Below are 57,671 nucleotides of genomic sequence, written 5' to 3'. Positions count from 1 at the left end.
CCGTTCTCCACCTTGTAGTCCTCATTCTCGATGCCGAACGTAATCAGCGTATCGGTTTTGTCCTCAAGCAGGAAATTGTAATAGTCCGCGGCGCCTTCCTTGTTCTTAGCTTGTTTCGGAATGACGGCATACGTCGAGGACAGCGACTGCTCGGGAACGCCGGATTGCCCGTCTTTGCCGACGGGAGGCTCGATATAGCGGATTTTCCCCGCCGCTTTCTTCTCGGCGATCGACCGTTCGATCGTAAGCGCATCCGCCCAATACGTCACGCTGACCGCCGCCGTGCCGTTGATCATTTTATCCTTGACGTCTTTGTTGATCGCGAATTCCTGGTCGATCAGCCCTTCGTCGTACCATTTTTTCATAGTCGCCAAAAATTCCTTATATTCCGGCTGCAGCCAAGTAAATTCCAGCTTGCCGCTCTTGTCGACGGTCGTCGTCCCTACCCCGAAGGCGCCGGCAAACGGAGCGAATGCGCCGGTGAACGCACCCGGATTGGAAGCGGCGGCCGTGAGCGGAGCGATGTTCTTTTTGGCCTTGATCGTTTGCATAAACGCGTAGAGCTCGTCGAGCGTCTTCGGCTCCTGTAAGCCGAGCTCTTCCATCATATCTGTCCTGATCAGCACCCCGGCTCCGACCTTCTGAGCCACTCGGACTGGAATGCCGTACGTGACGCCGTCCAGCTTCGCCGCATCAATCTCCGCTTGCGTGAACACCTTGCCGAGGTTCGGCAGATAGCTGTCGATCAGCTTGTCGAGCGGCTCGAGCGCGCCTTGCTTGGCCAGCTTGAAGTAATCCGATTTGCCGGGTATCCATAAAATATCCGGTACCGAGCCCGACGCGAGAATGACCGATATTTTTTGCGAAACGTTATCCTTCGGCAGCGGCTCGTATTTGACGTTGTACCCTGAGCCTTCCTTGAGCAGCTTTACAAGCTTGTTGTCGTTAATATTGTCGGAGCCCTTGAACTGCTCGAGCGAGGCGTGATAAGCCCGCATGATGGACAAATCTTTATTTTTGACAGGCGCCACACTCCCTCCGCCCGGCGAAGCCGTGCCGCCGCTCTCGCCCGCTTTCTCCCCGGAGCCTCCACAGGCCGCCGTCAGCCCGAGCATGGCGGTAACCGCCGTCAATACGATCGTTCTGCTAAATTTCAAAGCCGAACCCTCCCCTTGTTTCAATTATTTATGAAGGATACGATGGCGGCCGCGATCAGCCTTTCACCGCTCCCAGCATAACCCCTCTTACGAAGTACTTCTGAATAAACGGATACACGCACAGGATCGGCACGACCGCGCATAAAATCGCAGCGGCTCGGATCGTCTCCGGCGTCACTTCGCGGAACACGTCGCTGAGCACCATATCGGCCGTTTTCTCGTCGGTCACCAATTGCAGCAGGAACATCTGCAGCGGCATCCAGCGGCGTTCCGTAATGTACATCATCGCCTGGAAGAAGCTGTTCCAATAGCCGACCGCGTAAAACATCGATACGGTGGCAAGCGCCGGTACCGATAAAGGCAAATACACCGAGCGCAAAATCCGCCAATTTGTCGCGCCGTCAATACGCGCCGATTCCTCCAGTGCATCCGGCACCGAGCTGAAAAAGTTGCGGATCAAAATCAGGTTGAACGGCGACAGGGCGACCGGCAAAATAAGCGACCACAGTGAATTGAGAAGCCCCGTTTCCTTGACGATGAGGTAAGTCGGAATCAAGCCGCCGCTGAAAAACATCGTAATGACGAAAGACAGCATCAGCAGCCTGGAATAAGGCAAGTTTTTCCGAGACAACGGGTAAGCGGCTAATACCGTCAGCGCCATACTGATTGCCGTCCCTGCAACCGCAAGGAAAATCGAATTGGTGAACGAATAATAAAACTGCTTGTTTTCGAGCACATACCGGTACGATAAAATATTGAATCCCTTCGGCCACAGTACGATTTCCTTAGCCAGGACGAAACCCTCGCTGCTGAACGATTTCGCCGCGATATGGATGAACGGCAAAACCATCGACAGCGACAGCAGCGCAAGAAGCAATACGTTGACGTACTGGAACAGCCTCTCTCCTCTTGTGCGAATCAATCGTATCCCCGCCTCTCGCTAAAATATGCCGTCTTCGCCCATTTTGCGGGCGAGCCAGTTGGCCGCTACCAGCAGCACGCAGCCGATCGCCGATTTGAACAAGCCGGCCGCAGTCGTCAGTCCGAATTGCATTTGGCCGAGCCCGACACGGAAGACGTACGTATCGATAATGTCCGCCACCTGGTACACGGTCGGATTGTACATGACGAGCACCTGCTCGAAGCCGGCGTCAAATACGTGTCCGATCCGAAGCAGCAGCAAAATGACGATCGTGGAACGGATGCCCGGCAGCGAAACATGCCAGATTTGGCGCAATCTCCCGGCTCCGTCCACTGTAGCCGCCTGAAACAGCTCATCGTTTATGCCGAGCAAGGCAGCCAGATACACGATCGCGCCCCAGCCCGCTTCCTTCCAAATGTCCGAGAAAACGAGAATCCAGCGGAACCACCTTTCGTCCGACATGAAGAAAACCGGCTGGAAGCCCAATGCTTGAATGACTTTATTCACGATGCCCGTGTTCGGGGACAGCAGATCGATGACGATTCCCCCGACGACGACCCACGAAATAAAATGCGGCACATACGTAACCGTTTGCACGATTCGCTTGAACCGCGGCAGGATCAGCTCGTTCAGCAGCAAAGCCAGCACGATCGGTGCAGGGAAGCCGAAAATTAGCTTGATCATGCTGATGATCAGCGTGTTCCGCACCACCTGCGGAAATTCGTCGAACATGAACAGCTCGCGAAAATGCTGAAGCCCGACCCAAGGGCTGTTCATGACCCCTTGAATGAGGTTGTAATCCTTGAACGCAATGATCACGCCGTACATCGGCACATATTTGAAAATAAGCAAAAACAGCAGCGCCGGCAGCGCCATCAAATATAAATCCCAGTATGCCAGCAAGGGCCATTTGCGCTTGCCGGCCGCTCGGCTCCGGGGATTCGTCCGGGCAGTCGTCGTTCTCATGCCGCTCTCCTTTCGATGTGAGACTTCCTGTAGCTCCTACTATAAAGCGTCCCGCATCGCTTTCGTATCCCGGTTGTTTGACTTTCAACGCAACTATTTTTACTTTTTGCCGGCGTTTATTTGAACATGTCGCTCGGCTTGACGCCGTAGTATTTGGAGAACGCCTTGGAAAAATAATTGACGTGCCGGTAGCCGACCTGGCTCGCCGCATCGTAAACCTTGTCCCCTTTGGCAAGCAGCTCCTTCGCCCTCTCCATGCGCAAGCGAAGCACGTAGTCGGAGAACGACTGGCCCGTCAATTTTTTGAAAATACGGCTCAAATACGAATAATTGACGTACAGCTTCTCGGCGACAAGATACAAGCTCAGCTCCTCCTCGTGCAGCCGTTCCTGAATGAAACGCATCATTTCGTTCACGGTTATTTGCGTGCCGGACTGCCGGCGCCGGGCGATCGCTCCGCTGATCCGGCCGGTCATGCGCTGTAGCCACTCGCATATTTGCTCGCGGGTAAGCAGCTCGTTATACCGTTCGAAATCCTCGTAATCTTCGCCGAGCGTTTCCCGCAGCGTCCAGCCGTGCGAGTGAACGATACGCGCCAGCAGGCACATGATCCGCAGCAGCACCTCTTTCGCTTCCGTAACCGGAACGCCGGCGCCGAACCCGATTTCCATGATCCGTCCGCTCAGCTCCCTCATGCCCGGACCGTTACCCGTCTCAATGGCCATCTCCAACTCCTTCTCGAGGTCGCTCATCGCCGTCCAGGAATCCTGCACTAGCACATCGTCGCGAAAATGAATCGTCATCCCGTTGCCGAGAATGATGCGTTCCTGCAGCGCCATCCGGCTTTGCTTGTAAGCCCAAGGCACCAGCTGCTTGTCCGCCGCCGGGTGGCCGATGCCCGCGCTCGCGGTCAGCTTCAAGCAATCCTTGACCGTTTCAAGCAGCACATTGACCTGCTGTTTGACCCGCAGCTGCCACTCCTCCCCTTCATCCTGCGGCGCGCTAAAAATAGCCGTCGTCATTCCGTCGTCATCCTGCAGCGTAACGCAGTCCATATCGGCGAATACGTCGCGGGCGAGGGTGTACAGCGAAAACTGGACGAGCGGCCGGTCGTTCGCGAGGAAGCGGTCGTTCCCCTCGGGAATCGGGTCCATATCGATAACGATCGGCCACGCCTGCTTTCCTTCCAATGACAGCTGAAGGTCGCGGCTGCGCTTTTCGATATCCCACAGCGAATAACGGCCGGCCAGCCAATTTTTATAGAAAGAGACCTGCAAATGCGGAAGATGCTCCTTCCACCTTTGCTCCAGCAGCGCCAGATTGTGCTTCTCGCTCAGCTCTTGCTCGCGAAGCGTCTTCGCCTCCATGACAACCTCAAGCAGCCGTTCGTTCGCAACCGGTTTCACCAAATAATTAAACACGCCGCACTCGATGCTTTCCCGCGCGTATTCGAAGTCGTCGTACCCCGTCAGCACGATCACCTTGATTCTGGGAAACTCCTCCTTCACTTTTCCGGCCAGCTCCAGCCCGTTCATGTCCGGCATCTGGATGTCGGTGACGATGATATCCACATGCTCCTTTTGCAGGATGGTCACCGCCTCCCTGCCGCTGGCCACGGCATCTACAAGCTCGATCTGCGCGGCATTCCATTCGATCCCTTCGGCTAACCGTTCCCGTACATGATGCTCGTCCTCCACAATAAGCAGCTTCATGCTTTCCCTTCCTTTCGCAGCGGCAAAATCATCGTTACCCGGGTGCCCTCCCCATAGCTGCTGTCCACCCGCAGATCCGCTTCGTCTCCGTAATATAGCTTGATACGCGCTTTTACATTTTTTAAACCGAAAAATCGGCTGAACGGCTTCTCCTGGGAGATGCGATACGACTTGCTCGTAATGCCTTCCAATTCCTCCCGGAGCTCTCCCAGAACGGACTCCTCCATTCCGATCCCCGTATCCTCGACCTCGAGATGCAGCCTGCCGGCTTCGAGCCAAGAGCGGATGCTTAAGTCGCCGCCATAAAGGCTTTTGCCGAGCCCGTGTACGATCGCATTCTCGACGATGGGTTGTAAGATAAGCTTCAGCAATGGAATTTGCTTCGTATCCTCCTCCAGCTCGATATCTACCGCAAAATGATCCGTGCGGATCTGCTGCACCCGAATGTAGTACATCAGATGCTGCACCGTCTCCTCGAGGGTGAACGACTCGCGCCCCTTGCCCAAGCTGACCCGAAAAAACTGCGCCAGGTTGATCACCATCTCGCTGATTTCGCCGATCCGGTTTTTGGTCGCCACCGAATAGATCGAATCGAGCGTGTTGTACAGAAAATGCGGGTTGATCTGCGACTGCAGCAGGCTGAATTCCGAGCGCGCCAGCCGCAGCTCCTTTTCGTAGTCGTCCTCGATCAGCTTGCGCTGCGCATCCGCCATCCGGTTGAACGCATTCATCAGGTAGCCGAATTCGTCCTTGCGGCGATGGCCGATCTGCGCGTTCAGATTGCCTCCGCTGAACTGGTTGATCGCACGCAGCATTTGGTGCAGCGGCCGGGCGATGCTGACGTAGACGAGCGAAGCGATCCAGACGGCGAGCAGCGCGCTGACGGCGATGATCCAAGAGGTCAGCTTCTGCAGCTTGCGCGGCTGATGGAACAGCTCCGCCTTCGGCTGCTCCATGGCGATCGACCAGGAGCCGCTCTCCGCCTTGATCGAAATCATCTCGTCGCTCCGCTCGAAATCCGGATTGCTCTTCAGGACGAAGTCGCCGTTATAGTAAAGGGAAATGTCGGTATTGGGCGACGTCTGCAGATGCTGCACGATTTTGCGGAGCGACGACTTATCCACCACAAGGATCATTGCATTCGGTTCGTCATTGTTGCCGAAGACGTCAAGCAGCCGGGCATAATAAATATCGTTTTCGTTCAAATATTGCGAGTCGCCTTCGTTCGCGGGCGTCGGCACGTACACGACGAGTCCGCCTCCCGCGTCGATCGTTTGACGGAACCACGACTCCTCCTGCACGTTCGGCCATTTGATGCCGCCGCTTAGCGTCGAAACGCCGTTGCCGCTCGCCCCATGCACAATGAACGCTTCTTTAACCGCCCCGTTCACATTGGTCAGCGCCGACAGTTGCCGCTGGACGGTATAAATATCGAACAGAAGATCGCGGCTGAGCGGATCCCGAATGTTCCGCCAAACGTCGACCAACGCCGGATTGGAGCCGATCAGCAGCGTTTGCTGATCCATGTTTTTGGTCAGCTGATCGACGTACTCGAGCGTCGTCAGCAGCGCCCCCCGCGTCCTCTCGGTCGTCTGATCGTACACCATGCGCTGCGAATAATAATTCGAGAAGAGGCTCACTCCGACGAGCGGAAGCAAAATAAACAGAAAGGTCAACGTAAGCTTGAACTGAATGGAGTGCCGGCGCAGCGTATTTTTCATAAAACCTCCTTGCCAATAAGAATTCTTGCCTATAGTATTCGCGGAACGCAGACAAGCTTCCGGGTTACGGAAGCTTGAACAATTTTCTTGCGTTTTCGCTGAAAATTTTACGTTTTTTATCAATCGGCAGACGCGTCAATATTTTGAACGGATCGTCAAAGTCCCAATGCGGATAATCGCTGGAAAACAGCAGCATATTTTCGGCGTCGAACATCTCGAATATCGACATCAAATGCTTCGGATCGTCCGGCTCCTCGATCGGCTGCGTCGTCAAATAAATATGATCCCGCACGTATTCGCTCGGCAGCCGCTTCAGCCACGGGACGGACATGCGCAGCGCCTTGAAATTTTTGTCCAGCCGCCACAGAAGCGGTGGAAGCCAGCCGACGCCGCCTTCGCTAAGCACGACCTTGAACCCGGGATATTTCTCGAATACCCCTTCGCACACGAGGCTGACTAAATGCGCCATATACGTTTGCGGGAGGCACGTATGCCATTCCAAATAATTGGAGACATAGCCTACTGCGGTCGGCGGATTGAAAATGCCCGAGCCTTCCGCGCCGGGGTGAATGACCAGAGGCAGTCCATGCCGCTCGCACGCCTCGTAGATCGGATGAAACATGCGCTGGCCGTAAGGCGCCCTGGAGCCGCCGATAACGGAGACGCCGACGATGTCGGGATGCGGACCGATCCGGTCGATCTCCCGTACGGCTTGCTGCGGATCCTGCGTGGCGATGCACATAAAGCCTTTGAATTTCGGGCTTTTGGGCAGCCATTCCGCAATCAGGTAGTCGTTGTACGCCCGGCAAACCGCCGCCGCATAATCCGCATCGGCGAAGGCCGATACGCCGATAATCGAGTCGGAGCACAGCAGGGCGTAGTCCATGCCGTAAGGCTCGACCAGGTGCTTAAGCATGTAATCCGGATCCGAGCCGACAGGCAGGCCGCTCGGCGGATTCGCATCCTTGCGTTTGTTGCCGATCGGAGTAATATACGGCAAACCGCCTCCGCGCAGCGCCGCTTGGCTCTTCCAGGTCTGATCCAAATAAGGGAACAGATCGTCGCCGCTGTGGAATTGATTGTGCACGTCGCAATCGATCACCCGTAAAGCTTCTTCTTTTGTATCCGTCATCTTGTCGCCCTCCTCATGATCCCAGCTCGATGCAGACTTGATTATCGACAACCAACACCGAATATTTGCGCACCCGCACGCGTTCGCTGAACAGCGACTTGCCCGTCTTCAGATCGAATTCCCAGCCGTGCCACGGACACCGCAAAATTTCCTGATCGCGCCCGTAATTGAATTCATACACCCGGGATTCCAGCGTCGTCCCGCAAACCGGACCTTTGCAAAGCTCCGCCCCCTGATGAGGACAATAATTATGAACGGCGTAATACTCGCCCTTGACGTTATATACGCCGATCGAACGTCCTTGCACTTCGAACACTTTGGACGATCCCGCCGGCAATTCCTCAACGGCCGCAACCGGATACAGCGCCACCGTACATCCCTCCCGCTCCTTCATGTTATAATCATGTATAATACTAACCAAAAATGTAAATGGAGCTGCGCATCATGCTGAATCTGCATTCGGTCGTATTCGACGACATGCACCCGAACTGGCACAAAAATGAAGCGCCTACCGAAACCGATATTTTGCTTCTGGTCATACGCGGCAAATTGACTTATTACCTGAACGGCGACGCGGTGCCGCTGGAAAAGGGCGACATGCTCTTCATCCCGTACGGCATGCTGCGTTCCGGCGTCAATGACCCGCACGGCCCGCACCAGAAATATTCCGCGCATTTCCGTATCGACCGGCCGGAGCAGTTTCCGCTCCCCGATCCCAATGTTCTGCACAAGGTGAGGACGCGCAGCCTCGATTATTTGCGGCAGCGGTTCGCCATCCTGTCGCAGCATTGGTTCGGCCATATGCCGCATTTTCAGACGATCTGCCAAGGCATCGTCATCGAGCTGTTCGGCCACATGGCACGGGAGAGCGAAATGGAGCGTTTCTCCTCCGCCAAGCTGCGGCTTGTCAAAGAAGTTCAGGAATATATCATCGACCATTACCGCGAACCGGTTCGTTTGGACGAGTTGGCCGACAAGCTCGACCGGTCGCCCAACTACATTACCCAAACCTATAAAGAAGTGACCGGCCTGACCCCGATCTCTTATATGCATCATCTGCGGGTGCAGACCGCCCGCGAGTTGATCCTCACGACGCGGATGACGATCGGCGAAGCGTCGGACTATCTCGGGTACAGCGACCAGGCGTACTTCAACCGCATATTCAAAAAGCTGATGGGCTACCCGCCGTCGACGATGCTCCGCGAGAAGGGCATGATTATACGTTGACGGCGAGCGCACGAGGAGCGTCCTTGACGGCTCGGCGACGGACGCGGCTGTGCTTCGCGAGGAAAGCTTAATGGCCGGGTTGGCGATGGTGGCGATGCTCCGGGAGAAGCGCCCATGACAGCCCGTCGACGACGCCGGCGTTGCTTCGCGATATGCGCATGCTTATCCGTCGATGCCGTTGACGCTCCCGCTAGCGGACAACGCCGCGATTTCCTCGCCGCTTAGCGCCTCGCGGAAGACCGCCAAACCGCCTATCGCCCCGGCGTAAAAGTTGCCCATTTCCCCTGCCCGGTGCACGGCGGCGACGGTGAAGTCGGCTCCTTCCGGGCCACCGTCGTACAAGCCTGCGTCGTATGGATACGGGTTATACGAACCCCTCTTATCCAGCCGGCCGTTCACATACACCTTGGCGTACAAGCCGTCGTAAGTGAAGGCGAGCGCGACCCATTCTTCCTTCGGCACTGGCGTCGAGCCGATCGCCGTCGTCATGCAGTACTTGTACCCAGGCGTCGGCCCCCCGACGGAGGATACGTGGCCGCAAACCTGGTCCGCGCTTTCCCAAATACGCAGGTCGAGGAACATGCAGTATTGGCGTTTGCTTTCCGTTTCGTTCCAAATGCCCGCAACCGCCTGGCAGCCGCTATTCTCGCGGCCCTCCCGCTTCACCCAAACGATCATCGTGAGCTCCGCCTCGCTGCCGTGAAAGTCGAGCTCCGGACATTGCGCACGCGGCAAATTCCACCATTGGCCGAAGGCCACCTGGGCCGCATACGGTCCGAACGGACCGCCCTGAATACGCTCGATCCGTCCGGCCATTTCCTTCAGCCTGTACGGATGAGGCCCTTTCGCTACCCGGTCCGCTCCCGCCTCCTCCTGGAAATCCCAGAAGGAAACGAGCGCGGGATGATTGATAATGGTCAAGGCATGCGGATGCATGGCTCGCCCTCCTTTACCTCGATTATGCTCAATTGCCCATGTACCCGTATGCGGCATAACGACACCGCCATGCAATGCCGCAACGCGCGCCGGAAGAAGCGCGTATTGGGATAGCGGCTAGTCAATCAACGCATAGGTTGCTGTCGACAACGCTTTTTCCGTTTGGACGATTCTATATCATTCATTTCGAGCAGCGCTCCTTACAAATTGTACAATTCCTTCGCATTTTGATAAAAAATGCGCCGCCGCGATTCCTCCGGCAGCCGCCGCAAAATATGCGTCGGATCGTCGAAATCCCAGTGCGGGTAGTCGCTGGAGAAGAGCAGCATGCGTTCGGCGTCGATCATATCGAATATTTGCTTCAGCTGCTCGAAATCCTCGGGCTCCTCAATCGGCTGTGTCGTAAGGAAGCAATTTTCACGAATATATTCGCTCGGCATTTTTTTCAGCCAGGGCACCGTCCAGCGCAGCGCTTTGTAGTTTTTGTCCAAGCGCCACATCAAGTGCGGCAGCCAGGCGACGCCACCCTCCACGAGCACGAAACGAAGACGCGGAAATTTCTCGAAGACGCCCTCGCAGACCAAGCTGATCAGATGCGCCATAAAATTTTGCGACAGCGACGTATGCCACTGCAGGTAGTTGGTCGGATAGCCTGCGGCCGTAGGGGGAGCGGAAATACCGCCCCCTTCCGACCCCGGATGGATGCCTATGGGCAATCCGTGCCGCTCGGCCGCTTCGTAGATCGGATGGTAGAAGCGGTTGCCGTAAGGAATCGGCGAGGCGCTGGCCAGCATGATTTCCACAATATCCGGGTGCGGTCCGATACGGTCGATTTCGCGAACCGCTTGCTGCGGGTCCTGGACCGGCACGATCATCGCCCCCTTGAAGCTCGGGTGGCGCGGCAGCCATTCCGCGATCAAATAATCGTTGTACGCTGAAGCGACGGCGGCCGCGTAGTCGGGATCCGGATGCACGTTGACCGCATACAGCCCCCCGGTCAGAATGGCGTATTCCATGTTGTACGGCTTGACCAGCTGCTCGACAAGATAGTCCGGGTCGGATGCGGCGATACCGCCTCCCGGAGGTACCGCATCCTTGCGCATTACCCCGATCGGCGACGAATACGTGCCGGGCATATGCACGCCGAAGCTGGCGATCATGCTTTTCCAGGGCTCCTTCAAATAGGGAACCAAATCCGCGCTGCTCCTTAGCATGTTATGCACGTCGCAGTCGATCACTTTCATCGGTGCTGCCATGTTTATCCCCTCCTGCTTGCTTTTTTAACTATCTTTAGTGTAAGACGCCGGAAGGGAAAATGGCGATATACAAAACCACTTTCTTTTGTACGATTCTATGTTTTCTTCAATGCGAATGTTACTTGCTCAAACAGAGGAGTGAAACCGTATGCGGCTGAGGAGGGGATGATTGTCTCGCACGGATCAACACGACGGAGAAGTTGGGGGGCTAACTGCATTCCTACGGTTATTGAGCGTTTTTCTGCTGTTTTAGGAATTAATTGGACTTTCAAGGCTGTCGAATCATTCAGGATACATTCTACGCCCCGCTTAACCCGCCGAATTTAGCTGTTTAGAGCGATTTACTTCTCGGAATTTGGGGTTTACTATACAATACTTATCGATCTGAGAGGCTTTGAGGGGTGGCTTCAAAAATCGTCCGCATTTAATCGATAGTCTCTTTTCTAAAACTATTTAAGTAATGTTATACCGTTTTTAGAAACTAACTGGATTTCGTCCAGTTAGTTAAGCGCCTTTCCACCATGTTTAGGAACTAACTGGATTTCCTCCAGTTATTTAAGCACTTTTCGACTATTTTTAGAAATTAGCTGGATTTCCTCCAGTTAGTTCAAGAGAAAACCCTTATAATGGGCCAATCGTCGATTTTTAACTGGAGTTTTTCTAGTTATTTCTCCGAAATTGCGATTTTCCCCATAAATAACTGGAGGTTTTCCAGTTAGCAGCCAATCAAGCTCAGAACTATGGCTTGTTGAAGACACAGTTATGGAAGCAAACACTTGATATCGCGCATGAAATCTTTACGTTATGCGTCGACCGTGCGCTTATGAGTCTATCCGACAGATTGAAATTTGCGAATATGTATTCAAAGTTGTTGCTTTCATAAAGGTGCATCGACCAAAAAAACGAAGCGATTTCGCCGTAATGGCGGCAATCGCTTCGCCTCATCATTTTTGAATGCTACTTTCTTCGGCCATAGGAAACTATCACAATGCCCAGCAGACCGGACCCGCCTACCCTTTCACCGAGCCGATCATCGTGCCTTTCTCAAAATACCGGAGCAGGAACGGATACAGCACCAGCACCGGAAACGCGGAAACGATCACCGCCGCCATCTTCAAACTTTCCGGCGCGGGCGGCACTTCGTTCACGGCCGTCGTAAACGGATCGAGCCGATTCTCGATGAGAATTTGGCGGACGATCTGCTGAAGGACGAATTTCGTTTGATCGGTCACGTAAAGCAAGTTGTCCATAAAGGCGTTGATGTGATAAACGAGCGACCAGAGGCCGATCGTTACCAATACAGGCATCGACAGCGGCAGTATAATCCGGGTGAGGATGCGCAGATCGCGCGCGCCGTCGATCCGGGCCGCCTCGATCAGCGCGTCCGGCACCGAACGGAAGAACGAGATCATGACCAGCACCTGAAACGCGTTAGCCGCCTGCGGCAGCACGTATACCCAGCGCGTATTGAGCAGATGCAGCTCCTTCATGAGGAGATAATTCGGCACGATCCCTCCGTCGAATATCATCGTAAACAGCAGCAGCATCACGAGCACCCGCTTCCATGGAAACTCCCTGCGGGACAGCGGGTAGGCGGCGCATATGGTGACGATCAGCGTCAAAAGCGTCCCGACAACCATGCGAAACAGCGTATTCCCGTACCCCGTCCATATAAACGGATAGGTCAGCAGCTCCCGATAAGGAACGAAGGTAGGCTGCCTCGGAATCCAATGGAAACCGTTGCGCAGCGCCTCCCCCCTGCCGCTAAGCGATACCGAAAATACGTGGATGAACGGGTAGACGACAATAATCGCGAGTACGCCCAGTACAATATAAATCAAGCTGACTGTCAGCTTATCCTGCCAATTTCCGGTTCTCATGCTGCGAATCCTCCTACCATAAACCGCTCTCCCCGCGGCTCAGCCTCCGTACCGTAAAGTTCGCTCCCAGGATCAGCAGCAGCCCTACCAGCGATTTGAACAAGCCGATCGCAGCGGTATAGCTGTACTGGAATTGCTGAAGACCGACGCGGTACACGTAAGTGTCGATCACATCTCCGGTTTCGTAGGTGACGGGATTGAGCAAGTTGATGATCTGTTCGAAATTTGCGCTCAAAAAGCCGCCGAGGCTGAGAATGAACATAATCGCAACCGTCGGCATAATCGACGGGATATTGATGTGAACGATGCGCTGCCAGCGGTTCGCTCCGTCGATTTTCGCCGACTCGTGAAGCTCCGGGTGAATGCCCGACAGCGCGGCGAAATAGATGATCGACCCCCACCCGATATCCTTCAGAATGGCCGAACCGACGACGATCGAGCGAAAATACTCCTTCTGCCCCATATAAAAAACCGGCTTTCCTCCGAACCACCCGACGATTTCGGCCACGACGCCCGTCGTCGGCGACAGGAAGTAGATGACGAGACCCGACATAATGACCCACGAGACAAAATGCGGCAAATACATCGTCGTTTGGATAAAGCGCTGAAAAAAGCGGGACCGGACCTCGTTCAGCAGCAGCGCAAGCAGGATCGGGGCCGGGAAGGCGAACAGCAGCAAATACAGGTTCAGCAGCAGCGTATTTTTCAGTAAACGGTAAAAATCGGCTGTTTGAAACAAGGTTTCAAAATGCTTCAATCCGACCCACGGACTTCCCCAGATGCCGTCGGCAATGCGAAAATCTTTGAAGGCGATCATCACCCCGTAGATCGGGCCGTACTTAAACACAAGGAAAAAGGCAAACGCAAACAAATAGAGCGCAAACAGCTCCCGATGCCTCATGATAGTCTTCATTCCACTCCGCACATCCTCAAGCCGGATTCGATCCGCCCCCTCTCGGGCAGAGGCAGGCCGCCTCTGCCCCGGGAGCGTGGAATCGCTTCGCAAGCCGATTATTTTTTAAACTGCTTCTGATACATCTCGTTCGCTTCTTTAGTCAGCTCGTCTCCGCCTTTCGCTTTCCATTCCGTCACATATTTATCGAAATCGCTGAGCGGAATTTCCCCGCTGATGAATTGGGCGAAATACCTTTGCGTTAGCGCCGTTAAATCCTTCTTATATTTGCCGTCCGACGGCAGCGCCGCGAACAGCAGCGCATCGGTCCAGTTCGGTGCGGACGAGTACGTGCGAACGGCTTCGTTCAGCTTCGGATTCGAATATTTGTCGCGGTAGCTGCGCGTCGTAATATTACCCATCGAGAACAAGCGTGCGCCGATCGCATCGCGCTGCTCCTGCTTCTCGAAGCCGGTCAGAAACTTGGTCGCGCCTGAGGACGCTCCGCTGACCGCAAAGTCCCAATGCGTCCCTTTCACGCCCATGCTCGTCATATTGATCGTCTCTTCGTCGCTGCTCTCCGCCCGCAAAATTTCGAAAATTTTGTTCATCTTCGCGGGGTCGTCCTTCACCTTGCTGCCGAACACGACATAATTGCTCTTGATTCCCCAATCCCAGCTCCCGCTGCCGCCGGGGCCTTTCGGATTTTTGCCGAGCTCGAGCTTGGCGTTAGGGTTGATGTCCTTCATGGCGACGATCGTCGCCCCGTCGGCAAGCGCGGCTTTGCCGATCTGCTCCTCAATGACGCCGATCCGGCCGTTATAGAGCTTTTTGCGGTACGAATCCTGCGTATCGGTAATAAACTCGGGATCGATGACGCCGTCGGAATACCATTGGCGCAGCTTCGCGAGAGCGTCCTTCGCCTCCGGCATGACGGACCCGTTGACGATTTGTCCGTTCTTCTCCTGCCACATGGTGGGCTCGACGCCGAATGCGCCGAATATCGAATAAAAGCCGGAAGACCAGGTCGACGTCGCCGTACCGGTCAAGCCGTACGTGTCGTTTTTGCCGTTTCCGTCCGGATCGTTCTTGGCGAAGGCGTAAACGGCTTTCTCGAACTCGTCGAGCGTCTCCGGAAGCTTCGCAATGCCGGCCTTGTCGAGCCAATCCTTGCGCCACAGCATCGTGAGATCGTAAGGCTTCAAATCGATGAACATCGGAACCGCCCACAGCTTGTCGCCGAACGTAACCGTCTGGAACAACGCCTTAGCCTGCTCGACGTCCTTATAATATTCCGGCATCTTCTCCTTTACCATGTTCGGGTCGATACTCATGAGCACCCCTTGAGCCTGGTAAGCGGATACGTTAGAGGGATCGCCGAGCATGAACAGGTCCGGTATTTCGCCGGATGCGATGCTGGCGTCGGTCACCTTGACCGGTTTGATTTTGACATTGAATTTTTGCTCCAGCCACTTCTGCACTTGCGTATCGGCAACGACAGCCGCCGCCTGAAAGTGAACCCCCCACGTAATTTCGATCGGTTTGGCCGGCTGGGCGGAACCGCTCGGCTGGCTCGTTTCGGAACTGTTCTTCTTCTCTGCGGAACATCCGCTTAATACGCCTGCCGCCATACTGGCAGCCAGGACGGCAACGCCTACGGTCTTCATTTTATTAGGCAACGCAATCTCCCCCTGCTTGGCTTGATTGAAAGACGTTCCCCGATATGCTGACCCGGCCGGGATTGGGAACGATTACATCATTTACGTTATCCTGCTGCAAGCGATTTCACAATGATTTCATTCGATTTTCGTTATGTTTTTCCCTTTTGGCGCGGATTTATGGCTATTATGTTATCCGATTTTTCGTATGTTTTTCGCGTCCCGCCTTTCCGCCCCTTCAATCTATGCTATAATTTGCGTGGTGCCGTGTCTGGTATCCGCACAACCTTGTAAACGCTATCAAACTCGAAGGAGGGTCAGGATGTCCGGTCGCCAGTTGATTCGAAACCGCTCGTTATTCGTCAAGCTATTGCTCTCCATGACGGCAATCGTCATTGTCACCGTCATCCTCATATCCTCGATCACGTACATGATTTCCGCCGATACGAACATTCAGAACTCGATCGAATACAACAAATCGATTTTGGAGCAGCAGCGGGAGCTGATTCATAAAGAACTGCACGCCATGAAAAATATCGCCTCGAGCATGATGATGACCCAGTCTTACCTTTACCACACAATTAACGACAAACTGAGCGTCGCCTCGCTGATCGATTTGTCCAGGGTTCTGGAGGAGCAGCAAAAGCTGAGTCCGTACATCGACTCCATCTATCTCGCCTACGGCAAGCTCGATCTCGTTCTAACCTCCCGTCCCGATATGAAAACGTCATCCTTGTCTTCGTTCTCCGACCGTTCGTGGCTGCCGGAGATGAGCCAAGAAACCGGGAGCCGGACGGTATGGCTCACCGATCGTTCGAGCGGTACTGCTCAGGGCAAGCTTGCCACCAGTTTAATGCAGAAAATGCCGCTCATCGGCCCGGTCGAAGGCGCCATTCTCATCAATTTGAAGCTCGACGCGCTTTTTAAAGACTATCTCGGCCATTACCGCAACAAGAAGGGAACGACGCTTGTCCTCGGACCGTTAGGCGAGCTGCTCTACAGCGAAACCGACGAAGCGGCGGCGCTGATCTCCCAGCTTGATACGGAAGCGTTGTCTTCGCCCGGCAACGGATCGTATGAAGACGATAGCCGATGGATCGTAACTTATACGACTTCCGATTTGACCGGATGGAAATTCGTCAATTTAACCGAGCGCTCCGTCCTGCTTCAGGGCCTTAACCGCATTAAAATGCTTGTGATAGCCGTTTCCGGACTTTACGTCACGGCCGCCGTCCTCTTGTCGTTTTATATATCGCAGAGGCTGTACCGCCCGCTTAAAGGCGTCCTTGCTTATATCAGCGGCTCCAACGCGGCATCCGTCCCTTCCCCCGGCGAAGGCGCCGGCCCGGAATCCGCCTCCCCGCCGGCCGCGGACGAAGCAAGCTTCATCCGGCAATCCTTCGAACGGCTCCGGCATAGCCGGGAAGCCATTCTGAGCGAGAAAGAGCGGATGGAAACGCTGCTTGGAGCAAACCGTTCGGCGATCAAGGAAAAATATTTGAGCGACCTCATCAAGGGGCGGGCGGTTTCCCCGCAGAGCGGAGAGCAAGAGAAGGATGCATCGGAGCTTCTCGGACTGAAGCTGGATTTTGCGCGGTTTGCCATCCTTACCGTAGAGTTAGAGGAGCTGGAAGAGCAGGCGCTGCTTAACGACTCGACCGGCAAGCTTCGTTTTCACCTGTTTCAATATGGCTTGATCGAAGAGTTCGGAGCCGAAATCGAAGGCGAAATTTTCGCCAGAGACGACGAACGGATCGTCATCATCCATGCCGTGCCGTCCGGACAAGACGAGCTCCCGGCCGAGCTTGCAAGAAAGCTTCAGCTGCATATGGAGAGCCGTTACGGGATAACCGCGACGATCGGCATCAGCCGCATCAGCTCCGGCGTGCAGTCGGTCCAGTCGGCCTATGAGGAGTCGATTGAGGCGCTCAGCCTCAAAATGTATGTCGGCAAGGGCGAAATCGTGCCCTATGCGATCGTCAGCAGCTGGAAACAGGATGAGCAGACCTACTTTTATCCGTACGAGCTGGAGACGAAGCTGCTTCAAGCGCTGCTGCAGCTGAACGAGGAGGAATGCGCGGCGATCATCGGCCGGATCACGCAGGAGGTGACCGCACGCAAGCTGGGGAAAGCAAACGTTCAGCAGCTCTTCTTTCAGCTAAGCGGGGAGATCGTGAAAACGCTTGTTCAAACCGGGGGCGATATGACCATCGTGTTCGGCGACCGGCCGTTCGTACTGTCCGGCATTCAGACGCTTCGCGATATGGAGACGCGTTTGCTGGAGATGTGCGCCCAAATTATCGAGCACAACCGGGAGAAGCGGCTGAAGCTGAACGACGTTACGCTGCAGCTCGCAACCGAGTTTATGGACAAAAACTATAACAACAACATTACGATCGAAACGGTCGCCGAGCACGTGCAGCGCAGCACGTCCTTCTTGAGCCGCATCTTCAAGGAAGCGACGGGCACGACGATCAACGACCATTTGATTCATCTTCGGATCAAAAGGGCCTGCGAGCTGCTGCGGCAGCCGAAATATTCGCTGGAGGACATTTGCCGCGAGATCGGTTATTCCAACGTCAGCTACTTCAACAAGCTGTTCAAATCGCGCACGGGGCATACGCCGGGGCAATACCGGCTGCTGCAGTCGGCGGACCGGATCGCGGAGGCAAGCCGGGAGGAACCGGAATCGATGTAACGAGGATAAACGCTTCTGAAGAAAGCGACTTCGTAAGCAGCCCGTTTACCGTTGTAATATAAGCGAAAAAACCGGCCAATCCTTCTGAAGGTTGGCCGGTTTTTGTATTCAAAGAGTCAAAAGCGCATTCATTTTTACCCACAGTTCGGCTCCTTGCTCTCCGTCCGTCCAGGGGATGAAATGCGGCCGCATCAAGTCATGCCAGTTATCGGGTGTGATGGGCGCCGGCCATGTTCTTCGCGTCACTCCGCTCGCGCTCGCCGATACCGGCCGTTCGTGATAGGAGAAGATCACCTCCTCATGCGCTCCGATCATATAGGTCGGATTGAAGCTGTTCGGCGTCTCCTCTTGTTTCGCGTAATGATAGAAGATGTAGCTGCCGTACATCTCCGGCTTCAGACGCGCCAGCGAGCCGATCCGTTCCCGGTCTTCGCAGCGGGCTTCCGGCGATTCTCCCTCCCCGTCGTGATAAATATCGAGCATCGGGACGACCAAGCGGCTTGTGCCGTCGCTTCCCCCGGGCCACGTCTCCAACATCGCCCGGCAAGCTGCCGGCCATTCCCACTTGAAGCTTTCGCCTGCCGTTTCAAAATAAAGAAACAAGCTGTCCCCCTTCTCGAATAGGGAACCGGCGAGCATCCCTTGCCGCTGGAGCTCCTGCCGCCACTCGGAGAGGGATTCCTCCAAAGCCAGGACGAATTTCTCCTTTGTTCTTTCCTTCAGTTGAGCTCTGTACATCCGTCTTTTCATGGTTCGATCCGATAAAATCGCCGGGCATTGCCCGCGCGAATTTCCCCTTTCTCCTCCTGAGAGAGTTCGTCAGGAAGCAGCTCCTCAAACAATTCGACGACATCTCCGTAACCCCCCGCCTGCAGAGCGACCGGCCAGTCGCTGCCGAATAGCAGCCGATCGCAGCCGAACAACCGGACCAGCTGCTCGACGTACGGCCGAAGCAGCTCCGAATGGGGACCACCGGCCATCGTGATCATGCCGGACAGCTTGACCGCCGTTTCCGGGAGCCGGGCCAGCCGTTCCATACCGCTTCGCCACGGCTCCGTCTGCCGCGTCCGTACAGCTGGGCAGCCCAGATGGTTGACGATCGCTTTCAATGCCGGCACCTCCTCCAGGTACGACGCGACGCCGTATAATTCCTCCTGCCGGACGAGCAGGTCCAGCGTCAACCCGGCCTGCCGCAAGCTGTCTAGCGCTGCCCGCAGCTTGCTTCGGTCGGCGGCGGGCAGATCGGAGCGAAACGCGCTGCCATTGATCCTGACCCCGATGAAACGGGGGTTCGACCGCAGCTGCGCGAGCTGCTCCTGGAACCGCTCCGCGAACGGATCGAGCCCGCCGCTTACGCCGGAGATGACCGGCCAGCTCTGCGACAGCTCCAGCAGGAAAGCCGCTTCCTCGGCCGTAGGCGCGGCCTGTACGGCGATAAGCCCCTCGACGCCGAACGTTCGAAGCGCCGGAAGCAGCCGCTCCGGCATATAATCCTGGCAGAGCAGCGCGTTTTCTGGCTTCAGCCAGCCGTAATCGCCGCGCGCCGGCTTCCAGAAATGCACGTGGCTGTCTATGTACATGGCGTTTCGTCCTCTTGCCCGCTCCGGCCGCTCAGCAGCGGATTGCCGGAATACGGGTTCGGCCACGGCATGTCATAGCTCGGCGAATTCGCATACCGCTCCATGCCGAGCTTGAGCCTTATGCCCGCTCCGGGCTTCAGGCCGACCGCCAGCCACTTGCCTTGAACCTCGGCGTACGGGCCTTGCGGAAGGCCGCCTGCGTCGAGCCGCTGCGCGCCGATGAACCGGTGCTCGCCGAACGTTCCAGCCTGAATGACGACCTCGCGTGCGTCAAACAGGCTGGTGTTGCAGAGCTGCAGCGTCACGCTGTCCGGCGCAAGCGCCTCTACCAGCGCGGATACGCCCTGCGGAAGTCCCGGCCGCCGCTCCGAGGCGTCGAAATAGCGCACCCGCGCATGCTGCAGGCCGCCGTGCGAGATATGCATCGGGCCGCCCAGCGTCAGCTGTACGAGCGACTCGAAGTAAAGCGGGCACATCTCCTGCCAAATATGAATGCTGGAGTAGTTTCCGTCGTGAAAGCCGCTGCTCCAGCCGCGCGGATCGCCCTGCTCCGAGCGCATCCGTTCCAGCTGCCGGCCGACGAGCTCCATATTGGCGGACAGGACGGCCTCCGGATAGTCCGGATTGCAGCCGCGAATATACTGGAACCACGGCTCCGTATTGCCGATATAGTGCTTCGTCTCCCGGCCCGTCCGGCTGTCTCGCCCCGATACGACCGGCACGATGATTTCATTCCAATCGTGATCCTTCGGAATCCGCTCGATCCGCTGCAAATCTTCTTCGGCCATCGACATCGTCCACAGATAGATCGGATACTTCGGCAGCGGCTTCCGCCAATCGCTCCAGCCGTTATCCCCGTGCTTGTTCGGAACGAGTGCCCGGCCGTTCTCGTCTCGGCGCAGCGCCCAGTTCGCGTCGAGCTGGGAACGGGCGAGCGCCAGCCGGCTCATGTCCCCCGTGAGCAGCACGGCGTTCATGCATGCGTTCGTAAGCGGCTCGATGATCGTCATGAAGCCGTGCGGCCATCTCCAGCCGTAGTACCCGCCCCACCATTTGCCGTCATTATATTCGCCGATCTCGCCGGACAGGCCGACATTATCCGGGATGATTCCTCCGTTGCGGCCGGTTCTCTCTTCCCAGGCTGCCAGATAATCGGTCACCCATTCGCGGAACGCTTCATCTCCCGTATGCATGTAGGCATGCGCGACCAATCCGCTGGCGTTCAAATTCAAAGGGACGTCCCCGCGGTTCATCCTCTCGTTCATCATCGCGATCAGCCGCCGGTATACATCGTCGTCCGACCAGCGGCATTTGCCCTTGGAATAATCGACGCCGGGAATGTCTTCATATGGTGCCGGATAATGATCTAGGATGCCGCGATGGGTGCTCCAATCCTCCGCAGTAGCTTGGAAGCGCGGCCCTTTGCTGCCGTTCAGAGGCGAGCGGATCAGCCGCAACGTTTTGTCGTAGTTCGGGGCGTCCGGGTCGTCGCCCGTATACATGCGGGCGAAACGAACCGAGCGCTGCCTGTCCTTCAATGTAGCCGGGCCCGCAAGCCCGAGAAAATACAAAAATAAATATCCTTCGCCATGATGCATCCAATCGTAATAGGCATCGAATTCGCGGTGAATTTGCCCATACTCCGTCCATTGCCACGTAATCGCTTCCCATATTTTGCGCGACGCATCGTGCAGCTCCCGGCTTCCCCCGAGCACGTAAAGCAGCGCCAGGTTCATAAACCCTTCGTACGGGTCGTCCGAGCCGTCCATCCCCGGCCATTCCTTCTGCCAGATCAGGCTTCCGTCCGGCTGCGTGTAGCGCTCCACGAACTCCTTCGCCGCCTGATTCAGCGTTTGCAGCAGCCACTGCTCCTGCAGCGCCCATGCCGGCGGAACCATCCGTTCCCCCGCTTCGATCCGCGGAAGTCCGCTTTCTTGTGCGTTCATATCGCTTCCCCCTATTCCGCCGGAAACAGGCTCTTGCCCTGAAACAGGGCATATACCCGGCTAAGCTCGTCAGGCGCCAGCCCCCGCCCGTCGCAATACGCCATGTTCGTCCGCAGCACCTCGCAAGTGGCGGCGCCGGTCAGCGTAACATGAATGGCCGGCTGCGATAGACTGAAGCGCATCGCCGGCTCGACGAGCCCGTGCGGCTCCTTCGTTCGCAAAAACCGCAGCTGCTCGATGCGCTGCGCCGCCTCCGTCACGATGTCGCTCCTCAGGAACGGCGCCGGCGTGTCCGCAAGCAAGCCGAGTCCCAGCACGCTGCCGTTGACGACCCCGATCCCGTTCTCCGCTGTGAGCGGAAGCAGCTCGTCCTTGGCCGTATGGTCGATCAGCATATACCGCGCATAAAATTGGATGCTGTCGAACCGGTTCAGCCTGACAAAGCGCATCAGAAGCGGCAGTATTCTCGTCGAGACGCCGATATACCGGATCTTCCCGTCGTCCCGCAGCTTCTCGAGCGCCGGAAGCGTCTCGTTCACAAGCGTCTCATAAGGCGCCTGCTCGGCATCGTGAATTTGCAGCAAATCGATCCAGTCGGTCTGCAGCCGCTCCAGACTTTGCTCGACGGACCGGATCGTATCCGCATAACCGAACGACTCGTCCGGGCCGACCGCTTTCGAAGCCAGAACGACCCCGTTCCGTTTCCCGTCTCGCAGCGCTTGCCCGATCCGCCGCTCCGATTCGCCTCTATTGTAACGGGGAGCCGTATCGATAAAATTGATGCCGCCGTCGATCGCTTCATGGATCATCTTCTCGACTTCGCGCTCATCGGCGGGGCCGAAAACGCCCGCCAGCGGAGCGCCGCCAAGCCCGAGCTTTGATACGCGAAGCCCCGTTCGGCCAAATGTCGTATACTCCATACTTTTATCCCTCCTACTGTAGATTGTAAAGATCATCCCTTATAATGAAATAGCCAGAGTTCCACATCTTATAGCATATCTTCTCTACATGTTCGAAAGGCGGAGCGGTCGTTATGGAATTTATTTATACGGAGCCGATCGGACTGGCCGATCTCGCAGTGCTCGAGGTCGGCACGCAGGCATGCCCGCCGGATATGAAGTTCGGACCGGCCGTGCGCGATATGTACATCCTCCATTACATTCACAGCGGATACGGTACCTATTCCGCAGAAGGCCGCAGCGTGCCGGTCGGCCCGGGCGAATTGTTCCTTGTCGTTCCGGACATCGTTCATTCTTATTGGGCGGATCCTGCCGAGCCTTGGCATTATTCGTGGTTCGGTTTTGCCGGCGCCATGGCGGCCCGTCTCAGCAAGCAGGCCGGCTTCACCGGTCCCGCTCCCGTCCGGACTCCGGATCCGTCCATCTCGATCGATCCGCTGTTCCGCAATTTGTTGAGCCTTCGCGAGGCGCCGGCCAAAGAGCTCCTTCTTACCGGACTGCTGTACCAAATATTCGGTATGCTGGCCATTCCGGACGATACGCCGCCGCTGAGAACCGACGTCGGTCTCCACGTGCGGAAAGCCGTCGCCTTCATCAATGCCCGTTACGCCGATCCTATCGGGCTTGCCGACATTGCCGCCCACGTCGGGCTGGACGCCAAATACGTATGCCGCCTCTTTCAGCAGCGCTTGTCCATGTCGCCTTACCGGTATTTGACCGATCTGCGGATGCGGAAGGCATGCCGCCTTCTGCGCAGCCAGCTGCTTGGGATCGCTGAAATCGCCCGCTCCGTCGGGTATCTGGACCCGCTTCTCTTTTCACGGATGTTTAAACGAACGGTCGGCCTTTCTCCTTCCGCTTATAGAGAGAAGGCTAGACAGGAGAACAGCGGCATAAAGTAGCGAGAACGGTTAGACAAAATGCGCCGGCATATTTCGGAGATTCCTGCTTCGCTGCGTCCATTTCAAAAAAAGAAAGGCTGAACCGTGTTAACCCTGTTCAGCCCTTCTTATTTCACAAGCATATGGCGGCTATAAAGGAATGATCGATTTAGGCTTGGGGATAGCCGCCACGAATGGTCCCCAATAAGCCGACAGGCACCTGCCGACAACATAATCGCCGTTCCTTTTGCCTATCTTACAGCCGCTCCCTCGCGCTCCCGCACGAACTGCAAAAACGCTTCGACCGACAGCGGCTTGCTGATTAAATATCCTTGCGCTTCGTCGCAAGCCTGCTCCCGCAAAAACCGGAGCTGCTCCTCGTCCTCCACTCCCTCGGCGACGACGCGCAGCTTGAGCGCCCTCGCCATGTGCAGGATAGCCGTTACGATCGCCGCATCATCCTCCTCGGCCAGCGCACGTACAAACGATTGGTCGATTTTCAGCGTATCGATCGGGAACTTTCGCAAGTAGCCCAGCGAGGAGTAACCGGTACCAAAATCGTCGATGGAAACGGCGATACCCAATTCCTTCAGCTCGCGCAGCACGGCAATCGCTTGCTTCGTATTGCGCATCATGCTGTTCTCCGTTATTTCCAGCTCCAGATAGCGCGGCTCGAGCCCGCTTTCGCCAAGAATTTCTTTGACGCTGTCCGTAAAACCCGATTGCTGAAAATGGATCGCCGATATGTTGACGGCTACGCGCATCGGCTGAACGCCGGCTTTCTGCCACGCCTTGTTTTGCCTGCAGGCCTCCGCCAGCGTCCACTTGCCGAGCGCCACAATCAAGCCGCGTTCCTCCGCAAGCGGTATAAAACGGCCCGGCGAAATTTGCCCGAGCTCCGGATCGTTCCAGCGGGCAAGCGCCTCCATGCTGCCGATGCGTCCGTCCGCCAAATTCAGCTTCGGCTGATAATGCAGCTCAAGTTGGCCGGATTCCAGCGCCTTGCGAAGCTTCGTCTCGAGAAAAAGCAGCTCTTCCGCTCCCTCTCCCATCGAGAAGCGGTAAATAGCGGCGGCGCTTTCCCCTCGCTCCTTCGAATGATACATCGCGATATCCGCATGCTTGAGCAGCGAACCGATATCGTCTCCGTGCTCGGGAAACAGACTGATCCCCAAGCTCACCGTAACGAAAAACTCATTGCCGTCGATGACGAAGCTTTCGTCAAAAACGGAGAGCAGCTCATTGTACGTACGCCGGATCGTCCCTTCTTCCCCTTTGTTCACGGGCAGCAGCATCGCAAATTCGTCTCCGCCCCAGCGAAACAAGCTCCCGCTTATGGACGAAACGCGCTCGAGCCTGCTTGCCGCCTCGATCAGCAGCGCATCGCCGACCGTATGGCCAAGGCTGTCGTTGATGCTCTTGAACCTGTCGATATCGAGAAACAGCAGAGCCAGCTTTCTTCCTTCCTCGCGAGCCCTGTCGACTTCCTCCGCCAGCCGCTCCTCGAACATTCTCCGGTTCGGCAGACCGGTAACCGCATCATGATAAGCCATATGCCGGATCGTTTCCTCCGCTTTTTTCTGCTCGGTGATGTCCGTCCGGATGGCGATATATTGGTAAGGCGCGCCCCGCTGGTCGAGAAAGGGGACGATCGTCGTTTTGACCCAGTACAAGCTTCCGTCTTTGGCCTGATTGCAGATTTGCCCGTTCCAGACGCGCCCGCTCTGAACCGTCTCCCACAGCTCGCGGAAAAAGCTTTTCGGATGATGGCCGGAGTTGATGATCCGATGATCCTTGCCCAGCAGCTCCTCGCGCGAATACTTCGATATTTTGCAAAACTGCTCGTTCACGAAAATAATTTTCCCCCGGCGATCGGTCACGGCCACGATTGATGATTGATCGAGCGCATATTTAATATCCTTAAGCTCCTTCAGCATACGTTGGAACTGCAAGTCATGATTTAACTGGATTCTGGACTTGGCTTGTACGCTCATGTTCCCCACCCTAACCCCTCCAACCTGTCCGTCAAAACGCTTTCGCTCTTATTGTAACAGGAGCATATCGGCCGTCGCTCGGTCTGAATCGGAATATTTTGTTACGATTTTTGCCACAAGATTACCGCATGCCGGCGTTTAGCGCAAGTTTAGAAACGTACCCGGGCCGAACCCGTGAATCAGGTCCCCGATTACATTCCGAAAGGGATTGATGAAGCCGCGATAACGAAAGCAAACACGGATACCGACTCGTTATGCATGGACCGTGCGCCTAGTGGAGAAAACCTTACTGTTCATGAGGCTGTCCGCATTATTCCACCGGTAAAATGCGTTTGGATAGTTGCATGCCTCATACGGATCCGATCCGACACTGCTCAAAAAGAAAACGCCGGCATCGCGGCCGGCGTCGTTTGTTTACATATTTTACAGCAGTTCTTTACGCAGCTGCTCCGGCGATTTCGGCGACAGCAGCCCGAACGGGATATCGAAAACCGTTTTGGCGCCGGTTTGGCCTTGCTTGGCCAGCTTGGCGGCCGCTCTCGCGTAAGCGACGAGTACGCTTGCGGTAAATTCCGGGTTACTGTCCAGCTTCAGCCCGAATTCGATGATCTGCGTGCTGGATGTACCCGTTTTTCCGCTGCGGAATACAAGCCCGCCATGCGGCATTGTCGAATGGTTCGCTTTCAGCTCTTCCTCGGAGATGAACGTTACCGTCGTGTCGTAGTCGGAGAAATAGTTCGGCATCGAGACGATCGCTTGCTCGATCGCTTTCAAATCGGCGCCCTCTTCCGCAACTACATAGCAATCTCTCAGATGCTTCTCGCGAGTGGTCAACGTCGGGTTCGATCCGGAACGCACCTTCGCGACGGCTTCATCGCTCGGAATCGTATACTGTACGCCATTCTTGACGCCAGGAACGCGGCGGATCGCGTCGGAATGCCCTTGGCTGACGCCTTTGCCCCAGAACGTGTACTCGTTGCCTTCCGGCAAAATCGCTTCAGCCAGCATCCGGTTCAGGGAGAACAAGCCCGGATCCCACCCGGTGGAGATCACGCTGATATAACCGCCTTGCTTCGCAGCGGCATCAACCTTCTCGAAGTATTCGGGAATTTTCGCATGCGTATCGAAGCTATCGACGGTATTGAACATTTTGGCGAAAACAGGTCCTTGCTCCGGAAGATCGGTTGCGGAACCGCCGCACAAAATCATAACGTCCAGCTTGCCGATGTAGGCCTCCGCTTCGGATACGTGCAGCATTTTGGCGCCGTTTCCTTGGTTGACCTGCTCGGGCTGCCTGCGAGTGAAAATAGCTTCCAACTGCATATCGGGGTTTTGCTTAATGGCCATTTCTACACCGCGGCCCAAATTGCCATAGCCTACGATGCCTACTTTTAACGTTTCGCTCATAGTATGCTTTCCTCTCTTTACTAACGCGTGTGAATAGTCCTGTCCTATTATAACAACTTTGATGTTAATTACGAAAGCTGTCGCATGTCATTTCCAGCTTATTGTGCAAATTATTGTATACAAAATGCAAATGAACATGTACGTTACTTTTCGCTTATTTTGCGCTTCGTATCCTCCCTCTCGTTCACCTTCGGCACTTCCCTGGCGCCGTTTGTAATTGGATAAACGGAAAAAATCGTTACAACCAATTTTTTATTTTGCGGTGCGGGATCAGAAAAGCTATTCTGAAGTGTGGGAGACGACAATAAACTTTCCCACTATTGGAGGAAAACACAAATGACCACCGCTACACCATCCATGTCGAGCTTCATTCGCAACCGGTTCGTGCAGGCCATCCTGCTGTCCGGACTGTTTCTGCAAATCGGCATTTGGGTGCGCAATTTTGCCGTTCTGCTATTCGTCATGGATCAGACCAACAACGATCCGTTCGCCGTTTCGATGATTTCGGTCGCGGAATTCGCGCCTATCTTTATATTTTCGTTCATCGGCGGAACGTTTGCCGACCGCTGGCGTCCCAAACGGACGATGATCTGGTGCGACTTGCTCAGCGCCGCGTCGATTTTTGCCGTCATGTTTACGCTTGTGTACGGCTCGTGGAAAGCCGTATTTCTCGCTACGCTGATTTCGGCGATCTTGTCGCAATTCTCGCAGCCGTCAGGCATGAAGCTGTTCAAGCTCCACGTGCCCGAGGAGCAAATGCAGCTAGGGATGTCCATGTATCAAACCATGTTTGCCGTCTTCATGATTTTGGGCCCGGTTCTCGGTACGTTCGTCTACCATCAGTTCGGAATCGACGTCGCGATCGGCGTGATGGGCGTCGCCTTTTTACTGTCGGCTGCCGCGCTCACCTTTTTGCCCGCCGACCGTGAGCTGGGAGACGATAAGCCGCAAACGACGCTCAAGCAAGAAATGGCGGCGGGCTTCCGTTACGTGCTCTCTAGCAAGCTCCTTACGCTGCTCGGCGTTTCGTTCGCAGCAGCGGGCTTGGCAATAGGACTGGCGCAGCCGCTTACCGTCTTTCTCGTTACGGAACGCCTCGATTTGCCGAAAGAGAATTTACAATGGTTTTTGACCCTGAACGGCGTCGGGATGATTATCGGCGGCGTGATGGCCATGGCGATGTCCAAAAAAATGCTTCCGCAAAAAATGCTCATGCTGGGCATGGCCGTCGATGCCGTGATGTTCTCGGTATGCGGACTATCGACGGTTACATGGATTACGATGACTGCGCAATTCTTAAGCGGACTTGTCCTGCCGAGCATTCAGATCGGCATCAATACGATGATTTTGAAAAATACCGGGCAGGAATTCGTCGGCCGCGTCAACGGCATTCTGACCCCGCTGTTCATGGGCTCGATGGTGATCACGATGAGCTCGGCCGGCGTGCTGAAAAACGCGCTGTCGCTTATGGGCGTTTTCCAAATATCCGCAATCTTGTTCGTCATCGGTCTCTTGGTGCTGCTGCCGATATTCAACTACTCCGGCAGGAAAGAGCCGGAAACGGCCAATTCACAACCGGCTTCACAACCGTCAGGAAACTAGGGCGTGTCTGAATACTCCGAGGGGAGCAGATTTTGCCGAATTTTCGTTCTAGGCAAGGCGCGTTTGAGAAGGCGTACCGGGGGTACGGTGAGCAAACGGAACGCAGCATAGGGCGAAAAGGCGGTGAAAGATGACCCCGAGCGGGTTTTCAGACACGCCCTAGACCGGAACCGGAAGAAGCTTTCAAATCCGCTGCCTACGCGGAGATGAAGGCTTCTTTTCTGGCTTCACGCCGGCTCCGCCGATTTCAATCCTCCAGCAGCATGCGCAGCATCCGCTCCCGGTTATTGACGAATTGCTTCGTCACCGCAAAATGCTCCGTTTCCTCAAGCTCCACCCGTTCGAGGCCTTCCTCCCTTAGTTGAAAAATCCATGCATCCGGGTATGCCATCAAAATCGGCGAATGCGTCGCGATAATAAATTGCGAACGGTCGCGCACCAGTTCATCGATGCGGCGCAGCATCGCAAGCTGGCGCGTCGGCGACAAGGCCGCCTCAGGCTCGTCCAAAATGTAGAGCCCCCTTCCGCCGAAACGATGCAGGAACGTGGAGAAGAACGACTCGCCGTGCGACTGCTCGTGCAGGGATACCCCACCGTATGAATTGATGATGGGGCCTCCCGGGCCTGGCTCCCTGTCCATATCGTCGATATTGGAAGCGAGATTATAGTAGCTTTCCGCCCGGAAAAAGAAGCCGTCCTTCGGGCGGTTTATGCCCCTGACCAGCTTGATGTAGCGGTACAGCTCGGAATGAGAGGCCTTGGTCGAAAACGAAAAGTTAAGCGTCCCGCCCTCGGGATTGAAGCCCCATGCCACGGCGATCGCTTCCATCAGCGTCGATTTCCCGGTTCCGTTCTCCCCGACGATAAAAGTTACCTTCGGATGAAAAGCCAAGCCTTCCATTTTGCGTACGGCCGGCAAGCGGAACGGATACTCGGCGAAGGAGGGAACCTGCTCCCGCAGCAATTCGACCTGCCGCAAATACATATCCATTTGGCGCAGCGCCATTACGGGCACACCCTTTCTTCCGAATTTTTACCGCCTACAAGGAACCCGCGGCGAACGCGTCATCCCGTATCATTACCGATCGATAACCTACAGGAATTTACTAGTAACGTGTCATCCCGTATTTTTTGCCGTCCTATCCTTTGAGGAATTACCGTTAACCCGTTATCCCCGTATGTCGCCGCCCTGATTATTTCGAAGAGCCTGCAGCAAATCCCCGAATCCAATATCTTTGCACGGCTGTGCCATGCTCGTCGATTCCCTCCGATTCAAGAATGCCGCCGTTATTCATAATGGTTCCGGCCGAAGCCACATTTGATTTGTCGCAGGTAAGAAGCACCTTTTCGAGCCCCATACCGGCGGCCTTTTCAAGCGCCAGCCGAAGCAGCTCCGTCGCAAATCCTTTACGCCTGGCGCTCGGTCTGATTCCGTACCCGATATGCCCGCCTATATGCAGAAGCCGGTCGTTAAGCCGATGCCGGATATTGACGGCTCCAATAACCTTGCGCGTATCGTCGACCAGCCAAAAAGTCGAATGCTCCACGAAAGTATCAGGTACGTTCTTCCCTTCACGAAAGCCGAGCAGCTCGCTTACCATCGCCGGAAAATCGCCCGCATCCATATACAGCACGAAGGGGACAAGCTTCTCGCCCGCAGCATGCCATTCGGCGAGCATGTCGAGATATTCGTCTTTATAGTCAACCGTCGGCTCGATCAGTTTAACCGCCATCATGAACCAGCTCCTTCCTTTCTGCCATTATACCCTTCCGCTTACCGTCAAGGAAACTCTCCCATGGCTCACACTGCATCGCCGCCGCTAAGTTGGCCCAGCGGGATTGCACTTTCCGGCGGATACGAAAAAAACGCCCGGACAAGCGCGATTTGCATCGCCTGACGCGGACGTTTATTGTTTCTTATAATCGGGCGCTATAATGCCGTGATAAACGATCGAGTAAATTTGCTCGCTCGTCGAACGAAGCTCGCTTAATGTCTGAAGGACCTGCGGCTGCATGAAATATTGCTTCAGCCCTATCATGAACACAAGCAGAACATGCGGGGAAATATCCTTGCGCAGCATTCCTAGCTGCTGCCCTTGGAAAATAAGCCGCTCGGCTTCAGGCACGAAACGCTCCTGCGTGTAGCTCATCAATTTTTGGACCAGCGCCGGGTAATCGGCCAAATCCTTCATAAATACTTCGGAGATTTCGTCCTGCTCCCAGAAAGCCGTCAGCTTCTCCAGTGCGTCCAGAGGATCCTTGGCATTGTCGATCGTGCTGCGGAATTTGGCGTAGATATCTTCCGCAAATTGCTGGACGACCTGCTCAAGCAGTCCCTCCTTGCTTTGAAAATATTTGTATATCGTCATTTTGGACACAGGTACCGTTTCCGCGATTTGCTCCATGCTCGTGCTTTGAATGCCGTTCTTCATGAACAATTCGCGCCCGGCCGCCAAAATTCGCTCCCGCTTGCTTTTCACGAAAATCCTCCTTGCTGATCCGACAAGGCGGCGCCGCGTCAAATATCCTGGCGCTTGAATATAGCCGCCCCCAACGCTATTCCGCAGACATATATTCCTAAAGTAACGATAACCCCGCCGGCTGTCAAGCTGTGCTTCGTTACGATATGTTCCGTAGAAAAGGCGGTAAACAAGCTCAGATCGGCCATCCGGTCCAATTGCTCGCTCATGCCGGCAACCAGGTTAAGGAGGAAGGAAACCAGCACGATCCCGATTCCGAGGGAGAGCGCCGCCCGTTCCGATTTCAGAAATATCGTAATGACGTAACCGATGCCCATAAAAGCCAAAGTGATCAAATATCCCGCCGCAATCAGACCCAAAATGACGCCGGGATGTTCCACATCCGTAGTAGCGGCTCCGGTCGCTAGAACGACGAGGAAGCTGAGAACGGCGATCGCCGTTACTTGCAGCCATTGCGCTGCCGCCTTCGAGGCATAAACGGCTTGACGCGAGTAAGGCAAGGCGAACAGCGCTTCCGCAGTCTGCTGGTCGCGCTCTTTGGCGATGCCGACGCTTGCCCATATGGAGGCAAAAGCGCCCAGCAGCAGGATATAGAACATATACGGCTCCCCGCTCATCCAGCCCTCGAAGCTAGCCATCAGCTCGACGCGGATGCCGAAGCCCTCCAGCAGGCCTTGCGGCATTGATTTAAGCGTTTCGAGAAGCTGTTGGTTATTCGTATACGTATCGGCAAGACCGGCGAACATGGCCTGAAACAAAATAATAATGGCGGCGGCGATCCAGAAGCTGCGGCGGTTAACCCGGAGCTCCTGCCGAATCAGATTCCATTTCATTTGCCATCCCCCCGATCTTTCCGGTAATAATCCATGAACAGCTCCTCCAGCGTCGGCTTTTGGATCGTAATATCGCGGATGTCATAGCGGGAAATCGCTTGAAGCGTATCATGGATGCTTCGGCGCGACGTGAACGTATGGACGCCGGCCTCGTACCGCACGTCAGGATCGAGCTCCCACAATCCATAAGCCTCCGTCCGATCCCCCGGCTCCGTAAATTGCACCGCATACGTACGTTTGCTGCCGCCTGAGATTTCATCGATTCGCGACGTCCGGATAATGCTTCCTTCCCGGATGATCGCCACGCGATCGCATACCTTTTCCACCTCGTTCAGAACGTGCGTCGAGAAAAAAACCGTCATCCCTTCCGCATTAAGCTGCTTGAGCAAATCGAAAAAAGCATGCTGGACGAGCGGATCGAGTCCCGAGGTCGGTTCGTCCAGAATGAGCAGCTTAGGCCGGTGCAGCAAGCTTAGGATGATGCCCAGCTTTTTACGGTTGCCCAGCGAGTACGACTTCACCGTTTTGTCCATATCGTATTGAAGAAGCTCGGCGTATGCCGCCGCGTCCGTTCGTGATAGCTCCAAGCCATGCGCCCGGGCCGCCCATTCCAGCAGCTGCCTGCCGGTCATATCCTTATACAGGTTGATTTCGGACGGCAAGTAGCCGATGCGCTTGCGCAGCTCCGGCATTTCCCCCTCCACCTTGCTGCCGAACAGCATGATTTCTCCCGAGGTCGGATACGCCAGCTGCATCAGCATGCGAATCGTCGTTGACTTTCCGGCCCCGTTCGGCCCGATGAAACCGAATATTTCCCCTTCCTCCACTTGCAGGTTGATGTCCGACACGCCGCGCGACTTCCCGTACCGCTTCGTTAAATTCCGGGTTGCCAAGATGCTCAATGCCTTCACCCACTTTGTACTTTATTTGTTTGTTAAGTACATTTTATTATCAAAATTATTAATTGTAAATAATATTTGTACTAAAATTATTTTTAAAGTACATACATTATTGCGAAGAAACATAACTGCTCCGGAACAGCTTTCCCGGTCTGCAAAGCGCGTTCATCGAACTTATATGCAGCAGCTTGAATGAATGAAATCAGCAAACAATCATTGTTGGGATTCATAATATATGGTAAAATTATTTTATTCGTATATTTGAAGACAATACTTCACATATTATAAAGGGTTATCCACTTCACTCAAGATACTCTTTATGATGTGTGATTTTTTTTCTTCACACGATATGAGTACAACACTATTTGGAGGTTTTCGATCAATGGAAACAGGAACGGTTAAATGGTTTAACGCGGAAAAAGGATTTGGCTTCATCGAAGTGGAAGGCGGCAAAGACGTATTCGTACACTTCAGCGCCATTCAAGGCGAAGGCTTCAAATCCCTTGACGAAGGACAACGCGTGCAATTCGATGTTGTTCAGGGCAACCGCGGACCACAAGCGGAAAATGTAGTAAAACTGTAATAGTTTTACTTGATCCTACGTACATTAAATTGATGGACTGTCCGGACGGGCAGTTCTTTTTCAATCTTGCCTTGTGAAAGGTACTACTTAAGGAGGGGTTCCGTCATGTATTTCTCTAAGAAAGCATTCGAACCGATTCAAGAACAAGAAACGTCCGTGTGGATGTGTACGACGGATCGATGTTCAGGCTGGATGCGGGAAGATTTCGCTTTTGAGAAAAGCCCGAGCTGCCCCTTTTGTCACGCCGACATGGTGAAAGATACGAAAATGCTGCCTCCGCTGTCCAACTACACCCAGAAGAAGTAGCGACAGCCGACCATGGTAATACGAATTGTCCCGTTCAAGGGTTATTCGTATTTCGGTTGAGCGACCGGTGATGCCAAAACCCGGAATGTCAAGCGGGGCCTGCACGAGAATCCATTTCGGAATTGCAGTCCCCCGCTTTTGGCCGGTTCATTAACGGCCCAAAAAAACCTTCGCCCCATTCTAAATAGGGTGAAGGTTTTTTTAGTTTACGCCGAAAAACATATCGTGGATGCGGCTTTACATGCGGTAAACGCCGGCGTTTATCCTTGAGGTTCCGTCCGCAAGCACAAGAGAACCTGACGGGTAAATCTCCCCTTGTGCGCTTCGCAGCGATCCGTAATCCTGAAGCCTGCACGGCGGACGGCGTCGTCAATGGGCTCGGTCGACACAATGACGGCCCTTGGCGCCAGTCTTCGGACGCCTTCCAGCATCGAGAGCTGATCGTCCTGCGATAGTTTAGAGCATAAATTATAGGGCATATCGACAATTGCCGCATCATAACGGCCCGACAATTCCTTTACGTCTCCGATGGCCACGATATCCGGCAGCCCAAAATGTTGCAAATTCGTCCGCGCTCCGCGAACGGCCAACGGATTTATATCGAAGCCGGCCATGTCGATGCCCATGGACAGCGCCTCGACCAGCACCGTCCCGATACCGCAGCACGGATCGACCGCCTTGATGCCCGCCGGCTCCGGCACGGCGATGTTGGCGATGGCTCTTGCCATGCGCGTGCTTAGGGCGGTCGAATAATTTTGCGGCTTCTTCGCGTGATGCAGCCAAACGGCTTCGTTCCGGGCGCATTCCCCGAACAGCCACCTGCCGCCGCTGCTAACGATACCGAACAGCCGGTCGGGGCAACGCATGTCCGCTTTGCCGCGAATGTGCAGGCCGACAGTCCGCTCAATCGCCCGCGCGCCCTCGTAGTCGACACCGTCGCCGGCAGCAAAAACAACTTTAAACGTTTCTCCCTGCAGCCGCAGCCCCTCTACCTGGCCGGCCAGCGCCTCTAGGCTTTCGGCGGCATGCGTTACCGCGATACGTTTTTTGACGAACGGGCTCCTGCTCGGATCAACGGCCATTTGACTCAACACAATTCCCTCGGACGGCTCCGCGCCGAGGAGCGTCGCAAGCTCCAGCCGGCACAGCTCCGTTTCGTCTTCATGACAGGCATACGTATAAACGTAGGCCGGCAAATGGTCCGCACCTTCCACAGAATCGTTCCTTCCCCCAGCAAATCGCCGTTTCGAATACATATGTTACGTCCGATCCCCATTACTGCTTTTAGGATGAGCTTTCAGCCAAGCCAAAATATCGTCCAGCGTGCGCACCGGCACGATCTGCAAATCCGAAGCGCCCAGCCTCGCCGCTTCCTCCTGCCCTGCCGGCACGAAAAATACGTCCGCACCGGAGCGGCGTACCGTATATGCCTTCTGCTCGATGCCCCCGATCTTGCCGATCGAACCGTCGGGCTCGATCGTACCCGTACCCGCGATGCGGTTCCCGTTCGTCACGCCGCCCGGCGTCAGCTGATCGATAAGCGTCAGCGCCAGCATCGCCCCATGCGACGGGCCTCCTTCATGCAGCAAATAGTCGCGGTAGTTTACCTTTTTCGGCACGTCGTACGCCAGCTCGTCCTGCACCTGGATCCCGAACGCCGCCCGTTTGGCATCGTCCGGATTCGCGCGGGTGTTTGCGTCTGCCGTTACTTTTTTGCCGTCGCGAAGCACCGTTACCGACACGGCTTGCCCAGGCTCCGTTCCGCTCATCCGTTCTTGCAGCTCCTGCAGCGAAGAAACGGCCTTTCCGTCCACCTCGACGATAATATCGCCCGCCTTCAATACGCCTTGAACGGGGCTGTCTTTCATAACGGCTACGATGCGTACGCCTTTCGAGGTTACGCCGCTGCCGATTCCGAGCTTGCCGAAGGCGATGGCGCTGCCTACCGTATTGGCGTCCTGCTTCATCACGCGCACAAGGTCGTCGTACTCGCCGAGCGTCATGCCCAAATCCTCGCGCGGCTTGAACTCGTAATGGGGAAACAGCTTCGCATAAAGCCAGTCAGCCGGAAAAGCCGGCCGTTCGAACACAAGAACTCCCGCAATGCTCGTGTGGCCCGTGCCGCCTTCGACCTGCACGTACCGGTTCATATTCATCGTCAAACCCGGATACGTGACCATATAAGACGTAGGCCAAAATAAACCGGCGAGCAGCGCAATCGCAGCCAATGCCGTCAGCAGGCTGTTACGGGGGAAGCGGCGAATGCTCCGCTCGCTCCAAATCATATCGGCGAATAGGAGCAGCCATGCCGCGCCGAACAGGCCAAGCGACCAAACCAACCGCGTCGGCGCGAAAATAATCGCCGCAGCTGCAGCTGCGCTGACAAGGGCAACCGCCAAGCAGCGAAGAACGGCCCAGCGGTCGGTTCCGCCCGGCGTCCAGCTTCCCCAGCTGGCTGTACGCGGCCGGATCGCCCGGCTCGCTTCAAATAAGCCCATGATAGCGGCAATCAGCCAGATGCAAGGTACGGCAGCGACCAAATAAACCAGCAAGTCGATCGCATCGATCCAAAACAACTGGCCGCCAAGCCGAAACGGATCCGGCAGCCATATAAGCTCGCCAAGTACGAACAAAAGAAAAGCCAACGCCATGCCGATTATGTATAAACGCTGTTTATGCCCCAAGCTCCTGCAGCTCCTTTTTGGCGATTCCCCTGCATCGCCGGAGACGTTTCGCCGTTATGGTTAGGGTCGTTATTTTGAGCCCGATTATTCATCTTGAACGCTAAATAAGGCCTGTGATAACATTCTCTGCCGAACGGGCAAAATCCTTTTACAGCAAAAAGAAGAGGCTGTCCTTCGGTCAATGCGACCTGAAGAGAGCCTCTCCCGATAGTTTACAGCTGCGCCGTTTTATTGATCCGCTTGCCGACGCTTTTCCCGCCGCCCATTAAGGTCATGATGGCCGGAAGCAGGATGCCGCGTACGAGGAACGTATCCATCAGAATGCCGAGCGCCATCGTCAAGCCGAATAAGAACAGCTCCTGCAGCGGCTGGGTGATCAACACGCAGAAGGTAGCGGCAAGAATAAGGCCGGCCGATGAAATCACCCCACCGGTCAAAGCCACGCCTCTGCGCACGGCCTCCTTCCATTCCATTTGCCTTGCTTCCTCGCGAATTCGCGAAACAAGCATAATGTTATAATCCACCCCGAGCGCCACGAGGAAAACAAACGTGTATACCGGCAGCCGGTAGCTGATCGCATCGTAGCCGAGACCATAATGGAAGATCAGCCAGCCGAGTCCCATAGTCGCTGTATAAGACAGCAGAATCGTAGCGATCATAAGCAGGGAAAGCCGGACGGAGCGCGTTTGCAGCAGCAGCATTAGGGTAATAAATACCGAAATCAGCGAGAAAATGACAATCGTATCGCGTCCGTTCATATCGCTGACGTCAACCTGCTCTGCCGTTTGTCCGGCGAAATGCATATGGAAATCGGCGGTTGAAAGCCCGCTCCCGGCAAGCAGCGCTTCGCTATTCTCGCGCAATGCCTTCATGGCGTCGAGCGCGGATTGATCATACGGATTATCCGCCGTAATAAGCTGAAGCTTTATTGCACGTTTATCCGCGGATAAGAAATTTCTAGGCAGCGCGGTATCTGCCTTGGCAAAATCGGGCTTGATTTCGGGCGTAACCGAATCGACGCCCGTTTGGCCGTCCAGCTCGCCGGCAAGCTTCGTCAGGTTGCGAACGAAGGCTTCATCCATCGTGATCTCTTTATCCGATTCGAGAATAACCGATACCGGCGCAAGCTGGCCTTTCGGAAACTTCTGCTCCAGCAGCTCGTAGCCTTTACGGGACGAGATATCGTCCGGGAACGACTTCATCAAATTAAACGAGAAGCTCATCGTGCCGAAGTTGACGGATAGTCCAATGAGCATAGCCAATAGTACGCTCGCGGGAATGACGGGACGCTTGACGACGAACGCGGCGATCGCGTGCCAAACGCCCGATTTTTGCGGCTTCCCGGCCGTTTCCGGCTTCGGTGCGAACGGCCAGAACGCTTTGCGTCCGAGCAGCGCGAATACCGCAGGAATAAGTGTCAGTCCGCCGAGCAAAATAACGGCCATGGCGATCGAAAACACCGGCGCAAAATGATGATACGGCTTAAATACGGCCGCGAACAGCGTCAGCATGGCCATCAGCACCGTGCCGCCGCTGAACAGGATCGGCTCGCCCACATGCGTCATCGCTTCGCGCATCGCGTCGTATTTGCCGCCTCCCTTGCGCAGCTCCTCCCTATATCTGGAGAACACGAACAAACAATAGTCCGTCAAAACGGCAAAAAGCAAAATCATCATAATCGAGAGCGACTGCTTGTCGATCAAAAACCATCCGTTCTTGCCCGCCAAGCCGATCAAACGATCGACCGCCTGATAAACGACTCCGGCTATGAGCAGCGGGATGACCGCCAAAAGCGGCGAACGGTATATGATAATGAGAATGACCAGAATCAAGCCGATCGTCGCAAACATAAGCACGAAATCGGCGTTTTTGAACAGATTGGTCGTATCCGCGGCAATTCCGGCAGGCCCCGTTATTTCCGTTTGCATGCCGTCCATGCCGATCTGCGCGATCCCTTCGCGAAGCTGCTCGATCGTATCGTACAGTTGATCGGAGGCGAGATCCTTCTTCAAGCTGACGGGAAAGATGAGCGTCGTCTTGTCCTGCGAAAACATTTGATCCTGCACGGCTTCCGGCAGCTGGTGAAAAGGCAGTGAGCCGGCTACCTGCTCCGGCTTCCCGTCCGAGGCGAGCCACTTGCTAAATGCTGCAATCTTGGCCCGCTGCTCGGCGCCCGACGCGTCCTTGCCGCTAAACACGACCAAAGCGGGCAGTCCTTCATTCGACGGAAAACGCTCGTTCATGATTTGTGCCGCCACAGCGGACGGTTTATCGTCGTGAATGCTTCCTTCTCCGGCGCTGACGGCGAATTTTTTGGCCGCAGGCGCTGCGCCGCTCAGAGCAATAATGGCCGCAAGCCAGCCGATCAGGACGATTTTGGCTCCCTTCGGGCTGCCCGTCCAGCCGGTTATTTTATTAATGAATCGCATCATGCACGCTCATCCTCCTGTCGCAATTTCTCTTCTCTCCCGTATCGTAGAAAAGAAATATGAACAAGTGATGAACGGCATATTACAAATCGGCGCGAATAACCTTACGAGTTTGGCAGACGAACCGTAAACGCCGTCCCTTCCCCAAGCCTGCTGCGGACTTCAACCGTTCCTCCGTGAACCTGCACGATTTTGTGAACGATCGAAAGTCCGAGGCCGCTGCCGGAACGGGTTCGGTTTCGCGCTTTGTCCGCTTTGTAGAAGCGGTCGAATATATGGAGCAGCTCCGCCTCCGGAATACCGGCTCCGTTATCGCGGACGGTCACCGCCATTTCCCGGCCGACGTTCATCTCGATAGAAACCGAGCCGCCGCGCTCCGAAAATTTAATGGCGTTAGCGATTAAATTGAGCCATACCTGGTGCAGCAGCTGTTTATCGGCCGTCACGTCGGCTTCAGGAAGCTCAAGCTCCACCGCCATCTCTTTTTCCCGCAGCTGCCACTCCGATACGAGCACGACCTGGCGAATTTGCTCGTCCAGCCGGAACGTCGTTTTTTTGACGGCGCCGCTGTCCTTGTCGAGCGCGGCAAGCGTCAGCAGCTGCTTGCCGAGCAGCGACAACCGCCTGCTTTCCTCCTCGATGATGGCCAAATATCGCCGGCGTTCTTCCCCCGTCACTTCATCCTCGCGGGCGGCTTGAGCAAAGCCCTGAATCGAGGTCAGCGGCGATTGAATTTCATGTGAGACGTTCGCGACGAACGTTTGCCGCATCTCGTCGAGCTTTTGCAGCGCTTCCGCCATCTGCGTGAAATGACGAGCCATATTCCCGAGTTCATCGCGCCTCGCCACATCAAGCTTGATGTCGTAGTCGCCCTCCGCGATTTTCCGGGTGGCAGCCGTCAGCTGCTTAACGGGCTTAACGATAAACCGCGTTAACACGAAAATAAACGCAATGCTGCAAACGAACGTCAACCCAAGCAGAAGCGCCGCGATAATCCGTACCTCTCCAAGCTGCTGCTCCAAATCGGGGCGGACGAATACGGCAACCCGCTGGCCGCCTGCATCGAACGGCAGCCCGACGCTGTTGCGCAAGCTGTTTTCAAAAAGGCCGATGACCGAAAGCCGGTGCGGCTCCTCGATCATGCCGTCATACGTGCCCCCGTCCAGCACCCGGGCTACAATGGCGGGATCGATTTCCGTCCGTTTGAACGGGGAGCCGTAAGCTTCCGCTTGTCCGTCGGCCTTTACCGCATACAGCTGGAAGCCGAGATTCGCAATATGCCGGAAATAATCGCCTTCGTCAAGTCCCGGCATCCGTCCGTATAAAGAGCGGATTTCCTCCGCAATATGGCGGATTTTATGCTCATTGTAATCGCGGATTTTCGACTGGTAGTACAGGTTGGTTCCGAACAGCCCCAATACGGCGCTGACGAAGGCGATGAGGATAAACGTCAAGGCGATGCGTACATATAGCGTCTTCATTCGCCCGTAACCTCGAGCTTATAACCGAGCCCGCGCACGGTAACGATCGCGAAATCGCGGGACTTGTCCAGAAACCGCTCGCGCAGCCTCTTGATATGTACGTCGACCGTGCGGCTGTCGCCGTCGTAATCCGCGCCCCAGATCGCATCGATCAATTGCAAACGGGTGAACGTCCGGTTCGGGAACGAGGCCAGATGCGCCAGCAGCTCGAATTCCTTCAGCGGCAGCTGAACCGCCTCGCCCGCGACGCGAACCTCGTAGCTTTTGCGGTCGATAACCGTTTCGTTCAGCCGGATCGTCTCCGAGGATACCGACTGGTAGCGGCGCAGCAGCGCCTTCACCCGGAACAGCAGCTCCTTCGGCTCGAACGGTTTGACGAGATAATCGTCCGTTCCCGCGAGGAAGCCTTTCTCCTTGTCTTCGAGCTCCCCGCGCGCGGTCAGCAAAATAACCGGAATATCGTAATGGTCGCGAATTTCCCGGCATAACGCGAGTCCGTCCTTTACCGGCATCATAATATCGACGACCGCCAGACGAACTTCCTCGCGCTCGAGCAGGCGCAGCGCCTCCCCGCCGTCGGCGGCCTCGTAAACCCCATAGTGCTCCCTGCGCAAATAAAAACGCAGCAGCTCCAAAATATGCGGATCGTCATCTGCGATCAATATGTTCGTTTTCACGGCGCAACCGCCCTTCGTTCATTCTGCTCCCATCATAGCAAAGCGGGCGCGCCAGGGACAAATCCGGCCGTCCCAAAAGGGGGCAACAAGGGAATCAGCCCCGAAAGATATGCAAAGACGCCTCCAAAACCACTGTTTATGCGGAGATGGAAGCGTCTTTTTTCAAAATATAAATATGTTTCACCTAATTCGGTCGGCAGACCGTATGTGCGGGAAGGCTCCCTATAAAATCTCCGAGCCGACTACTCCGTCTCCGTGAGCTTTGACAAGCGGCTTTTCGCGCGCGCCGGAAGCTTCGACAACGGGCCAGACCTTGCGGTATTCTCCCTGGATCAGTCCCATCAAGTCAAGCGGGAGAGGAACGAAGCCGATCCGATCCGCCGGACTCCCCGCCGCAAGGCGGTAATCGTCGCGCTCCGGCGAGGACAGCAGAGGGTCCGCCTCTACGCTGCCTGCATCATGGCCCTGCTGCCGCCATTCCTCGCTGCTCCGTTGCTCTTTTTGATCCATCCAATTAATCTTGACGTCGGGTGCGCTGTTCGGATACCAGAACAAATTGCTCTCCCAACTATTTTTCTCCACGTCCAGCGTCTGCTGCGAGCCGGAATCGGCATTGTCTGCCTTCTCTTCCCTGCCCGCATTATCAAACCGATAAGCAAAGGCATGCCGCCCTTCGGACCATAAAATATTGCGGCGAAACACGTTGTTTCTGAGCGCATTGCCTGTCGTGCCTAGGTGGTGATATTCCTTATCCGCTTCCCATCTGCGGAAATAGGCACCTTCGCCCGTTGTTTGCAGGAGCATGTTATTCTCCACGACATTATTCTGGCCGGCATGAACATAAACGCCCGCTCTGGGCGTACGATAGGTCAAATTGCCGTAGACTTCGACGCCGCTCGTCCAATCGTCCAGATAAATGCCGAACGCAAAGGCCGGGGAATGCCAGACGCCGTCCGAGTAGTGGTAGCCGAGAATGTCGTGAATCCTGTTAAACCGGATTTTCGTGCCTCTCATCGACCAGTCCCGATCCACCAAATAGATGGCCGCCGTATCGCTCGTTTCGATGTTCACATGGCGGATGTGATTATATTCGATGAAATTGTCGTTGCCGCGCGACGTAATTCCCCATCTCGGCCCGTCATGAATGTAATTGTGGCGGACGGCGATTCCGACGCCGTTGATGGATATGCCGGCCGAGCTTTTCTGGTACACGCCGATATGGTGGATATAGTTGTTTGCCGCTTCGTGGCCGCAAGGCTTATACCACCCGCGGAACGGGTATCGCATGCCGCCGGACATATAAATGCCGTGGTTGCCTGTCTCGTAAACGTCGCAATCTCGCACTTCGCATTGTGCGCCGCCGATCACAAGAACGCCGACCGCTCCCGTATTGCGAACCGTGCAGCCGAGCAGCTTGACGCCGCGTGCGTTGCGGACGTAAGCGGCGCAGCCGTCGCAGCCGTCCAGCGTGATTCCCTGGAAGCTCGTATAACCGAGCTTGATGTCTTCCGGATTTTGCATCAGCCGCATGGACAAATCCCGGTCAACCCAATTCAGCTTCTCGATGTAAGGATCGACGTCCGAGTCCGCAGGGCCGCGCACTTCGATAATATGCTCGCAGACCGGCACGGTAATGACGGCCTCCCGCCAATTATCGTCGGGAGGATAGAAATAAAGCGTCTCGTTCTGCTCGTCCAAATACCATTCTCCGGGAGCGTCAAGCTCCTCCGCCACGTTGTAGACGTAGAAGCGGTCCCCGGGATATATTTCGTAGCTGGCGTCTTTGCCCAGCTTCAACTCGCCGGTTTCCGGGTTGAAAGCCGTTATGGGCAGCCTGTCATTAATCCAGTTATAGCGGGGATAAATGAACACTTCCGCCTTATCCAGACCAGTCCACTTTTTGCCCTTCAAGCCGGAGCATACCAGCGTATCCTTCGTGCCATGCCCGTTCTCGTACATCGGAACCGGATCTCCGTCGACATAAAGCCAGCCGCCACCGTACGGATTTTCGTGATCGAAGTTCGGATAACGCGCGACCGCTTGACGGACGCCGTTATAGAACAATTGCCGGAAGGCATGGCCGCTATGGCCGGACTTTCGCAAATCCAGGCGCAGCGTCTTTCCTTGCCAAGGCTCGAACTGCGTTAGCCGGAATCCGCCGGCCAGTACGACCTCGCCGTCTCCCGCGGCGGCATAGGTAACGGGCGTGTCCGCCGTTCCGAGATCCTCGAGCCCGAAAACCAGCGGCTCGGCTATTTCATATAAGCCTCCGTGAATAAGCACCTTGGCGGGACCGCCCAACCGGCGCTCCAGGCGCAAACGGCGCAGCACATCGCGGGCTGCCGCAAGCGTAGCCAGCGGCCCGTCGGTGCCGTCGCGATTCGGCTCGGCAAGGCGTCCGCTCCAGCCGTCGCTGCCGTCCGCCGAGACATGCAGCGTAAGAAACGTATGATTGATCGAGTCCATTTCTTTTCCTCCCCGTCATTATGAGCAACGTTACTTCAAACCCTCGCCCGCCTTCTCCGCTCGTATCCCGGAATGGGACCTTCGATGAACGGAAAAGGACGGCCGTTTCCGCAAATCTTATTCGGGTTGATCTTCGCCTAATCCCGCTCTCTGCCTTGGATCTCCGAAAAGGGAGCTGCGGCTTGGCTCCAGGGCGTTTCATAGCTCGGTTGATTGACATAACGCCTCATCCCCAAACACAGCCCGACGCCTGCCCCTGCGGCCAATTCGACGAGCAGCCGCTTGCCCCGACACTCCAAGGATTCAAGATGCGAACCCTCATCCGTCAGCTTCTCGGCGCTTGTAAATTCATGCTCGCCGAATACGCCGGCCTGAACGATAACCTTCTGCGGCTTCAAGTCCATATTGACCAGCCGCAGAGTGACGGAATCGGCGGCCAGCCGCTCCACCAGTGCGGCGACTCCTTGCGGCAGTCCAGGGCGCTTCTCCGCCGCGTCGAAATAACGTACCCGGGCATGCTGCAGCCCTCCGTGATACACATGCATCGGACCGCCCATCGTAAGCTGCGCCAAGCCTTCGATGATAACCGGCGTCAGCTCCTGCCATTGATGTATGGTCAAGGAGGCCTGGGACAGCGCCGTAAGCTCGGGAGCGAATTCAGGCGAACGGATTTTGCCGAGTTGCTCCTGAACCATGGCGTAATTCGCCCTGAGAATGTCGACCGGGTAATCGGGGTTGCGGCCGCGAATATAACGAAACCACTGCGCCGTATTGCCGTTATAGCCCATGTGGCCTCCGTTCGTTCTCTGCCCGTAGCTGCGGTGGCGGCGGTCGATCGTATTGAAGCTGGCGTCCGACCAGTCCCGCTCCGCTCTGGCCGCGTCTTCTTCCTCCATCGTCATATTCCATAAATAGATGGCATACATCGGATGCGGGATACGGTAATCCCGCCAGCCGTCGTCGTAGTGGCGGCTCGGCACAAGCAGCTGCCCGTCTTCCCGTTTGCCGAGCGCTCGCAGCATATCGATTTGCGAACGGGCCAAATCCAGATGAGCGACGTCCCCGGTCATCAGAGCGGCGTTGCTGCCCGCAATGATGAGCGGCTCCAAAATCGTCATCGCGCCGTGCGGCCAGCGCCACCCGTAATAGCCGCCCCACCATTTGCCGTCGTTATATTCGCCGATCTCGCCCGATAGGCCGATATTATCGGGAACGACGCCTCCGTTACGCGCCGTTCGTTCCTTCCAGACGTCCAAATATTGGACGACCCAATCCCGGTAGCGCGCTTCGCCCGTGTACAGATAAGCGTGGGTCATCATGCCCGTTGCGGTCAAATTGAGCGGAACGTCTCCTCGCGCTTGCCGCATGTTGATACGGGCAAGTATTTCCCGGTAAGTCCCGTCATCCGACCACGGGCAGACGGTTCCGTTCCCATCCACGCCCGGGATGTCCTCGAACGGGGGCAAGTATTCGTCCAATATTTCCCGGTGCGTCTCCCAATCCTCCGCCGTCTGATGGAATCGGGGTCCTTTGCTTCCCGTAATCGGCGAACGGATCAATTTTTTCTCCTTGTCGTAGTTCGGCGCATCCGGGTGATCCCCCAAGTACAGCCCGGCAAACTTGGCCGCCCTCTGACGGTCCTTGAGGACATGAGGATCGGCCAAGCCGAAGAAGTAGAAAAACAAGTAACCTTCGCCGTGATGCATCCAATCGTAATAAGCATCGAACTCGTCGTGAATTTGCCCGTATTGCGTCCACTGCCAAGTAATCGCTTCCCAAATTTCCCGCGATATCCGGTATACCTCCGGGCTCCCTCCGAGAGCATAAAGCAGCGGAAAGTTCATAAAGCCCTCGTACGGGTCGTCCGAGCCGTCCATGCCGGGCCAGACATCCCGCCAGATGAGCGTACGGTCTTCGCGGGTATAGCGGGCGACAAACTCCAGAGCGGCCTTGTTCATCGTGTCCAGCAGCAGCCGCTGAAGCAGCGCCCACTCAGGGGGCGGACATGCTTCATGTACCGTTATCGTCGGCATTGTACCCATTTCGGTTCCATCGGTCATTTTCTCAGGTCCTCCGGGCTCTATCTCCACTCGCCCAAGAAGGGCAAGCCGGCGATCGAGGTAATATTCATTTCATTTAAACCGGTAGCGCCAGGCATCAGGAAGATGCCTTCGTCGGTTTTCAGGAAATTCGGCAACCCGGCAAAGCCGTAAGCTGCAGGCAAGGCGCGCTCGCCGCCGACCCAATCCATATCGCGGCCGAACACTGCGGCATCCTTCCGGCCGAGCAGGCGGAATACTTGCTGCCAGTAATAATCGGTTACCGCCCAGTGCTCGCCTTGCTCGACCCACAAGCATTGGTCGCCGAGCAGCACGGACATTTTGGCATGAGGGACAAATAACGCTTCGGCAATGTCTCCGCTTGCTCCGTGCCGGGAGAGAAGGTAGAACAAATCATGCGCATGCCAGGCCGAGCTCGGAACGACGTCCACTTCGCTCTGCCACCCCGTCGCCGCTGCGAAATAACCTCTCGGATTCTGATAGCGTTCATAGGTATCGTCGCAGTCGTCCAACAACCTGCCCAATTCTTCATCCGGACGATGCTGCATATAGCGCAGTACGCCATATAAGGAAGTGCCCATTCCGGCAATCAGCATCGGGCCGTTGATTTTTTTCCATTGCGTGCCGGAGAACAGCCACGTCCGGTGAATGCGTCTGCAGCCGTTGCCGTCGTACCAGGAGGAACGGGCAAGATGCCTGCACAAGCCGCCCGCATGCTGCAAATAGCGCTCATGGCCGAACATTTCGTAAGCCAGCACCAGCGGCGCAATCAGCAGTCCGTAGTATTCGGCCGGCTCCGTGCTCGACGCATTTCCTTGGTAGCGATAGCTGGCTTCGCACAACGCATCGGGCAGTCCGGCGATCCGAAAGCTCTCGATCATGCAGTCAAGCTGCTCTATAAGCTTAGGCTGCCAGCGCTCTTCCTTGAATACTTTCTGGTACTGCAGCTTCGCCCAGAGCCGGGCGTACTCCTGATTGCTGATCTTGCTTCCGCTCGAAAACGGATACATAACATCGCAGCAGTTCATCGTGCTTACAATCGCGGCGCGAATCCGCTCCATCGTCCCGGCCGGAAGCCAGTTCTCTCCATATTCCGCCGCCAAACCGAGTGCCACGTTGGGCAGCATATTGTGAATCAAGCCGGACTTCAACGTTTCGCCCATCTGGAAACCGATATGCGCATATTGGCCGTCGTCCATCATTCGCGTCGTTTGGAATTGCAGAAGCCGCAGCACGGTATCTTCCAGCCGCGCATCGCGCCGGTTCTTCAGCGCCAGGCACAATGCCGGAATCGTCAGGCTGGCCCAGGTGCTGTGGCCGCTTGTGAAGTCCGCCCAGCGATACGGGTTGGACCCCCATACGGAATGATTGTGAAATCCGTTGATCGCGCCGTCCTCCTGTACCCAGGACAACAGCCAGTTGCCCAATGCGCCTATATTCGCGCTCATGTTGCGCCTCCTTCTTTCGCATAGCGCTTCTCCCGGCGTACGGTGTGCGCTGCTTCATGGCGTTCGGTCAGCCGCAACACGCCGCTACCAGAACAACTCGGATTGTCCGCGCCATTTGGCCACCGCTTCCGCGAAGAAGTAATCGCCATATATATGGGGAACGTTCACGCAAGATTTGCGCGGGAAATTCGCCGTGCCTTTGAGCAGCAAGCCTTCCTCCTCTTCATCCCAAGCGCTGTAGTGATCGTCCAGCGCCTTCAGAATTTTAACGGCTGCGTTGTAATAAAATTGCTGCTCGGCTTCAGGGACCAATGCGCTGATCTCCAGCAACCCGCTGGCCGCAATTGCGGAAGAAGTGGAGTCGTATCCCATATCGTCAACGAGAGGGGCGCGAAAATCCCAGTAAGGCACGCCATCCTCGGGCAAATGCGCGAGAAAAAAATGAGCGGACCGCTTGGCGGCCTGCAAATACGCGTCGTCCCGCAAGTAGCGGCAGCTGAGCGCCATGCCGTACAAGGCCCAGGCGGTGCCGCGCGCCCAGGCGGATTCCGGCGCGAAGCCTTGGCCGCCGCGGGCTCCCACGCGCTCTCCCGTCTCCGGATCGAAGCATACGATATGATAGGCGGAGCCGTCGGGGCGGAGAAATTCGCGCAAAGCCGTATCCGCGTGCGCTTTGGCGACATGCCTGAAGCGCGGGTCTGCGGTCGTGGCGCTGGCCCAGTAGAGCAGCGGCAAATTCATCATACAGTCGATGATCGCCCAGCCGGGTTCGTCCGGCTCGTTCCAGGCGCGGATGAACCGGCCCGCGGCATTGAAGCGTCCCATCAGGTGACTCGCGGCAATTAGCCCGCGGCGCCGGGAAACCTCCGTGCCCAGCAGCTTGTGCTGCGCGACGGCCGTCAGGCTCCACATGAAGCCTACGTCGTGATGAAGCTCGTCATATGCCAGCAGCGGCACGTCCATCTGCTCTTCGCAGGAGACGGCGATGTCTTTCAGTCGTTCGTCTTTGGTGTCCCGGTATATGAGCCAAAGCAGACCCGGCCAGAAGCCGGCCGTCCACCAGTGGGGCGGATGGGCGTCATATTGCCCGTTTACCGAAACATACGGAAAGGTCGCCCCGATTCGGGTACTCGTTCGACTCACTTTGTCGACGATTTTGTCCCAAATCATATCTTGCCGAAGTTGATCTGCAGAACCATTCAAGGGATAACCTCCTCATCCGGCATCCTTAGGCTAAACCCCATAAACGTCTTGTAGAATTTAGCGCCCGGAGTTTATGAATAATCGATCAGTATCTCATCTATCCAAGGACAAACGCCTACCGGCGTCTTTGACGCTGGCGTTTACCGAGATTTAGAGCCTTATACTTTCTGATAAATCAAGGATAAACGGCATCGCTGTCCTCTAAGGACAGGCGCGTTTACCGGGAAGTCGAACAATTAGCGGAGGATATACTTTCTGCCCTGAAATAACGATATTTTCATTCATCAGCGGTGCCGCAAAGCGGCATGGAAGTCTGAGACTTCAAAATAACGACTGCCCCTCAAACAAGGAAAACACAAGCGCCTCATGCTCTTCCGGCAATCCTACGCCGTCGCAATAGCTCGCGTTGAGCAGCAGGGAGGCAACCGACGTCGTGCCGGTGAGCGTCACCGCGATGTCGGGGCAGGTCAGGCTGAAGCGCATCGCCGGCTCGATCAGCCCTTTGGGCCCGGGTTTGCGCAGGAAGTCCAGCTGCCGCTTCTTGTCCTCGGCTTTTGCCAGAAGCTCCGGATTTTTGTTGAGAAACGGCGCAGGGCGATCCGCCAAAATGCCCATGGCCAGCACGCTTCCGTTAATAACGCCGACCCCCCGCTCCCGAGCCGAGGGCAGCAATTCGTCCTTCGCCGTATGATCAAGCAAGTTGTAGCGCATGAACGTCTGCACGGTGTCGGTATTGCCTGCCTGCACGAACGGCAGCAGCAGCCCGAGCGCGCCCGCATTGACGCCGAACGCTCTGACCTTGCCTTGCTCCCGCAGCTTCAGGAATGCCGGAAGCACGTCTTCGACAGCTTGCTCCCAAGAGGTGCTCTCCAATTCATGCAGTTGAATCAAATCCACATAATCGGTTTGCAGACGAGTCAGACTGTCTTCCACGGATTTCATAACGTTGCCGTAAGTATAGGCATCCCCGCGCATAACCGCCTTGGTCGCCAGTATGACGGCATCGCGTCTGCCGCGCAGGGCGAGACCGATCCGCCTTTCGCTTTCTCCCCGTCCATAAAGCGGGGCGGTGTCGATAAAGTTGATTCCGGCATCCAACGCGGCATGGACGACGGCGATGACTTCATCGTCCGTTGTCCCTCCGAAATCGCCGCCCAGCGGCGCGCCGCCAAGCCCCAGCTTCGACACTTTAAAGCCGGTTTTTCCCAATGTCGTATATTGCACGATGTACCGCTCCTAACGTTTATTTCATTTCGACGGGCTTGCCGGTTTCCGCAGATTGCACCGCGACATAAATCATTCGCAGAACAGGATATAGGGCATCAATAGTTAACTCGGTCAGCCGCTTATCCCGCCAGGCGGCAATATACTCGTTCACGGTACCTTTGCGCAGTTCGTATGGATAAGGAACTTCGGCTTCAAGCGTCTCCGATTTCTCCGGATTTCCATCGCAGCCATTGTCCAAACGCACGGTCAGCGTCAATACGCCGTCGCACAGCTCCAGCGTTCCCCGGCTGCCCTCGATCCGAAAGTTACCCAGCCAGGAGCTGGTTTTCCCCCGCGCGGACCAGGAAGCGTGATACGTCAACTGGCAGCCTGATTCGCTTTGCGCCAAGAGGGACACGACGTTCGGCGAAGCTTCCAAAGACCACTCCGGGCAAACGGAGGTGGCGTAAACCGTGTTGAACGGCTCCAAGCCGACTAGATAGTGGATGACACCCAGATGATGATACGTCAGGTCTTCGAGCATCACATGATCGTAAGCTTTCATCCAAGGCGCGTCGACGACCGGCCTGTAACAGGTCCAGACGATCTGACCGATCCGCCCCAATTGTCCGCTATCGATGACCTGTTTCGCCTTCTCCACCAATCCGTCGAATCGATAGGCTTCCCCTACGCCGATTTGTCTGCCGAGACTGCGGCTCCATTGCAGCAGCCGGGCGCCGTCCTGCCGGTCAGCCAGCCTAGGCTTCTCGAGGAAAAGATCGTAGCCTTGCCGGAGAACGGTTTCAACGGCAGTCAAACAGGTCTTGCCTGCGGGAGGCGTGACCATCGTGACCAGGTCGGGCTCCAGAGCAGCCAGCGCCTCGGCAATATCCGCGAACAGGGGAATGCGCCAGGACTCCACCTGTGCGGCCAGACTGCCGGATGGCGGGACGGACGGCGAACCGGGCGGCGCAGCTTTCGCTTCCTCATATAAATCGACAAGCCCGACGACCGACACATCCGCGCGCTCCAGCCACAACGTCACCCAATGCGGCGATACGCCCAGACATAATACGGCAGTCTTCCGAGGACCGGCCGATTGCACTTCACTCATCGCATCATCACCTTTATGCACACGTTTGATTATGCATACAGAATAACGCGAATGCGGCTCGCTTATTGCGGCTGGGATGTGCTAAAATGCGGCTATATTGATCTCTTGTGAAGGCGGAGGATTAATTTGAAGCTGATCAACGATCTTAATTTGCTGCACGAACCTCTCCAGCTCAAATTCAGTTTTACGACTTTGTCCGGCTTTCCGGGTTATTTTCACGCCCATCAAGGCATCGAAATTTTGTATGTTCACTCCGGCGCGGGAGACGTGCTGCTCAATCGGCAAATGTACGAGATCCGGGATCATACGCTGTTGATTTTTCAGCCTTACCAATTGCACAGGATTCGTATGAACGCAACTCCTGAGAAGCCGTATACCCGCAGCAAATTTATGATCGAGCCTTCTTTTCTGGACGAAAAGATGAGCTTTGCCCCGGAGCTGAGCGAGTTTTTCCGCAGCATATGGAAACGGGAAATCTTGCAGCCTGTCCTGTACGGAATGAACGCGAGCCCGCGCTTCGCTGCCTTGATGGAGGATTACCGGGAGCGGTTCCGTTCTATGAACGGAGCGGGGCGGCAGGAGGCTTCCATTCTGTTCTGTCTGGAATTTTTTCATCTGCTGAAGCACGGCTGGGAGCAGGAGCTGTTCGGTGCAAAAGAAGGCGCCCACTTGCGCGAGTCCCACCATGCGGAAATCATCATCGGCTGGCTGGAGGCGCATCTGCATGAGCCTCTGCGGCTGGATCAGCTGGCACAGGACTTGCACTTGTCGAAGCATCATCTTTCCCGGCTGTTCAAGCGCGCCACCGGCAGCACCATTTCGGAATTCCTAAATATACTGCGGGCTCAGAAGGCTTGCAGGCTGCTGGAAACATCCGTTTTATCCGTCGAACAGATCGCACAGAAGGTCGGAGTTTCCGATACGTCGTATTTCTGCGAAATCTTTAAACGCTTCATGGGGCAGACACCCTTGCAATACCGGCTCGGCTTGTACAAGCGTACTTCGGAGAAGCCTGTTTCTTCGGTTTAGATGATGTAAATTGGAATAGTCAAAATTACTTGCGGCTAAAATCACTCCTGGCAAGAGAAACTCGGACGGTCGCAGCCGACAGGCTTTATCTAACTGTATTCCTGTTAACCTGTATGATTTTTCATATAGCTTCTTCGAAACTAACGCTGAATGATGAATTCGGTATGATTTTTCATATAGGTTCGTTGAAATTAACACTGAATGACGAATTCTATATGATTTTTCATATAGATTCGATGTTAACTCTGCATGATGAATTCCATATGATTTTTCACATAGATTCGCCGATATTAACGCTGAATGACGAATTCCATATGATTTTTCATATAGGTTCTTCGAAACTAACGCTGAATGACGAATTCTATATGATTTTTCATATAGATTTGCCGGTATTAGCGGTAAATGGTACAACTTTCATAAAAATCTTACGGTGACAATAGCCCCTTTCTAGCAGAGGGGGGGCCATTTGACGTTCACGAAGCTTGATATGCAAAAGTTTACCTCCGTCAAATCCGGTAAATGATCGGCATGCCGGTTGTACATCTGACGACATTCCCCAAGATAGTCGGCAACACACCCTTCATTCCAAATATACAGTTGGCATTTAACCGCGTTAAGCATCACCGGAACCCGCTCTCTCTGCATGAACGCTCGCGTTCCAGATCTGTATTGTCATCTGCTGTCGGACTGGATATAATGAATTTGTGAATGGTACACTTCTAAATATTTATAACTATGGTGTCTAAACTTCAAAAAGGAACGATAACATGGAGACGATTCGCAGTCATATTCGCAAAGCATTCGACAGCTTAACGGCAAGTCAAAGGAAGGTAGCGAAGTTTATTCTTGAGGACCCGAGCCGGATCGCACTGCTCTCGGCCAAGGAAGTCGGCGCGTTTACCGGTACGAGCGAGACGACCGTCATCCGCTTCAGCGTCGTGATCGGTTTTACCGGCTACGGCATGCTGCAGAAAGAGATCCACAATGCGCTTCTTGAGGAACGCAAATCCAGCAATCCTATCAGCAGGCTGGGGACTACGGCTGCAAGCGACCCGACGGATGCGGCCGCATACATCGCTCATCGTACGAGCTTGAACGCCGCGAACGTCGAGCGTACGCTGGCGGAGCTCAGCCCGGCGGCGCTGGAGCAAGCGGTGGAGCTCATCCGCTCCGCATCGCATATTGCGGTAATCGGTTTGCGTGCTTCGTTCGCACCGGCCCACTGGCTGACGTATTCGCTGAACATTCTTCGCGGCAACGCCACCCTGTACCATGGCGGTATGGAAGACGGGAATTATATGCTGTCCCGGATACAGCCCGGCTGGCTGGTGATCGCAATTTCATTCCCGAGATATATGCGCGAGACTCACGAGTTCGTAAAAGAAGCAAAACGCCGCTCCGCTCAGGTCATCGCGATAACGGACGATGCCCTATCTCCGCTGGCGCTGCTGGCGGATCAGCTGCTGAAGGTGGAGATAGAATCCGGTCAGCCGGTCACGCTGCAGGGGATGCCGGCCGTATTCGCTCTGCTGAACACGCTGACCGGATTCCTGACTGTGAGGGACCACCGGCAGGTGCAGCAGCGGCTCGACCAAGAGCAGGCGCTCGGCGAACGCTCCTTCTATTTTGTGAATCCGATTGATGAGGGTTGAACGGGACGCCCGGTGTAAGGCTGATTTTAATGACTGGAGGAATAATCGAGTGGAGCAACTAACCTACCGCTCTGTAACGCAATATGACGAGCTGCGGCAGCTTTCGGAGCTGCAAGGCACAACCTGGCCCAGCGAGATGTTTACCTCCGCCGCCCAGATGAAGGCGGCTGTGCTGCATGGCGGATCGGTAATCGCCGTATATGACGACGGCAAACCGGCGGGTTTCTGCTATGGCTTCTCTGCTTATGACGGCAAGGAGCCTTATTTGCATTCGCACATGATGGTCGTGCACCCCGATTACCGCAATCGGGGATTGGGCACCAGGTTGAAGCTGGAGCAGCGTTTGTGGGCGATCGAACGCGGTTATTCGGCGATCACCTGGACCTACGATCCGTTTCAGCTTCGCAACGGCTTCTTGAATGTGTGTAAGCTCGGCGGGTCGGTAAACGTATACATGCATGCTGTGTACGGCACCGATCGGCATGAGGATCCGAGCGACCGGTTCCTTGTACGGTGGGAGCTCGCTTCTCCCCGGGTACGCGCGGCAATCCGCGGCGAATACGCGGCGGACCGGCGATGGACGGGCTACTCCGTACTGCTTGGAGATGTTGAAAAGCATGACGTTCACCCGCCAGGGCTCGAGCGGAATTTCAACGGTGAAGGCTATTTACTGGCAGTGCCGCGGGATGCGGCCAAGATCAAGGAGCGCGATCCGGCCGTTATAGCAGCCTGGAAGCAGCGTTTGCGCGAGCTGTGCGAGCAAGCGTTCAGCCGCAGCTATCGCATCGTCGGCTTGCTTCCCGGCGACGATGCGATAAGTTATTACGTTCTGGAAGGGGAACAAAAACGGTGACCGCTACGGTGTGGAAAGAACGGATCAAACGCTGGACAGCCGACCATGCCGCGGAAGTGGAGCGGATGTTTACGGAGCTGCACGAGCTGGCTGAGATCGGCTGGCAGGAGCATCGCACCACCGCGTATATATGCAGCCGGCTGACCGCAATCGGCCTGGATACCCGAACATTCGCCGATCATACCGGAATGATCGGCGCCTGGTGCGGTTCAGGCAGTAATCCGGACGCCCACCCAATCGGCAAGCCCGAACAAATTAAGCCGAACGACGGTTCAGCCCCCGGTCGTACCGTCGCGCTGCGCGCCGATATGGATGCGCTTTGGCAGTCGGTGAACGGACAGTGGCGGGCCAATCATTCCTGCGGTCATGACGCTCATATGACGATGGTGTTTTCCGCCATCCGCTGCTTGAAGGAGATCGGGTTCCGAATACCGGCGGGAGAACTATTGGCCGTTTTTCAGCCGGCCGAAGAAACGGCGGAGGGGGCGAAGACGCTGCTGCGCTCCGGCATGCTGGATACGGTAGACTGCATGGTCGGCATTCATCTGCGGCCCCAAAAGGAGCTATCGCTGGGACGTGCATCAAGCGCGATTTATCATGGCGGCGTAGCTCATGTACGCGGCCGGATCAAAGGTCGGCAAGCCCATGCCGCCCGGCCCGAAGACGGAATCAATGCGATTGAGACGCTGGCTGCGATCGTCACGGCCGTCAAAGCCATTCGGAATGACCCGGCAAACGGCGGGTCCTGCAAAGTAACGACAGTGCGGGTGCCGAACGAAAGCGTGAACGTGATCCCGGACGATGCGGCGTTCACGGTCGACATCCGCGCCTCGACGCATGAGGAGCTTGTGCGGCTTGCGGAGCGCGTACGGCAAGCGGCTGCAGAGGCCGGGGCCGCAAGCGGAGCCGAAGTGGAGACGGACTGGGCGATCTTGGCGGCGCCCGCAATACCGAATGCCGATATGGAGCGTATCGTCGGCCTAGCCATCGTCGAGATGCTCGGAGAGGAAGGACTGGCCGGTCCGGTCGTTACGCCGGGAGCGGAAGATTTTCATTTTTACCCGATGGAGCGCAGGTCGCTAAAGGCGACGATGATTGGCTTGGGCAGCGGTCTGACGCCGGGGCTGCATCATCCGGACATGACTTTCGATCATACCGCGCTGCGTACAGGCACGGCGATCTTAGCTATGACAGTTATTCAGCTATTCGAGGAGGAATGGTAAGGTTGGATATTCAGACCGTCACATTGCGGCATATAAGCATGCCTTTGTTAAACCCTTTCACAACGAGCTTCGGCACATTGCATGAAAGAGAATTTATTGCCGTCGAGGTGACGGATTCGGAAGGAAGATCCGGCTGGGGCGAGTCGGTCGCATTCGTCGAGCCTTCTTATAATGAAGAGACGCTCAAGGGCAATTGGCATCTGCTTGAGAAGTTTCTGATCCCTTTGCTGCGCCAGGCGAAAATCGGGCATCCGTCCGGGCTGGCCGACCTGTTCAGCCGCATTCGCGGCAACCGGATGGCCAAGGCGGCGCTGGAGACCGCTTGCTGGGATCTTTATGCCAAGCGGCAAAATTTGCCGCTTGCCGCCGTCATCGGCGGTACGAAAGCCTCGATCGAGGTCGGAGTAAGCATCGGCATCAAATCGTCGCTGGAACAATTGCTGGATACGATCGGCCGGCGGATCGATGACGGCTACAAGCGGATCAAAATTAAGATCAAGCCGGGCTGGGATATCGGCATCGTCGACGGCGTGCGGCGGAAGTATCCCGATATCCCGCTGATGGTTGACGCCAACTCCGCTTATACGCTCGCCGATACGGAGCATCTCCGGCAATTGGACGACTATCGGTTGATGATGATCGAGCAGCCGCTGGCGTATGACGATCTGGTGGACCATCGCGAATTGCAGCGGCAGCTGCGAACGCCTATCTGTCTGGACGAGAGCATTCACTCGGCCGACGACGCGCGGAAAGCGATCGAGCTTGGCAGCTGCCGGATTATCAATATCAAGACAGGACGCGTCGGCGGTCTGACGGAGGCAATCAAGCTGCATAATCTTTGCGCGGAACGGCAAATCCCCGTATGGTGCGGCGGCATGCTCGAATCGGGCATCGGCCGGGCGCATAATATCGCATTGTCTGCGTTAAGCAATTTCACATTGCCCGGAGATACGGCTGCTTCGTCGAATTACTGGGAAGAGGACATTGTCGATCCGATGGTGACCATGCGCGACGGGCAAATTTCCGTGCCGGACGGTCCGGGCATCGGCTACGGCATCAATTTGGAACGGCTCGCCAAATATACGCTATATCGGGAACAGTTTCCTGTGTAGCCGCGCGAGCGCAAGCCATATTCAAGCGGGAGGCTGAAAGCATGTTCCCCAAAGAATCGTCGCTTCCATCCTTGCGGTTTTCGTCGGCCTGTCGATCTTGCTGCTTATGTCAAGGCTCGTGTATGTACCGCTGAAAAGTTTGATCGGCAGCCTCCAGACGCTTCATTCCCGTTTGGAGAAAACGAGTCTGCTCAAGCTGATTCACGGGGATTCGGAAGATGCCGGAACAAACCCGTACGTCGAACATTCCCGATTCGACGCCGTTTATCCGGCTCCGTTCGGGAGCATTTCAACCGGAGATGTTCGGAAGCCGCTTCCGCTCGGTCAGATTGCAGAGCTCCGCAGGTTATGTGCCGGGCCTGATTCTCGGGCGGGCGCGGCCAAGCGGCGCCGATAAGGCCGGGCGAGAGTTCGTCGATATGGCCAAAGCTCGCGCGATCTACCCGGCGGATACGACGATCCATACCGGAGTGAACGCCGCACAGGCCAAGGAAACGTTTCGCCAGGCGATATTGGCGGATTAGCCGCCGGTTTCCAGTATCGGCCGACTTTCCCCTCGCCCCCTCGCCGGAACGCGAGAAACCGGCGACATGCTAACTGGAAAACATACAGGTAATTTTGCGAATATGGCTCGTTTCACGGATCTTAATGGAAAACCTACAGCTAATTCTAGCGAAATCACCTAAAAACGAAACGATGGGCAAAATTAGCTGTAGGTTTTCCAGCTAAGTGTCTGATTCGGGCGATTTAACCGAAAATAGCTGTATGTTTTCCAGTTAGCGCTCCGTTCGCGCCATTCTTCCTGTATAAACCAGTACCCTAATAATCCCAACAGTTGTATTCGGGATTTGTTTGCCGGCGGCCGCGGGTAGAACCTGGTAAATGGATGGATGGTTTACGTTTTGGTGTACTAATAGCCGTCCGTGCGCTGGCCGGACCGCTCCGCCATTTCCGCCCCTTGCCGGGCGGAATCGCTGCTGATGTGAGCGGAATCGCTTTTCGCCTTCGCCAAGCCTTCGGAAACCCGCCGCCCATATTCGGGATCGGCCTGCGTGAAATGAGCGATCATATTGTCTTGAATAACCGGCTCGCAAATTTTCAAGGCGTCGACCAGATTGCCGATCAATTCCTCCCGTTCTTCATCGCTGAACTTCCGGAACGTGTCCCCGGCTTGCGCGAAATCGTTCGGGCGGCCGATTTTCTCGCGAACGAGCTTGGCCGTGTAGGCAGGCTCGTGATCCTTGCCGGTCTTCTGCGCTTCATGCAGCCCGCCGAGCGAGGAGGGCTCGTAATTCACGTGAGGATTTTGGCCGGGTGCCTTGTCTACAATGAAAGCCATTTGTCCGTCCCGCTGATTGGTGGCTACCTTCGCTTTGGGAGCGTTGATCGGGAGCTGCAGGTAGTTCG

Annotated in this window: 46 protein-coding genes and 1 pseudogene (2 of these 47 cut by a window edge); 12 read left to right on the top strand and 35 right to left on the bottom strand. The window is 55.7% G+C overall.

The annotated features are described in order from the left end of the window. The 7 genes from DQG23_RS16785 to DQG23_RS16755 all read right to left on the bottom strand — a co-directional run. On the bottom strand, positions 1–1,157 hold the 5' portion of the coding sequence (locus DQG23_RS16785) for an extracellular solute-binding protein (protein WP_113032022.1). It extends 355 nt beyond the left edge of the window; the window shows 1,157 of its 1,512 coding nt (coding positions 1–1,157); the start codon lies at positions 1,155–1,157; its stop codon lies off the left edge, out of view. 55 nt (positions 1,158–1,212) lie between these two features. After that, positions 1,213–2,079 carry a carbohydrate ABC transporter permease gene (locus DQG23_RS16780; RefSeq protein WP_113032021.1) on the bottom strand — a complete coding sequence of 289 codons (867 nt, stop codon included), beginning with the start codon at positions 2,077–2,079 and terminating at the stop codon, positions 1,213–1,215. Between the two features lie 18 nt (positions 2,080–2,097). Further along, on the bottom strand, positions 2,098–3,045 hold the full coding sequence (locus tag DQG23_RS16775; protein ID WP_113032020.1) for an ABC transporter permease: 948 nt from the start codon (positions 3,043–3,045) through the stop codon (positions 2,098–2,100). Positions 3,046–3,161: 116 nt separating this feature from the next. Next, entirely contained in the window at positions 3,162–4,757 is a 1,596-nt protein-coding gene (locus DQG23_RS16770) for a response regulator (RefSeq protein ID WP_113032019.1), read from the bottom strand. After that, a complete protein-coding gene (locus DQG23_RS16765; protein WP_113032018.1) occupies positions 4,754–6,478 on the bottom strand; it encodes a sensor histidine kinase in 1,725 nt (574 codons plus the stop codon). Before DQG23_RS16765 ends, DQG23_RS16770 begins: the two co-directional genes overlap by 4 nt. 64 nt (positions 6,479–6,542) lie before the next feature. Further along, on the bottom strand, positions 6,543–7,610 hold the full coding sequence (locus DQG23_RS16760; protein WP_113032017.1) for an amidohydrolase family protein: 1,068 nt from the start codon (positions 7,608–7,610) through the stop codon (positions 6,543–6,545). Positions 7,611–7,623: 13 nt separating this feature from the next. Continuing rightward, complete coding sequence (locus tag DQG23_RS16755) at positions 7,624–7,980, bottom strand: Rieske (2Fe-2S) protein (RefSeq protein ID WP_113032016.1); 357 nt, start codon at positions 7,978–7,980, stop codon at positions 7,624–7,626. Positions 7,981–8,054: 74 nt separating this feature from the next. On the opposite strand from DQG23_RS16755, the gene DQG23_RS16750 reads away from it, so the two are divergent. After that, positions 8,055–8,837, top strand: coding sequence for an AraC family transcriptional regulator (locus tag DQG23_RS16750; protein WP_158560559.1), 783 nt, complete (start codon positions 8,055–8,057; stop codon positions 8,835–8,837). 162 nt (positions 8,838–8,999) lie between these two features. Here the strand turns inward: DQG23_RS16750 and DQG23_RS16745 are convergent, their stop codons facing one another. From DQG23_RS16745 to DQG23_RS16725, 5 genes are all read right to left on the bottom strand, one after another. Next, positions 9,000–9,773 (bottom strand): LamG-like jellyroll fold domain-containing protein, encoded by a 774-nt coding sequence (locus DQG23_RS16745; RefSeq protein ID WP_113032014.1) that lies wholly within the window; start codon positions 9,771–9,773, stop codon positions 9,000–9,002. 200 nt (positions 9,774–9,973) lie between these two features. Beyond that, positions 9,974–11,029, bottom strand: a complete 1,056-nt coding sequence (locus tag DQG23_RS16740; RefSeq protein WP_113032013.1) for an amidohydrolase family protein — start codon at positions 11,027–11,029, stop codon at positions 9,974–9,976. A 1,010-nt stretch (positions 11,030–12,039) separates the two neighbouring features. After that, on the bottom strand, positions 12,040–12,909 hold the full coding sequence (locus DQG23_RS16735) for a carbohydrate ABC transporter permease (RefSeq protein WP_113032012.1): 870 nt from the start codon (positions 12,907–12,909) through the stop codon (positions 12,040–12,042). A gap of 13 nt (positions 12,910–12,922) precedes the next feature. Next, positions 12,923–13,822, bottom strand: coding sequence for an ABC transporter permease (locus tag DQG23_RS16730; protein WP_113032011.1), 900 nt, complete (start codon positions 13,820–13,822; stop codon positions 12,923–12,925). A 98-nt stretch (positions 13,823–13,920) separates the two neighbouring features. Beyond that, positions 13,921–15,480 (bottom strand): extracellular solute-binding protein, encoded by a 1,560-nt coding sequence (locus tag DQG23_RS16725; protein WP_113032010.1) that lies wholly within the window; start codon positions 15,478–15,480, stop codon positions 13,921–13,923. Positions 15,481–15,781: 301 nt separating this feature from the next. Here DQG23_RS16725 and DQG23_RS16720 point away from each other — a divergent pair, with 301 nt between their 5' ends. Then, entirely contained in the window at positions 15,782–18,157 is a 2,376-nt protein-coding gene (locus tag DQG23_RS16720) for a helix-turn-helix domain-containing protein (protein WP_158560558.1), read from the top strand. 108 nt (positions 18,158–18,265) lie between these two features. Here DQG23_RS16720 and DQG23_RS16715 read toward each other — a convergent pair whose 3' ends face one another. From DQG23_RS16715 to DQG23_RS16700, 4 genes are read right to left on the bottom strand one after another with little or no spacing between them, the layout of a single operon-like run. Next, the gene (locus tag DQG23_RS16715; RefSeq protein WP_113032008.1) at positions 18,266–18,907 is read right to left on the bottom strand and encodes a hypothetical protein; all 642 of its coding nucleotides are present in this window, start codon (positions 18,905–18,907) and stop codon (positions 18,266–18,268) included. Further along, positions 18,904–19,737: an amidohydrolase family protein gene (locus DQG23_RS16710; RefSeq protein ID WP_113032007.1), complete on the bottom strand. Its 834-nt coding sequence runs from the start codon at positions 19,735–19,737 to the stop codon at positions 18,904–18,906. Before DQG23_RS16710 ends, DQG23_RS16715 begins: the two co-directional genes overlap by 4 nt. Then, positions 19,728–21,683, bottom strand: coding sequence for a DUF8034 domain-containing protein (locus DQG23_RS16705; RefSeq protein WP_113032006.1), 1,956 nt, complete (start codon positions 21,681–21,683; stop codon positions 19,728–19,730). Before DQG23_RS16705 ends, DQG23_RS16710 begins: the two co-directional genes overlap by 10 nt. Before the next feature lie 11 nt (positions 21,684–21,694). Further along, positions 21,695–22,603, bottom strand: a complete 909-nt coding sequence (locus DQG23_RS16700) for an aldo/keto reductase (RefSeq protein WP_113032005.1) — start codon at positions 22,601–22,603, stop codon at positions 21,695–21,697. A gap of 113 nt (positions 22,604–22,716) precedes the next feature. On the opposite strand from DQG23_RS16700, the gene DQG23_RS16695 reads away from it, so the two are divergent. After that, positions 22,717–23,544, top strand: coding sequence for an AraC family transcriptional regulator (locus DQG23_RS16695; protein ID WP_113032004.1), 828 nt, complete (start codon positions 22,717–22,719; stop codon positions 23,542–23,544). A 230-nt stretch (positions 23,545–23,774) separates the two neighbouring features. Here DQG23_RS16695 and DQG23_RS16690 read toward each other — a convergent pair whose 3' ends face one another. Together DQG23_RS16690 and DQG23_RS16685 are read right to left on the bottom strand one after the other, a co-directional pair. Then, entirely contained in the window at positions 23,775–25,517 is a 1,743-nt protein-coding gene (locus DQG23_RS16690) for a putative bifunctional diguanylate cyclase/phosphodiesterase (RefSeq protein ID WP_113032165.1), read from the bottom strand. Between the two features lie 423 nt (positions 25,518–25,940). After that, positions 25,941–26,924: a diaminopimelate dehydrogenase gene (locus DQG23_RS16685; protein ID WP_113032003.1), complete on the bottom strand. Its 984-nt coding sequence runs from the start codon at positions 26,922–26,924 to the stop codon at positions 25,941–25,943. 336 nt (positions 26,925–27,260) lie between these two features. On the opposite strand from DQG23_RS16685, the gene DQG23_RS16680 reads away from it, so the two are divergent. Then, the gene (locus DQG23_RS16680) at positions 27,261–28,526 is read left to right on the top strand and encodes an MFS transporter (RefSeq protein WP_113032002.1); all 1,266 of its coding nucleotides are present in this window, start codon (positions 27,261–27,263) and stop codon (positions 28,524–28,526) included. Positions 28,527–28,773: 247 nt separating this feature from the next. Here the strand turns inward: DQG23_RS16680 and DQG23_RS16675 are convergent, their stop codons facing one another. The 5 genes from DQG23_RS16675 to DQG23_RS16655 all read right to left on the bottom strand — a co-directional run bounded on the left by DQG23_RS16675 (position 28,774) and on the right by DQG23_RS16655 (position 32,741). Continuing rightward, on the bottom strand, positions 28,774–29,532 hold the full coding sequence (locus tag DQG23_RS16675) for an AAA family ATPase (RefSeq protein WP_113032001.1): 759 nt from the start codon (positions 29,530–29,532) through the stop codon (positions 28,774–28,776). 187 nt (positions 29,533–29,719) lie between these two features. Continuing rightward, the gene (locus DQG23_RS16670; RefSeq protein WP_113032164.1) at positions 29,720–30,259 is read right to left on the bottom strand and encodes a GNAT family N-acetyltransferase; all 540 of its coding nucleotides are present in this window, start codon (positions 30,257–30,259) and stop codon (positions 29,720–29,722) included. Between the two features lie 174 nt (positions 30,260–30,433). Further along, positions 30,434–31,006, bottom strand: a complete 573-nt coding sequence (locus tag DQG23_RS16665; protein ID WP_113032000.1) for a TetR/AcrR family transcriptional regulator — start codon at positions 31,004–31,006, stop codon at positions 30,434–30,436. Positions 31,007–31,044: 38 nt separating this feature from the next. Then, on the bottom strand, positions 31,045–31,839 hold the full coding sequence (locus DQG23_RS16660; RefSeq protein WP_113031999.1) for an ABC transporter permease subunit: 795 nt from the start codon (positions 31,837–31,839) through the stop codon (positions 31,045–31,047). Next, on the bottom strand, positions 31,836–32,741 hold the full coding sequence (locus DQG23_RS16655; protein ID WP_113031998.1) for an ABC transporter ATP-binding protein: 906 nt from the start codon (positions 32,739–32,741) through the stop codon (positions 31,836–31,838). Before DQG23_RS16655 ends, DQG23_RS16660 begins: the two co-directional genes overlap by 4 nt. A gap of 379 nt (positions 32,742–33,120) precedes the next feature. Between DQG23_RS16655 and DQG23_RS16650 the strand changes: the two genes are divergently transcribed. After that, positions 33,121–33,321: a cold-shock protein gene (locus DQG23_RS16650; protein ID WP_113031997.1), complete on the top strand. Its 201-nt coding sequence runs from the start codon at positions 33,121–33,123 to the stop codon at positions 33,319–33,321. Between the two features lie 105 nt (positions 33,322–33,426). Further along, positions 33,427–33,627: a cold-shock protein gene (locus DQG23_RS16645; protein ID WP_113031996.1), complete on the top strand. Its 201-nt coding sequence runs from the start codon at positions 33,427–33,429 to the stop codon at positions 33,625–33,627. Between the two features lie 260 nt (positions 33,628–33,887). Here DQG23_RS16645 and DQG23_RS16640 read toward each other — a convergent pair whose 3' ends face one another. The 11 genes from DQG23_RS16640 to DQG23_RS16590 form a co-directional block, all read right to left on the bottom strand. Further along, positions 33,888–34,841, bottom strand: a complete 954-nt coding sequence (locus tag DQG23_RS16640) for a TRM11 family SAM-dependent methyltransferase (protein WP_238177914.1) — start codon at positions 34,839–34,841, stop codon at positions 33,888–33,890. A gap of 45 nt (positions 34,842–34,886) precedes the next feature. Further along, a complete protein-coding gene (locus tag DQG23_RS16635) occupies positions 34,887–36,311 on the bottom strand; it encodes a YlbL family protein (protein ID WP_113031994.1) in 1,425 nt (474 codons plus the stop codon). A gap of 212 nt (positions 36,312–36,523) precedes the next feature. Continuing rightward, positions 36,524–38,743 (bottom strand): MMPL family transporter, encoded by a 2,220-nt coding sequence (locus tag DQG23_RS16630; protein ID WP_113031993.1) that lies wholly within the window; start codon positions 38,741–38,743, stop codon positions 36,524–36,526. 101 nt (positions 38,744–38,844) lie between these two features. Further along, a complete protein-coding gene (locus tag DQG23_RS16625) occupies positions 38,845–40,221 on the bottom strand; it encodes a sensor histidine kinase (RefSeq protein ID WP_113031992.1) in 1,377 nt (458 codons plus the stop codon). Then, a complete protein-coding gene (locus DQG23_RS16620) occupies positions 40,218–40,898 on the bottom strand; it encodes a response regulator transcription factor (RefSeq protein WP_113031991.1) in 681 nt (226 codons plus the stop codon). The genes DQG23_RS16625 and DQG23_RS16620 overlap by 4 nt, the downstream gene beginning before the upstream one ends. A gap of 222 nt (positions 40,899–41,120) precedes the next feature. Next, complete coding sequence (locus tag DQG23_RS16615) at positions 41,121–43,364, bottom strand: right-handed parallel beta-helix repeat-containing protein (protein WP_113031990.1); 2,244 nt, start codon at positions 43,362–43,364, stop codon at positions 41,121–41,123. Positions 43,365–43,501: 137 nt separating this feature from the next. Then, positions 43,502–45,424 carry a DUF8034 domain-containing protein gene (locus DQG23_RS16610; protein WP_113031989.1) on the bottom strand — a complete coding sequence of 641 codons (1,923 nt, stop codon included), beginning with the start codon at positions 45,422–45,424 and terminating at the stop codon, positions 43,502–43,504. 20 nt (positions 45,425–45,444) lie between these two features. Continuing rightward, entirely contained in the window at positions 45,445–46,872 is a 1,428-nt protein-coding gene (locus DQG23_RS16605; protein ID WP_113031988.1) for a hypothetical protein, read from the bottom strand. Between the two features lie 84 nt (positions 46,873–46,956). Then, positions 46,957–48,075 carry a glycoside hydrolase family 88 protein gene (locus DQG23_RS16600; RefSeq protein WP_337589404.1) on the bottom strand — a complete coding sequence of 373 codons (1,119 nt, stop codon included), beginning with the start codon at positions 48,073–48,075 and terminating at the stop codon, positions 46,957–46,959. A gap of 321 nt (positions 48,076–48,396) precedes the next feature. Beyond that, positions 48,397–49,299: an aldo/keto reductase gene (locus tag DQG23_RS16595; protein ID WP_113031987.1), complete on the bottom strand. Its 903-nt coding sequence runs from the start codon at positions 49,297–49,299 to the stop codon at positions 48,397–48,399. Positions 49,300–49,318: 19 nt separating this feature from the next. Beyond that, on the bottom strand, positions 49,319–50,395 hold the full coding sequence (locus DQG23_RS16590; RefSeq protein WP_113031986.1) for a Gfo/Idh/MocA family protein: 1,077 nt from the start codon (positions 50,393–50,395) through the stop codon (positions 49,319–49,321). 126 nt (positions 50,396–50,521) lie between these two features. Here DQG23_RS16590 and DQG23_RS16585 point away from each other — a divergent pair, with 126 nt between their 5' ends. The 6 genes from DQG23_RS16585 (at position 50,522) to DQG23_RS16555 (ending at position 56,788) form a co-directional block, all read left to right on the top strand. After that, on the top strand, positions 50,522–51,424 hold the full coding sequence (locus DQG23_RS16585; RefSeq protein ID WP_113031985.1) for an AraC family transcriptional regulator: 903 nt from the start codon (positions 50,522–50,524) through the stop codon (positions 51,422–51,424). 767 nt (positions 51,425–52,191) lie between these two features. Then, positions 52,192–53,076: a MurR/RpiR family transcriptional regulator gene (locus tag DQG23_RS16575; protein WP_113031983.1), complete on the top strand. Its 885-nt coding sequence runs from the start codon at positions 52,192–52,194 to the stop codon at positions 53,074–53,076. Between the two features lie 49 nt (positions 53,077–53,125). Then, on the top strand, positions 53,126–53,929 hold the full coding sequence (locus tag DQG23_RS16570; protein WP_158560557.1) for a GNAT family N-acetyltransferase: 804 nt from the start codon (positions 53,126–53,128) through the stop codon (positions 53,927–53,929). Continuing rightward, positions 53,926–55,152, top strand: a complete 1,227-nt coding sequence (locus DQG23_RS16565) for an amidohydrolase (protein ID WP_113031981.1) — start codon at positions 53,926–53,928, stop codon at positions 55,150–55,152. The genes DQG23_RS16570 and DQG23_RS16565 overlap by 4 nt, the downstream gene beginning before the upstream one ends. A gap of 2 nt (positions 55,153–55,154) precedes the next feature. Further along, positions 55,155–56,264 (top strand): o-succinylbenzoate synthase, encoded by a 1,110-nt coding sequence (gene menC / locus DQG23_RS16560; RefSeq protein ID WP_192894601.1) that lies wholly within the window; start codon positions 55,155–55,157, stop codon positions 56,262–56,264. 218 nt (positions 56,265–56,482) lie between these two features. Next, positions 56,483–56,788, top strand: coding sequence for a hypothetical protein (locus DQG23_RS16555; protein ID WP_113031979.1), 306 nt, complete (start codon positions 56,483–56,485; stop codon positions 56,786–56,788). Between the two features lie 386 nt (positions 56,789–57,174). On the opposite strand, the pseudogene DQG23_RS16550 reads toward DQG23_RS16555, so the two are convergent. Further along, positions 57,175–57,671: pseudogene (locus DQG23_RS16550) on the bottom strand (catalase); its annotated part runs 1,057 nt beyond the window's last position; the annotation flags it as partial.

This window comes from Paenibacillus contaminans, assembly GCF_003285015.1.
Lineage (GTDB): Bacteria > Bacillota > Bacilli > Paenibacillales > NBRC-103111 > Paenibacillus_V > Paenibacillus_V contaminans.
This window is presented reverse-complemented; position numbering and strand designations above follow the sequence as displayed.

Excerpts from the sequence above, each read along its gene's own strand:
- DQG23_RS16775 (WP_113032020.1), bottom strand. The coding sequence starts at position 3,045 with ATGAGAACGACGACTGCCCGGACGAATCCCCGGAGCCGAGCGGCCGGC.
- DQG23_RS16770 (WP_113032019.1), bottom strand. The coding sequence starts at position 4,757 with ATGAAGCTGCTTATTGTGGAGGACGAGCATCATGTACGGGAACGGTTA.
- DQG23_RS16765 (WP_113032018.1), bottom strand. The coding sequence starts at position 6,478 with ATGAAAAATACGCTGCGCCGGCACTCCATTCAGTTCAAGCTTACGTTG.
- DQG23_RS16760 (WP_113032017.1), bottom strand. The coding sequence starts at position 7,610 with ATGACGGATACAAAAGAAGAAGCTTTACGGGTGATCGATTGCGACGTG.
- DQG23_RS16750 (WP_158560559.1), top strand. The coding sequence starts at position 8,055 with ATGCTGAATCTGCATTCGGTCGTATTCGACGACATGCACCCGAACTGG.
- DQG23_RS16745 (WP_113032014.1), bottom strand. The coding sequence starts at position 9,773 with ATGCATCCGCATGCCTTGACCATTATCAATCATCCCGCGCTCGTTTCC.
- DQG23_RS16740 (WP_113032013.1), bottom strand. The coding sequence starts at position 11,029 with ATGGCAGCACCGATGAAAGTGATCGACTGCGACGTGCATAACATGCTA.
- DQG23_RS16735 (WP_113032012.1), bottom strand. The coding sequence starts at position 12,909 with ATGAGAACCGGAAATTGGCAGGATAAGCTGACAGTCAGCTTGATTTAT.
- DQG23_RS16730 (WP_113032011.1), bottom strand. The coding sequence starts at position 13,822 with ATGAAGACTATCATGAGGCATCGGGAGCTGTTTGCGCTCTATTTGTTT.
- DQG23_RS16720 (WP_158560558.1), top strand. The coding sequence starts at position 15,782 with ATGTCCGGTCGCCAGTTGATTCGAAACCGCTCGTTATTCGTCAAGCTA.
- DQG23_RS16715 (WP_113032008.1), bottom strand. The coding sequence starts at position 18,907 with ATGAAAAGACGGATGTACAGAGCTCAACTGAAGGAAAGAACAAAGGAG.
- DQG23_RS16710 (WP_113032007.1), bottom strand. The coding sequence starts at position 19,737 with ATGTACATAGACAGCCACGTGCATTTCTGGAAGCCGGCGCGCGGCGAT.
- DQG23_RS16705 (WP_113032006.1), bottom strand. The coding sequence starts at position 21,683 with ATGAACGCACAAGAAAGCGGACTTCCGCGGATCGAAGCGGGGGAACGG.
- DQG23_RS16700 (WP_113032005.1), bottom strand. The coding sequence starts at position 22,603 with ATGGAGTATACGACATTTGGCCGAACGGGGCTTCGCGTATCAAAGCTC.
- DQG23_RS16695 (WP_113032004.1), top strand. The coding sequence starts at position 22,717 with ATGGAATTTATTTATACGGAGCCGATCGGACTGGCCGATCTCGCAGTG.
- DQG23_RS16690 (WP_113032165.1), bottom strand. The coding sequence starts at position 25,517 with ATGAGCGTACAAGCCAAGTCCAGAATCCAGTTAAATCATGACTTGCAG.
- DQG23_RS16685 (WP_113032003.1), bottom strand. The coding sequence starts at position 26,924 with ATGAGCGAAACGTTAAAAGTAGGCATCGTAGGCTATGGCAATTTGGGC.
- DQG23_RS16680 (WP_113032002.1), top strand. The coding sequence starts at position 27,261 with ATGACCACCGCTACACCATCCATGTCGAGCTTCATTCGCAACCGGTTC.
- DQG23_RS16675 (WP_113032001.1), bottom strand. The coding sequence starts at position 29,532 with ATGGCGCTGCGCCAAATGGATATGTATTTGCGGCAGGTCGAATTGCTG.
- DQG23_RS16670 (WP_113032164.1), bottom strand. The coding sequence starts at position 30,259 with ATGGCGGTTAAACTGATCGAGCCGACGGTTGACTATAAAGACGAATAT.
- DQG23_RS16660 (WP_113031999.1), bottom strand. The coding sequence starts at position 31,839 with ATGAAATGGAATCTGATTCGGCAGGAGCTCCGGGTTAACCGCCGCAGC.
- DQG23_RS16650 (WP_113031997.1), top strand. The coding sequence starts at position 33,121 with ATGGAAACAGGAACGGTTAAATGGTTTAACGCGGAAAAAGGATTTGGC.
- DQG23_RS16645 (WP_113031996.1), top strand. The coding sequence starts at position 33,427 with ATGTATTTCTCTAAGAAAGCATTCGAACCGATTCAAGAACAAGAAACG.
- DQG23_RS16630 (WP_113031993.1), bottom strand. The coding sequence starts at position 38,743 with ATGATGCGATTCATTAATAAAATAACCGGCTGGACGGGCAGCCCGAAG.
- DQG23_RS16625 (WP_113031992.1), bottom strand. The coding sequence starts at position 40,221 with ATGAAGACGCTATATGTACGCATCGCCTTGACGTTTATCCTCATCGCC.
- DQG23_RS16615 (WP_113031990.1), bottom strand. The coding sequence starts at position 43,364 with ATGGACTCGATCAATCATACGTTTCTTACGCTGCATGTCTCGGCGGAC.
- DQG23_RS16610 (WP_113031989.1), bottom strand. The coding sequence starts at position 45,424 with ATGACCGATGGAACCGAAATGGGTACAATGCCGACGATAACGGTACAT.
- DQG23_RS16605 (WP_113031988.1), bottom strand. The coding sequence starts at position 46,872 with ATGAGCGCGAATATAGGCGCATTGGGCAACTGGCTGTTGTCCTGGGTA.
- DQG23_RS16590 (WP_113031986.1), bottom strand. The coding sequence starts at position 50,395 with ATGAGTGAAGTGCAATCGGCCGGTCCTCGGAAGACTGCCGTATTATGT.
- DQG23_RS16575 (WP_113031983.1), top strand. The coding sequence starts at position 52,192 with ATGGAGACGATTCGCAGTCATATTCGCAAAGCATTCGACAGCTTAACG.
- DQG23_RS16555 (WP_113031979.1), top strand. The coding sequence starts at position 56,483 with ATGCCGGAACAAACCCGTACGTCGAACATTCCCGATTCGACGCCGTTT.